The 52,011-nt window shown below is 68.8% G+C and carries 39 protein-coding genes; 15 read left to right on the forward strand and 24 right to left on the reverse strand.

Annotated elements, in window-relative coordinates; translation table 11 throughout:
* The first annotated feature begins 213 nt into the window (after positions 1-213).
* The 8 genes from smc to gyrA all read left to right on the forward strand — a co-directional run bounded on the left by smc (position 214) and on the right by gyrA (position 13,552).
* The gene (smc, locus tag ABB34_RS12240; protein ID WP_057641614.1) at positions 214-3,717 is read left to right on the forward strand and encodes a chromosome segregation protein SMC; all 3,504 of its coding nucleotides are present in this window, start codon (positions 214-216) and stop codon (positions 3,715-3,717) included.
* A 48-nt stretch (positions 3,718-3,765) separates the two neighbouring features.
* Positions 3,766-4,506: a cell division protein ZipA gene (zipA, locus tag ABB34_RS12245; protein WP_057641615.1), complete on the forward strand. Its 741-nt coding sequence runs from the start codon at positions 3,766-3,768 to the stop codon at positions 4,504-4,506.
* Between the two features lie 143 nt (positions 4,507-4,649).
* A complete protein-coding gene (gene ligA, locus ABB34_RS12250; protein ID WP_057641616.1) occupies positions 4,650-7,130 on the forward strand; it encodes an NAD-dependent DNA ligase LigA in 2,481 nt (826 codons plus the stop codon).
* Positions 7,127-7,603, forward strand: a complete 477-nt coding sequence (locus tag ABB34_RS12255; RefSeq protein ID WP_057641617.1) for a GNAT family N-acetyltransferase — start codon at positions 7,127-7,129, stop codon at positions 7,601-7,603. Before ligA ends, ABB34_RS12255 begins: the two co-directional genes overlap by 4 nt.
* A 115-nt stretch (positions 7,604-7,718) precedes the next feature.
* Positions 7,719-8,663: an EF-P lysine aminoacylase EpmA gene (gene epmA / locus ABB34_RS12260; protein ID WP_057641618.1), complete on the forward strand. Its 945-nt coding sequence runs from the start codon at positions 7,719-7,721 to the stop codon at positions 8,661-8,663.
* A gap of 116 nt (positions 8,664-8,779) precedes the next feature.
* On the forward strand, positions 8,780-9,466 hold the full coding sequence (locus ABB34_RS12265; RefSeq protein ID WP_057641619.1) for a DUF3011 domain-containing protein: 687 nt from the start codon (positions 8,780-8,782) through the stop codon (positions 9,464-9,466).
* A gap of 77 nt (positions 9,467-9,543) precedes the next feature.
* Entirely contained in the window at positions 9,544-10,608 is a 1,065-nt protein-coding gene (gene mtnA / locus ABB34_RS12270; protein ID WP_057641620.1) for an S-methyl-5-thioribose-1-phosphate isomerase, read from the forward strand.
* A gap of 223 nt (positions 10,609-10,831) precedes the next feature.
* Positions 10,832-13,552, forward strand: a complete 2,721-nt coding sequence (gyrA, locus tag ABB34_RS12275; RefSeq protein ID WP_057641621.1) for a DNA gyrase subunit A — start codon at positions 10,832-10,834, stop codon at positions 13,550-13,552.
* A 70-nt stretch (positions 13,553-13,622) separates the two neighbouring features.
* Here the strand turns inward: gyrA and ABB34_RS12280 are convergent, their stop codons facing one another.
* The 10 genes from ABB34_RS12280 to ABB34_RS12325 form a co-directional block, all read right to left on the reverse strand.
* Complete coding sequence (locus ABB34_RS12280; RefSeq protein ID WP_057641622.1) at positions 13,623-14,726, reverse strand: site-specific integrase; 1,104 nt, start codon at positions 14,724-14,726, stop codon at positions 13,623-13,625.
* 159 nt (positions 14,727-14,885) lie between these two features.
* The gene (locus tag ABB34_RS12285) at positions 14,886-18,056 is read right to left on the reverse strand and encodes a discoidin domain-containing protein (protein ID WP_057641623.1); all 3,171 of its coding nucleotides are present in this window, start codon (positions 18,054-18,056) and stop codon (positions 14,886-14,888) included.
* A 102-nt stretch (positions 18,057-18,158) separates the two neighbouring features.
* Positions 18,159-18,995 (reverse strand): carbohydrate ABC transporter permease, encoded by an 837-nt coding sequence (locus ABB34_RS12290; RefSeq protein WP_057641624.1) that lies wholly within the window; start codon positions 18,993-18,995, stop codon positions 18,159-18,161.
* Positions 18,992-19,873, reverse strand: coding sequence for a carbohydrate ABC transporter permease (locus ABB34_RS12295; protein ID WP_057641625.1), 882 nt, complete (start codon positions 19,871-19,873; stop codon positions 18,992-18,994). The genes ABB34_RS12290 and ABB34_RS12295 overlap by 4 nt, the downstream gene beginning before the upstream one ends.
* Positions 19,870-21,135 carry a sugar ABC transporter substrate-binding protein gene (locus ABB34_RS12300; RefSeq protein WP_484600319.1) on the reverse strand — a complete coding sequence of 422 codons (1,266 nt, stop codon included), beginning with the start codon at positions 21,133-21,135 and terminating at the stop codon, positions 19,870-19,872. Before ABB34_RS12300 ends, ABB34_RS12295 begins: the two co-directional genes overlap by 4 nt.
* Positions 21,136-21,147: 12 nt before the next feature.
* A complete protein-coding gene (locus tag ABB34_RS12305; protein WP_425478982.1) occupies positions 21,148-22,710 on the reverse strand; it encodes a glucoamylase family protein in 1,563 nt (520 codons plus the stop codon).
* A 144-nt stretch (positions 22,711-22,854) separates the two neighbouring features.
* On the reverse strand, positions 22,855-25,821 hold the full coding sequence (locus tag ABB34_RS12310) for a TonB-dependent receptor (protein WP_057641628.1): 2,967 nt from the start codon (positions 25,819-25,821) through the stop codon (positions 22,855-22,857).
* Positions 25,822-25,893: 72 nt separating this feature from the next.
* On the reverse strand, positions 25,894-26,913 hold the full coding sequence (locus tag ABB34_RS12315; RefSeq protein WP_057641629.1) for a LacI family DNA-binding transcriptional regulator: 1,020 nt from the start codon (positions 26,911-26,913) through the stop codon (positions 25,894-25,896).
* 296 nt (positions 26,914-27,209) lie between these two features.
* Positions 27,210-27,482, reverse strand: coding sequence for a BolA family protein (locus tag ABB34_RS12320; protein ID WP_057641630.1), 273 nt, complete (start codon positions 27,480-27,482; stop codon positions 27,210-27,212).
* A complete protein-coding gene (locus ABB34_RS12325; protein ID WP_057641631.1) occupies positions 27,479-27,778 on the reverse strand; it encodes a YciI family protein in 300 nt (99 codons plus the stop codon). Before ABB34_RS12325 ends, ABB34_RS12320 begins: the two co-directional genes overlap by 4 nt.
* A 350-nt stretch (positions 27,779-28,128) precedes the next feature.
* Here ABB34_RS12325 and ABB34_RS12330 point away from each other — a divergent pair, with 350 nt between their 5' ends.
* From ABB34_RS12330 to ABB34_RS12340, 3 genes are read left to right on the forward strand one after another with little or no spacing between them, the layout of a single operon-like run.
* On the forward strand, positions 28,129-29,037 hold the full coding sequence (locus tag ABB34_RS12330) for a segregation and condensation protein A (protein WP_057641632.1): 909 nt from the start codon (positions 28,129-28,131) through the stop codon (positions 29,035-29,037).
* A 24-nt stretch (positions 29,038-29,061) separates the two neighbouring features.
* Positions 29,062-29,913 (forward strand): SMC-Scp complex subunit ScpB, encoded by an 852-nt coding sequence (gene scpB / locus ABB34_RS12335; protein ID WP_057641633.1) that lies wholly within the window; start codon positions 29,062-29,064, stop codon positions 29,911-29,913.
* Positions 29,910-31,478 carry a pseudouridine synthase gene (locus ABB34_RS12340; RefSeq protein WP_057641634.1) on the forward strand — a complete coding sequence of 523 codons (1,569 nt, stop codon included), beginning with the start codon at positions 29,910-29,912 and terminating at the stop codon, positions 31,476-31,478. The genes scpB and ABB34_RS12340 overlap by 4 nt, the downstream gene beginning before the upstream one ends.
* Before the next feature lie 208 nt (positions 31,479-31,686).
* Here the strand turns inward: ABB34_RS12340 and ABB34_RS12345 are convergent, their stop codons facing one another.
* Both ABB34_RS12345 and pmbA read right to left on the reverse strand, forming a co-directional pair.
* Complete coding sequence (locus tag ABB34_RS12345) at positions 31,687-32,064, reverse strand: DUF4870 domain-containing protein (RefSeq protein ID WP_057641635.1); 378 nt, start codon at positions 32,062-32,064, stop codon at positions 31,687-31,689.
* A gap of 94 nt (positions 32,065-32,158) precedes the next feature.
* Complete coding sequence (gene pmbA, locus ABB34_RS12350) at positions 32,159-33,526, reverse strand: metalloprotease PmbA (protein ID WP_057641636.1); 1,368 nt, start codon at positions 33,524-33,526, stop codon at positions 32,159-32,161.
* Between the two features lie 217 nt (positions 33,527-33,743).
* On the opposite strand from pmbA, the gene yjgA reads away from it, so the two are divergent.
* A complete protein-coding gene (gene yjgA, locus ABB34_RS12355; RefSeq protein WP_057641637.1) occupies positions 33,744-34,331 on the forward strand; it encodes a ribosome biogenesis factor YjgA in 588 nt (195 codons plus the stop codon).
* Positions 34,332-34,471: 140 nt separating this feature from the next.
* Here the strand turns inward: yjgA and tldD are convergent, their stop codons facing one another.
* Genes tldD through ispG form a run of 3 tightly spaced genes read right to left on the reverse strand, consistent with a single transcriptional unit; the run spans position 34,472 to position 37,906 of the window.
* Positions 34,472-35,917: a metalloprotease TldD gene (tldD, locus tag ABB34_RS12360; RefSeq protein WP_057641638.1), complete on the reverse strand. Its 1,446-nt coding sequence runs from the start codon at positions 35,915-35,917 to the stop codon at positions 34,472-34,474.
* 47 nt (positions 35,918-35,964) lie between these two features.
* The gene (locus tag ABB34_RS12365; RefSeq protein WP_057641639.1) at positions 35,965-36,660 is read right to left on the reverse strand and encodes a phosphatase PAP2 family protein; all 696 of its coding nucleotides are present in this window, start codon (positions 36,658-36,660) and stop codon (positions 35,965-35,967) included.
* Positions 36,641-37,906, reverse strand: a complete 1,266-nt coding sequence (gene ispG, locus ABB34_RS12370) for a flavodoxin-dependent (E)-4-hydroxy-3-methylbut-2-enyl-diphosphate synthase (RefSeq protein ID WP_057641651.1) — start codon at positions 37,904-37,906, stop codon at positions 36,641-36,643. Before ispG ends, ABB34_RS12365 begins: the two co-directional genes overlap by 20 nt.
* A gap of 80 nt (positions 37,907-37,986) precedes the next feature.
* Between ispG and ABB34_RS12375 the strand changes: the two genes are divergently transcribed.
* Together ABB34_RS12375 and ABB34_RS12380 are read left to right on the forward strand one after the other, a co-directional pair.
* Complete coding sequence (locus ABB34_RS12375) at positions 37,987-39,213, forward strand: ATP-binding protein (protein WP_057641640.1); 1,227 nt, start codon at positions 37,987-37,989, stop codon at positions 39,211-39,213.
* The gene (locus ABB34_RS12380) at positions 39,210-39,779 is read left to right on the forward strand and encodes a response regulator transcription factor (RefSeq protein WP_057641641.1); all 570 of its coding nucleotides are present in this window, start codon (positions 39,210-39,212) and stop codon (positions 39,777-39,779) included. Before ABB34_RS12375 ends, ABB34_RS12380 begins: the two co-directional genes overlap by 4 nt.
* Before the next feature lie 47 nt (positions 39,780-39,826).
* Here the strand turns inward: ABB34_RS12380 and ABB34_RS12385 are convergent, their stop codons facing one another.
* The 5 genes from ABB34_RS12385 to ABB34_RS12405 all read right to left on the reverse strand — a co-directional run bounded on the left by ABB34_RS12385 (position 39,827) and on the right by ABB34_RS12405 (position 45,134).
* On the reverse strand, positions 39,827-40,594 hold the full coding sequence (locus ABB34_RS12385; protein ID WP_057641642.1) for an SDR family oxidoreductase: 768 nt from the start codon (positions 40,592-40,594) through the stop codon (positions 39,827-39,829).
* A gap of 138 nt (positions 40,595-40,732) precedes the next feature.
* Positions 40,733-43,324, reverse strand: coding sequence for a bifunctional aconitate hydratase 2/2-methylisocitrate dehydratase (gene acnB / locus ABB34_RS12390; protein ID WP_057641643.1), 2,592 nt, complete (start codon positions 43,322-43,324; stop codon positions 40,733-40,735).
* A gap of 38 nt (positions 43,325-43,362) precedes the next feature.
* Positions 43,363-43,764 (reverse strand): type II toxin-antitoxin system VapC family toxin, encoded by a 402-nt coding sequence (locus tag ABB34_RS12395; protein WP_057641644.1) that lies wholly within the window; start codon positions 43,762-43,764, stop codon positions 43,363-43,365.
* Positions 43,761-43,994 carry an AbrB/MazE/SpoVT family DNA-binding domain-containing protein gene (locus ABB34_RS12400; protein ID WP_057641645.1) on the reverse strand — a complete coding sequence of 78 codons (234 nt, stop codon included), beginning with the start codon at positions 43,992-43,994 and terminating at the stop codon, positions 43,761-43,763. The genes ABB34_RS12395 and ABB34_RS12400 overlap by 4 nt, the downstream gene beginning before the upstream one ends.
* A gap of 276 nt (positions 43,995-44,270) precedes the next feature.
* Entirely contained in the window at positions 44,271-45,134 is an 864-nt protein-coding gene (locus ABB34_RS12405) for a LytTR family DNA-binding domain-containing protein (protein WP_057641646.1), read from the reverse strand.
* 154 nt (positions 45,135-45,288) lie between these two features.
* Here ABB34_RS12405 and ABB34_RS12410 point away from each other — a divergent pair, with 154 nt between their 5' ends.
* The gene (locus ABB34_RS12410; RefSeq protein WP_057641647.1) at positions 45,289-46,509 is read left to right on the forward strand and encodes an acyltransferase family protein; all 1,221 of its coding nucleotides are present in this window, start codon (positions 45,289-45,291) and stop codon (positions 46,507-46,509) included.
* 148 nt (positions 46,510-46,657) lie between these two features.
* On the opposite strand, the gene recJ is transcribed toward ABB34_RS12410, so the two are convergent.
* The 4 genes from recJ to carB all read right to left on the reverse strand — a co-directional run.
* On the reverse strand, positions 46,658-48,385 hold the full coding sequence (recJ, locus tag ABB34_RS12415; RefSeq protein WP_057641648.1) for a single-stranded-DNA-specific exonuclease RecJ: 1,728 nt from the start codon (positions 48,383-48,385) through the stop codon (positions 46,658-46,660).
* Positions 48,378-49,307: a hypothetical protein gene (locus tag ABB34_RS12420; RefSeq protein WP_057641649.1), complete on the reverse strand. Its 930-nt coding sequence runs from the start codon at positions 49,305-49,307 to the stop codon at positions 48,378-48,380. Before ABB34_RS12420 ends, recJ begins: the two co-directional genes overlap by 8 nt.
* Positions 49,308-49,413: 106 nt before the next feature.
* Entirely contained in the window at positions 49,414-49,878 is a 465-nt protein-coding gene (gene greA / locus ABB34_RS12425) for a transcription elongation factor GreA (RefSeq protein ID WP_211258206.1), read from the reverse strand.
* An 8-nt stretch (positions 49,879-49,886) separates the two neighbouring features.
* A partial coding sequence (carB, locus tag ABB34_RS12430; RefSeq protein ID WP_057641652.1) for a carbamoyl-phosphate synthase large subunit occupies positions 49,887-52,011 on the reverse strand: 2,125 nt, incomplete at its 5' end.

Genomic DNA, 52,011 nt, shown 5'->3' on the forward strand with positions numbered 1-52,011 from the left:
CCCTCACCCCAACCCCCGCTCCGCGCCCCGGCCCACGCCAGCGGCGTGGGCGCTCAACCGCACGCGCACCTCTTGGTGCGCAAGCCGTGCGGCCTCGCCCCGGCGGGAGAGGGGCTTATACTCCCTGCAGACTGCTGTTTCCCAAGCCCTGATTCCCCCCGGAAAACCCAACGGTGCCGCCCGACCGGCCCGGCACTGGAACCCTGTTGCCCCATGCGCCTATCCACGATCAAGCTTTCCGGTTTCAAGTCGTTCGTCGATCCCACGACCCTGCACCTGCCGACCAACATGACCGGCGTGGTCGGCCCCAACGGCTGCGGCAAGTCCAACATCATCGACGCGGTGCGCTGGGTGATGGGCGAAAGCTCGGCCAGCCGCCTGCGCGGCGATTCGCTGACCGACGTGATCTTCTCCGGCTCGGCCGGGCGCAAGCCGGTGTCGCAGGCCACGGTCGAGCTGATCTTCGACAACTCCGACCACACCATCGCCGGTGAGTACGCTTCGTTCAACGAAATCTCGGTCAAGCGCCTGGTCAGCCGCGACGGCAGCAGCAACTACTACCTCAACGGCACCAAGTGCCGGCGCCGCGACATCACCGACCTGTTCCTCGGCACCGGCCTCGGCCCACGCAGCTACTCGATCATCGAGCAGGGCATGATCAGCCAGATCATCGAGGCCCGGCCCGAGGACCTGCGCGTCTACCTGGAAGAGGCCGCCGGCATCTCCAAGTACAAAGAGCGGCGCAAGGAGACCGAAACCCGCATCCGCCACACCCGCGAGAACCTCGACCGCCTCAACGACCTGCGCGAGGAGATCGGCAAGCAGCTCGAACACCTGCGCCGGCAGGCCAGGCAGGCCGAGCAGTACCAGACCCTGCAGGAAGAACGCCGGGTCAAGGACGCCGAGTGGAAGGCGCTGGAATACCGCAACCTGGATGGCCGTTTGGGCGGCCTGCGCGAAGCCCTGTCGCGCGAGGAAACCAAGCTCCAGCAACTGATCGCCGAGCAGCGCGATGCCGAGAGCCGCATCGAGACAGGCCGCCTGCGCCGCGAGGAGGCAGCCGAGACGCTGGCCCGCGCGCAGGCCGACGTCTACCAGGTCGGCAGCACGCTGGCGCGGCTGGAACAGCAGATCCAGCACCAGCGCGAGATGGCGCAGCGCCTGCACAAGGCGCGCGACGAAACCCGGCAGGCGCTGGCCGAGCTGGGCCAGCACATCGGCAGCGACGAGGCGCGGCTGGTGGTGCTGCGCGAGGCGGTGGCCGATGCCGAGCCGCAGCTGGAGCAGTTGCAGGAAGAGAACGAGTTCCGCCAGAAAGGGCTGCGCGAGGCCGAAACCGCGCTGCACGACTGGCAGCAGCGCTGGGAGTCACACAACCGCAATGCGTCCGAGGCCACCCGCTCGGGTGAGGTGGAACGTACCCGCGTCGATTACCTCGACCGGCAGATCCTTGAAGCCGACCGCCGCCGCGAGGCACTGGCCGGCGAGCGCGCTGGGCTGGACATGGACGCGCTGGCCGAGGCGTTCGAGCAGTTGCAGTTGCAGCACGAGTCGCAGACCGCGGCGCTGGACGAACTGAACGAGCAGGTCGAGCAACGCAAGGAAGCGGCCACGGCATTGCAGGAGCGGCAGCGCGCCAGCCAGGCCGAACTGGCCGAAGTGCGCAAGCATGCGCAGGCTGCACGCGGCCGGCTGTCGTCGCTGGAAACCCTGCAGCAGGCCGCGCTGGGTCAGGAGCAGGGCGCGGCGGTGGCATGGCTGAAGGCGCGCGGGCTGGATTCGGCTGCACGCGTCGGCGAGCGCATCAGCGTCGAAAGCGGCTGGGAAAACGCGGTGGAAAGCGCGCTCGGCCAGTTGATCGAGGGCGTGCTGGTGGATGCGCCGGAAACCCTGGTCGATGCGCTGGGCGAACTCGGCGAAGGCCGCATCGCGCTGGTGTCCGGCGCCGAGGGCGAGGCCGATTTCGCGCCGACCTCGCTGGCCGCGCGGGTGCAGGGCCCGTTGGCGATCCGTCGCCTGCTGGCGCGCCTGCATGGCGCCGAAGACCTGGTGCAGGCGCGCGAGCTGCAACGCACGCTGGGCGAGAACGATTCGGTCATCACCCGCGGCGGCGAACGCCTCGGCGAAGGCTGGGTACGGGTGTCGCGCTCGGGTGCGGCGAGGCAGGGCGCACTGCTGCGCGAACGCGAGATTGTCACCTTGCGCGAGCAGATCGAGGGCCTGCACGAGCGCGAAGGCGAACTGGAACGCCAGCTCGGCGCGTTCCGCGAGCAGTTGCTGGCTGCCGAGCAACAGCGCGAGGAAGCGCAGCGCACCTTGTACCTGGCCCATCGCGGCGTGTCGGAACTGGCCGGGCAATTGCAGGGCCAGCGCGGCAAGCTGGAATCGGCGCGCGCGCGCATCGACCGCATCGAAGGCGAGATGGCGCAGGTGCTGGAAACGCTGGACAACTGCCGCGAGCAGGCCGGCGAGGCACGGGTGCGGCTGGAGGACGCCGTCTCCAGCATGGGCGACCTGGAAACCACCCGGCAGGCGCTGGAAGCCGAGCGCCGCCAGCTGACCGAGGCCCGCGACCTGGCTCGCGACGCCGCGCGCAACGTGCGCGACAGCATGCATGCGCTGGCGCTGACGCTGGAATCGCAGCGCGCGCAGATCACCTCGCTGGCGCAGTCGCTGGAGCGCATGAGCACCCAGCGCGGGCAGCTGGATTCGCGGCTGGACGAACTGCATTCGCAACTGGACCAGGGCGATACCCCGGTGCAGGCGCTGGAGGTCGAGCACCAGAACGCACTGGGCGAGCGCGTGCGCGTCGAGCGGGTGCTGGCCGAGGCGCGCACGCAGCTGGACGGCATCGACGCCGAGCTGCGCGGGCTGGAACAGACCCGCCACCAGCGCGACGAACAGGCGCTGGCGCAGCGCGAGCGCATCTCCCAGCGCAAGCTCGACCAGCAGGCGCTGGTGCTCAGCGCCGAGCAGTTGCAGCAGGCGGTGGAGAAGGCCGGCTTCGTGCTGGAAGACGTGGTCAACACGCTGCCCGACGAGGCCCGCATCGGCGAGTGGGAACAGGCGGTGCAGCAGATCGATGCGCGCATGCGCCGCCTGGAGCCGGTCAACCTGGCGGCCATCCACGAATACGGCGAGGCCTCGCAGCGTTCGGAATACCTCGAATCGCAGAACGTGGACCTGACCACCGCGCTGGAAACGCTGGAAGAGGCCATCCGCAAGATCGACCGCGAGACCCGCGGCCGCTTCAAGGACACCTTCGACCGCGTCAACGCCGGCGTGCAGGCGCTGTACCCGCGGCTGTTCGGCGGCGGCCACGCCTATCTGGAACTGACCGGCGAGGACCTGCTCGACACCGGCGTGGCGATCATGGCGCGGCCACCGGGCAAACGCGTGTCCAGCATCTCGCTGCTGTCCGGCGGCGAGAAGGCGATGACCGCGGTGGCGCTGGTGTTCGCCATCTTCCAGCTCAACCCGGCCCCGTTCTGCCTGCTCGACGAGGTGGACGCGCCGCTGGACGAGGCCAACGTCGGCCGCTTGGCCAACATGGTCAAGGAGATGAGCGAGAAGGTGCAGTTCCTGTTCGTCAGCCACAACAAGGCGACGATGGAGGCCGCGCACCAGCTCTCCGGCGTGACCATGCGCGAGCCGGGCGTCAGCCGCCTGGTCAGCGTCGATCTGGAAGAGGCTGCGCGTTTGGCGGGCGCGGCCTGACGTGCCATTCTTTGCCGACCTGAACACGTTCACCGGAGACACCACCGCATGTCCGACATGGCTCTGTTGCGCATCGGCATCCTGGCTGCCGGGCTGCTGCTGATCGCGGCGATCTTCCTGTTCGGCCGGCCGAAGAAGCCGGCGCAGGGCAAGCGCCGCGAGCCTGCCGAAAGCGAGCGGACGCGCCGCGAGCCGATGTTCGCCGGCGACGGCGATGGCGAACCCGCCGAAGGCGGGGAAGGTGCCGGTCCGGACGGGGACGTGACCCAGCCCGAACTGGGGCTGCCGGAAGTGGAGCCATCCGGGGGCAGCGAGCTGGGCAAGCGCGCCAACCAGGATTTCGACAAGATCGTCTCGTTGTACGTGGCCGCGCGCGCCGGGCAGGTGCTGCGTGGCGAGGACATCGTGGTCGCCGCGGAGAAGACCGGGCTGGTGTTCGGCTACATGAACGTGTTCCACCGGCTGCTGGAAGGCCATCCCGAGCGCGGGCCGGTGTTCAGCATGGCCAGCATCATGAAGCCGGGCAGCTTCGACATGGCCCGCATCCGCGAGATGGAAACCCCGGCCATCGCCTTTTTCCTGACCCTGCCGGCGCCGCTGACCGCGCTCGACGCCTGGGAAAAGATGCTGCCCACCGTGCAGCGCATGGCCGAACTGCTCGACGGCGTGGTGCTGGACGACAGCCGCAATGCGCTGGGCCGCCAGCGCATCGCCCACATCCGCGACGAACTGCGCGCCTACGACCGCCAGCACCAGGCGCCGCCGCTGAGCAAGCCGCCGCGTTGGTAGGCCGGGACCGGCCCCCATGCCTGATGCCCGAGTAGGTCGGGGCTACGGCCCCGACGCTCCGCGTATCGGACATGGAACGTCGGGGCCGTAGCCCCGACCTACGCCGTGGCCGATGCATCACGCCACGCGGTTAAAATCGGCGCATGACTTCCGACGCCACCGCCCGCCAGCGCATCAGCGAGCTCCGCCAGCAGTTGTCCACGGCCTCGCGCGCCTATCACGAGCGCGACGAACTGCTGATCCCCGACGCCGAATACGACGCGCTGATGCGCGAACTGGAAGCGCTGGAAGCGGCGCATCCGCAGCTGGACAGCGTGGATTCGCCCAGCCACCAGGTCGGCGGCAGGCCGTCTTCGCGCTTCGCCGAGGTGGTGCACGCGGTGCCGATGCTGTCGCTGGGCAATGCCTTCAGCGAGGAGGAGGTACGCGATTTCGTGCGCCGCATCGACGAGCGCCTTGGCCGGGCGCAGCTGCTGTTCTCGGCCGAGCCCAAGCTCGACGGGCTGGCGATCAGCCTGCGCTACGAGGATGGCGTGTTCGTGCAGGGCGCGACCCGCGGCGACGGCAGCACCGGCGAGGACGTCAGCGCCAACCTGCGCCAGATCAGGGTGATCCCCGACCGGCTCGATGGCGAAGGCTGGCCGGCGGTGCTGGAAGTGCGCGGCGAGGTCTACATGCCGCGCGCCGATTTCGAGAAATACAACGAGCAGGCGCGCCTGCACGGCGGCAAGGTGCTGGCCAACCCGCGCAACGGCGCGGCCGGCTCGCTGCGCCAGCTCGACCCGAAGGTCAGCGCGCAGCGGCCATTGAGTTTCTATGCCTACGGCACCGGCGAGGTCAACGGCGGCGAGCTGCCGGCCACGCATTCGGCCACGCTGGCGCAGCTGGACCGCTGGGGCTTCCCGGTCAGTGATCTGTGCCGGGTGGTCGAAGGCGCGGATGGTTTGCTCGACTACTACCGCGACATCGGCGCGCGCCGCGATGGCCTGCCGTTCGATATCGACGGGGTGGTCTACAAGCTGGACGACCGCGACGGCCAACAGGCGATGGGTTTCGTCGCCCGCGCGCCGCGCTGGGCCATCGCCCACAAGTTCCCGGCACAGGAACAGACCACCACGGTCGAGGCCATCGAGATCCAGATCGGCCGCACCGGCGCGGCCACGCCGGTGGCGCGCCTGCAGCCGGTGCAGGTGGCCGGCGTCACCGTCACCAACGCCACCCTGCACAACGCCGACCAGATCGCGCGGCTGGACGTGCGCGTGGGCGATGCGGTGATCGTGCGCCGCGCCGGCGACGTGATCCCGGAAGTGGTCAGCGTGATTGCCGAACGCCGCCCCGAGGGCACGCAGCCGTGGACGATGCCGGCGGCCTGCCCGGTATGCGGCGCGGAGATCGTGCGCGAGGAGGGCGCGGCGGCGTGGCGCTGCTCGGGCGAGCTGAGCTGCCCGGCGCAGCGCAAGGAAACCATCGCCCATTTCGCCTCGCGGCGGGCGATGGACATCGATGGGCTGGGCGACCGCTACATCGAAACCCTGGTCGATGCCGGCATCGTCCGCGGCGTGGCCGACCTGTACCGGCTCAGCCGCGACCAGCTGCTGCACCTGAAGCTGGTGCTCGATGCCGCCGATCCGTCGGCGCTGGCGGCCAGCCTCAAGCCGCACCTGCCGGCCGAAGGCAGCGGCGCGGTGCTCAACGCCGTGCTCCGGCTTGACGGCGACGCCGCCAACTGGCGCGCGCAGGCATTGGCATTGCCGGTGGCCTTCGAATGGAACACGAAGAAGATCGCCACCAGGTGGGCCGACAACCTGATCGCCGCCATCGACGCCAGCCGCGACGCCACGTTGGAACGGCTGCTGTTCGCGCTCGGCATCGAGCACGTCGGCGAAAGCACCGCCAAGGCGCTGGCGCAATGGTTCGGCGACCTGGAGCTGATCCGCCAGCTGCCGTGGCCGCTGTTCAAGCGCGTGCCCGACATCGGCGGCGAGGTGGCGCGCTCGCTCGGCCATTTCTTCGAGCAGGAAGGCAACCAGCAGGCCCTCGACGCGTTGTTGAAGGTCGGGCGGGTGCGCATCCGCGACAGCCACCTGCCATCGGCGAAGCTGCGCGACGGGCTGGACCTGGCGCAGTTGCTGGTCGAGGCCGAGATCCCCGGCATCACCCGCCTGCGCGCCGAGAAGCTGGTGGCGGCGATGCCGTCGGCGCAGCAGATACTCGACGCCGAGCCGGAACATTTCGTCGCCGCCGGCCTGCCCGAGGACACCGCGCGCGGGCTGGCGCAATGGCTGGAGGGCGACAACCACGGTCAGTTGCTGCTCAAGGGCGAGGAAAGGATGCGGGAACTGCTGCAACTGGCGCCGGAACTGGCCGCGCAACCGGCCGGACCACTGGACGGCAGGACCGCGGTGCTGACCGGCACGCTGGTGCGGCTGACCCGCGATGCCGCCAAGGCGCGGCTGGAGGCGCTGGGCGCCAAGGTCGCCGGCAGCGTGTCGAAGAAGACCGCCTTCGTCGTGGCCGGCAGCGAGGCCGGCTCCAAGCTGGACAAGGCCGTCGAGCTGGGCGTGGAGGTGTGGGACGAAGAGCGCCTGCTCGCCTTTCTCGCCGAACACGGACAACAACCATGAACCTGCGCTTCCGGCTTGCCGCGCCTGCGGATTTCCCGCGCATCATCGCCATGCTGCGCGCGTTCTACGACGAGGACCGCATCGCCTATGACCCGGTGCTGGTCGAGCCGGGCCTGCGCCAGTTGCTGGCCGAACCGGCCTGCGGCGCGGTGCTGCTGCTGGAAGGCGACGACGTGGCCGAGGCCGGCTACATCACCCTGGGCTGGTGCTTCAGCGTGGAGCAGGGCGGCCGCTTCGTGCTGCTGGACGAGCTGTACCTGGCGCCGGCCGCGCGCGGCCGTGGCTGGGGCCGGCAGGCACTGGCGCTGGCGCGCGACTGGGCGATCGTCGAGGGCGCCAGCGTGATGCGGTTGGAAGTGAACCATCACAATGCGCGGGCCAAGGCGCTGTACCTGTCCGAGGGCTATCGCGACGACGCGCGCGACATCCTCACCCTGCCGCTGGCCGCCGTGCCGAAGGGGCTGCACCCATGAAAAAACGACAGGACAGGCGCTTTTCACAGCGGAGCTGCCCGAAGGGTGGCGCACGGCCGGTTTTTGCTCCTGCAAAACCGGCATTCCCGCCATCCGTGGCGGTCAGGTGTGCGCCATGATCGAGGCCCTGCGCCGGCGCGCACGGCTGAATGCGCTGATCCGCGACTTCTTCGCCCGCCGCGACGTGCTGGAAGTGGAAACGCCGATCATGTCGGCCGCCGGCAACACCGAGCCGAACATCGACAGCTTCCAGACCCGTTTCAGCGGCCACGTCGATGCCGGCTCGCCGGTGCGCTGGCTGCGCACCTCGCCCGAGTACCCGCTCAAGCGTTTGCTCGCCGCCGGCGTCGGCGACTGCTACGAGCTGGGCCGGGTGTTCCGCAATGGCGAGGCCGGCGGCCGCCACAACCCCGAGTTCACCATGCTGGAGTGGTACCGGGTCGGCTGGGACCACCATCGCCTGATCGGTGAAACGGTCGAGCTGGTGCGCGCGGCATTGGCGATGGTCGGGCGCGAGGCGTCGTTGCAGGTGCTGACCTACCGCGAACTGTTCATCGACACGGTGGGCGTGGACCCGTTTGCCGCCGACGAAGCGCAACTGCGCGCGCCGCTGGCCGGCATCGGCATCACCCCCGACGGACTGACCCGCGACGATTGGCTGGACCTGCTGATGACCCACCGCATCCAGCCGTTTTTCCCCGCCGACCGCATCACCGTGATCCATGACTGGCCGGCCACGCAGGCGGCGCTGGCGAAGGTCCGGCCGGGCGAGCCGCCGCTGGCCGAACGTTTCGAGCTGTACCTGGGCGCGGTGGAGCTGGCCAACGGCTACCACGAACTGGACGATGCCGACGAACAGCGCCGGCGCTTCCAGCGCGACCTCGCCGTGCGCACTGCGCGCGGCGACGTGCTGCCGCCGCTGGACGAACCGCTGCTGGCCGCGTTGCCGGCATTGCCGCACTGCGCCGGCGTGGCGCTGGGCGTGGACCGGCTGCTGATGGCGCTGGCCGGCACCGGCCGCATCGCCGACGTGCTGGCCTTCGACTTCGCGCATGCCTGAACCGGCATGCGGCCGTACCGGCTTGCCATGTCGTCGGCATTGATGCTCTGATCGTTCCAGCGGGCGCGCCTGTGCCGCCTGCGATGTTCGTCATGGTTGCCGGGGTGGGACTTCGGATGAAACGTGTGTGTGGCCTGCTGCTGTCGCTGGCGCCCGTGCTGGCGTGGGCGCAACGCGAGACCCCCGATGCCGGGGTGCAGGTGGTGCGCTGCGAATCCGATGGCGCCCTGGAGCGTTGCCCGATGGACGTATCGCGCGGCGTGCAGCTGGTCCGGCAGGTTTCCGAGGCACCCTGCATCCGCGAAACCAGCTGGGGCGTGGACGATGGCGGCATCTGGGTCAGCCGTGGGTGCGATGCGGAGTTCTCCGCCGTGGCGGCTTCGTCCACCAATGGGCGGAAGGTGCGGCGCGTCGTCCGCTGCGAGTCCAAGGGGCGCGTGGTCAATTGCCCGGTCCTGCTGCGCGGTGCGCCGGTGCGCCTGCTGCGCCAGCAATCGCTGCTGCCGTGCAGGGAAGGGCACACCTGGGGGTATGGGCGCAACGAGATCTGGGTGAGCCGTGGCTGCCAGGGGCAGTTCGAGGTCGGCGCCGAGGACGGCTCCGGCTTCGTGGACATCCCGCGCCAGGTCACCTGCGAATCGAAGAGCGAAATGCGCCGGGAATGCGGGGTGACCATCGAACGCAGGGCCACCCTGGTCAAGCAGCTGTCGAACGCCCCCTGCGAAGAAGGCCGCAGCTGGGGCTGGAGCCGCAACGGCATCTGGGTGGACAAGGGCTGCCGCGCCGAGTTTTCCGCCGATTGAACATGCCCGGCGGCCACTGGCCGGCAAGCGCAGGAACGCCGGGGGATACGAGGTTTCCGGCCGGCTACAATGGCGCGATGAACGACACCGACGCCATCGATTACGCCCGCTACGACCACATCCGCCCGATCCGCTGGACCGGCGATGCGCTGGAACTGCTGGACCAGCGCAAGCTCCCGTTCGTCGTCGAGCACATGGCCTGCCACGAAAGCGACGCGGTGGCCGCGGCCATCCATTCGCTGGCCGTACGCGGTGCGCCGGCCATCGGCATCGCCGCGGCCTGGGGCGTGGTGCTGGCGGCGCGTGAAGTCGAGGCTGGTGACGGCGGCAGCGCGTTGCAGGCACTGGAGCCGGCGATGGCGCGGCTCAACGCCGCCCGTCCGACCGCCGTCAACCTTGCATGGGCGCTGGCGCGCATGCGCCGCGCATTGGCCGGGGCAGGGCAGGACTGGCGGCAGGTGCTGGCGCTGGAAGCGCAGGCCATCGCCGACGAGGACCTGGCCGCCAACCGCCACATGGGCATGCTCGGCGCCGGCCTGATCGCGCCGGGCAGCGGCGTGCTGACCCACTGCAACACCGGCTCGCTGGCCACCGCCGGCTTCGGCACCGCGCTGGGCGTGATCCGCGCCGGCGTGGCGCAGGGGCACGTCGAGCGCGTGTTCGCCGGCGAGACCCGACCGTGGCTGCAGGGCGCGCGGCTGACCGTGTGGGAACTGCAGCAGGACGGCATCGACGCCACCCTGGTCGCCGACTCCGCCGCCTCGCACCTGATGAAGACCGGCGCGGTGCAATGGGTGATCGTCGGCGCCGACCGCATCTGCGCCAACGGCGACACCGCCAACAAGATCGGCACCTACCAGCTGGCGATTGCAGCGCGCCACCACGGCGTGAAGTTCATGGTCGTCGCGCCGTCCTCGACCGTGGACATGGACACCGCACATGGCGATGCGATCGAGATCGAGCAGCGCGATCCCGGCGAGTTGTTCGGCGTCGGCGGCGTGCGCACCGTGGCCGAGGGCATCGCCGCCTGGAACCCGGTGTTCGACGTGACCCCGGGCGGGTTGATCGACGCCATCGTGACCGAGAAGGGCGTGATCCAGACCCCGGACCGGGACGCGATGCAGGCCGCGTTCAGCGGCTGAAGCCGGGTGCGGCGGGGCAGTGCCGCCGACACCGTTTGCCACTGCTCCGCAGGCTGCCGGGTGCGGCTGCTAAATCCTTGGTTCATGCAGGCAAAACCCCTGCAAATACAGGCGTGAAAGCGGCTGTTGTGATAGAATCCGCCGCTTGAATCGAGCATCGGCGCAGTGGCCCTCCGGGGCGCCCGCGCGCCGGGCCGGACCGCTACCAGAAGACGGAATCCGAATGGCAGAAACCGCCAAGGAAATCATCCAGGTCAACCTGGAAGACGAGATGCGCAAGAGCTACCTCGATTACGCCATGAGCGTGATCGTGGGGCGCGCACTCCCCGACGCCCGCGACGGCCTCAAGCCGGTCCACCGCCGCGTCCTCTTTGCGATGCAGGAGCTCGGCGCGCACGCCAACAAGCCGTACTACAAGTCGGCGCGCATCGTCGGCGACGTCATCGGCAAGTACCACCCGCACGGCGACAGCGCGGTCTACGACACGCTGGTGCGCATGGCGCAGCCGTTCTCGCTGCGCTACATGCAGATCGACGGCCAGGGCAACTTCGGCTCGGTCGACGGCGACAGCCCGGCGGCGATGCGTTACACCGAATCGCGCCTGTCGCGGATCAGCCACGAGATGTTGGCCGACATCGACAAGGAAACCGTCGATTTCCAGCCCAACTACGACGAGAAGGAACTGGAGCCGACGGTCCTGCCGACGCGCTTCCCGAACCTGCTGGTCAACGGCTCGGCCGGCATCGCGGTGGGCATGGCCACCAACATCCCGCCGCACAACCTCACCGAGTCGATCAATGCCTGCATCGCGCTGATCGACAACCCGGCCATCGATGTCGATGGCCTGATGGAATACATCCCCGGGCCGGATTTCCCGACCGCCGGCATCATCAACGGCACCGCCGGCATCATCGCCGGCTACCGCACCGGCCGCGGCCGCGTGCGCATCCGCGCCAAGGCCGACATCGAGGTGGCCGACAACGGCCGCGAGTCGATCATCGTCACCGAAATTCCCTACCAGGTGAACAAGGCGCGGCTGATCGAGAAGATCGCCGAGCTGGTCAAGGAGAAGAAGCTCGAGGGCATCAGCGAGCTGCGCGACGAGTCCGACAAGGACGGCATGCGCATCTACATCGAGGTCAAGCGCGGCGAGTCGGCCGAGGTCGTGCTGAACAACCTGTACCAGCAGACCCAGATGGAGTCGGTGTTCGGCATCAACATGGTGGCGCTGGTCGATGGCCGCCCGCAGTTGATGAACCTCAAGCAGATGCTGGAGGCGTTCGTCCGCCACCGCCGCGAGGTCGTCACCCGCCGCACCATCTACGAACTGCGCAAGGCGCGCGCGCGCGCCCACGTGCTGGAAGGCCTGACCGTCGCGCTGGCCAACATCGACGAGATGATCGAGCTGATCAAGACCTCGTCCAACCCCGCCGAGGCCAAGGAGCGCATGCTCGCCAAGGTGTGGGAGCCGGGGTTGGTCGGCGCGTTGCTGGGCGCCTCCGGCGCCGAGGCGTCGCGCCCGGAGGACCTGCCCAAGGGGATTGGCCTGGTCGACGGCAACTACCAGTTGTCCGACGTGCAGGCCACGCAGATCCTGGAAATGCGCCTGCACCGCCTCACCGGGCTGGAGCAGGACAAGCTCACCGAGGAATACAAGCAGCTGCTGGAAACCATCGCCGGGCTGATCCGCATCCTGGAAAACCCGGACGTGCTGCTGCAGGTGATCCGCGAGGAACTGGAGGCCGTGCGCGCCGAGTACGGCGACGAGCGCCGCACCGAGATCCGCCACAGCGAGGAAGACCTCGACATCCTCGACCTGATCGCGCCGGAAGACGTGGTGGTGACGTTGTCGCGCGCCGGCTACGTCAAGCGCCAGCCGGTATCGGCCTACCGCGCGCAGAAGCGCGGCGGCCGCGGCCGCAGCGCGGCGGCGACCAAGGACGAGGATTCGATCGAGCAGCTGTGGCTGGTCAACACGCATGACACGCTGCTGACCTTCACCAGTTCCGGCAAGGTGTTCTGGCTGCCGGTGCACCAGTTGCCGGAGGCCGGCTCCAACGCCCGCGGCCGCCCCATCATCAACTGGATCGCGCTGGAGAACGGCGAGCGCGTGCAGGCGGTGCTGCCGGTGCGCGAGTACGACGACAACCATTTCGTGTTCTTCGCCACCCGCAACGGCACGGTCAAGAAGACCCCGCTGAGCGAATTCGCGTTCCGCCTTGCGCGCGGCAAGATCGCCATCCACCTCGACGAGGGCGATGCGCTGGTCGGCGTTGGCCTGACCGACGGCGAGCGCGACATCCTGCTGTTCGCTTCCAACGGCAAGACCGTGCGCTTCGGCGAGGACCGCGTGCGCTCGATGGGCCGTACCGCCACCGGCGTGCGCGGCATCAAGATGGCCAAGGGCGAGGAAGTGGTCAGCCTGATCGTGGCCGAAAGCGCCGGCGGCGCCGAGGACGAGAACGAAGACGACAACGGCGTCGAGGACGTCTCGGGTGAGAGCCTGGCGGGCGAGGGTGGCGAGACCATCGATGCGGGCATGGACGATGCCGGCGTGCAGTACATCCTCACCGCCACCGAGAACGGTTACGGCAAGCGTACGCCGCTGGCCGACTACCCGCGCAAGGGCCGCGGTACGCAGGGCGTGATCGGCATCCAGACCAGCGAACGCAACGGCAAGCTGGTCAGCGCGGTGCTGCTGGGCGACGGCGACGAAGTGCTGCTGATTTCCGACGGCGGCACGCTGGTGCGTACCCGCGGCTCGGAGATCTCGCGCGTGGGCCGCAATACCCAGGGCGTGACCCTGATCCGACTGTCCAAGGGCGAGAAGCTGCAGGCGGTCGAACGGCTGGATGCCTCGCTGGAATCCGGGGATGACCTTGCCGACGAGGAAGCCGTGGAGGAGAGCGGTGCCGAACAGCCCGCCACGCCACCTGAAGCCTGATCCACGGGCTTCGCGATGACAGAAGAAAGCGCCGGCATTGTCGGCGCTTTCTTCATCCAGCCGCTCGGATTTACGGCTTGTCCTTGTCCCGCCCGGTTCCGGCCTTGCGCCTGGCCAGCAGGTTGGCGGCCGGGTTGTCGGTCACGCTGCCGGCCTGGAAATAGCCGACCACGCTGGCGATGGAACGGTGGTCGGTCATCGCCATCAGCGCGGGCAGGGCGACGCCCTGGCGCGCACCTTCGGTGACGAAGCCGGAGCGCAGGCTGTGTCCGCCGAAATCCCCGTCCAGTCCGGCCAGCGCTGCACGGCGCTGCACGATGTCGGCCACCGCCCGTGGCGAAATGCCGGGGCCGATGGTGTCGCCCCACAGACGGCGGAAAATGGGGCCTTCCTGCAGACCGCTGGCCTCCAGCCACGCGGTGAGCGCATCGGCGGCGACACCGAGGATCGGCTTGTCTGGCGTGGCGTTGGCCTTGGGGCCATCCTGCAGCGTCTTGCCGTGTTCCAGACGGTAGAGATAGGCATCCGGGGCAATGCGACGCAGGTCGGCCAGATCGGCCGCGGCGACTTCGCTGCGGCGGCGCCCGCCGCTGGCGAAGGCGAAGTAGAGCAGGGCGCGGTCGCGCAGCCCTTCCAGCGTGTCGTCGCAGGTGGCGATCAGGGCTTCCAGTTCGTTGCCGGTGATGGCGGTCTTCTTGCGCGGACGTTCGCCGCGCTTGTGGGCCGCGCGGCGGCCTTTGGCAAGCAGCTGGCGAACTTCGGGCGTTTCGCAGGGATTGGGCAGCTTCTTGAACTGGTGCGCGGCCGACAGTACGGCAATGCGGTGGATGATGGTGCTGAGCTTGAATGGTCCGGGGCGCTGCTTCAGTCCGGCCGCAACCAGTTTTTCATCAAGCGTCTCCGGCAGCTCCCATGCCAGCCCGGTTTTTCCCTTGCGGGCCAGGTGGTCGACGATGAACTGCACGACCGTGCTCGAATGCATCGGCAATTCGATCGTGCGACCGTAGCGGCCCTGATACCACGCGGTCCAGTAACGCAGCGCGGTCTGGTAGCTGCGCGCGGTGTTGACCGAAGCCGCTTCGTCGAAGATTTCCCGTACGGCTTCGGCGGCACTGCTGGCCAGCTGTTCGGGTAAAAGCGCGGAAGGAAACAGATCGAGAGCGGCGGATTTCATGGACGTGGACAAGGCGGGGTCAGGGCTGTTTTTCGACTCTATCATATAATATTTCCGATAACTATCACTTATCGGAAGTATATAAATGACCGGAAATTACCGGAAACGTCGCCTAAATTGCACGCTTTTATGGCTGATTGGATGTCTTCTGGACAGCCTTCAACGTCGCCCACGCTCGCTACGCCGCAACTCCGCCGGAATCGCAATCTCCACCTTGGCCGGCAACGTCATGATCCGCAGTTCGTTGCCATCCCACTCGAGGGGTTCGCCGTTGATGGTCGCCGCGCCGGGGGCACCTTCGTAGGGCCACGGCAGCACCAGCCCCCCCGTTGGCGGTTGCAGGCCGGCGGCGATCTGCAGGGTCAGCTGCCGGTCGCCGCGGGCCAGCGAATACCCAAGCAGGCCGTGGGTGGTGCGCAGGCCGTCCAGGGCGATGCCCTTGCCCGCCAGCCACGCCGTGGGCACGCCGGCGGCGAGCACGATGCTGGCGTCGACCTCGCGCTCGTAGGCGAACATGTCCAGCGCCGAGCGCACGAAATCCGAGGCCACCCAGGCGTGCGGCAGGTCGCCGAGGAAGAAGGGTTCGCGCGGGGTGTGCGAGACCACCTCGGCCCATTGGTTCCATGCCGGCGGCGCACGGTCCTTGAAGAAGAACTCGCTGGCCTCCCAGGCGCGTTCGCGCCAGCCCAGGCGCACGAACGCGGCGACGTTGCGCCATTCGTAGGGCGTGTAATCCTTCCATTCGCGCTTGCCGTCGCGGCGCGCGACGAACTGCTGCCAATAGCGCTCGAAGGTGTTGTCCAGCGCCGGTTGCGGCAACCTGCCCTGTTCGCCGCCCGGCGCCAGCGCGATGGTGGTGGAGGTGGCGTCGAAATCGCCCAGTTCCACCGAGCCCGGCAGGAAGTCGATCCTGTGCGCAGCCATCGCCGAGCGCAGCGAGTCGTCCAGGTCCCGGCGGAATTCGTCGCGCGAGGCCGCCATTGCGAGGGCTTCCTCTTCCAGCCCCAATGCGGCGGCCAGGTCGGCGGCATCCTTGTAGCCACGCAGCGCCCAGAAATCGTCCCAATACGAATGCACCGGCTTGGCCGAGTAGCCTTCGTGGCTGATCGATGCCGGCATCATCCCGTAGAAGCCGGGGTTGCGCGCATGGTTCTCTTCGGTGCGCTCGTCCAGGCGCAGCTTTTCCATGTAGCGCCACGCGCCCTGCACGTGCGGCCACATGCGTTGCAGGAAGGCGTCGTCGCCGGTGTGGCGCCAGTACTCGGCAATGGCGTGGATCAGTTCGCCGTGGCTGTCGTTTTCCGGCACCGGGTCGCTGCCGCGCGCGTCCACGCAGCACGGCACCATGCCGCTGTCGAACTGGTACGGCGCATACCATTCCAGATACTGGCGCACCGCATCCCCGCGGCCCAGCCGCAGCAGCGCCTCGGAAATCATCGCGCCATCGCGTATCCAACTGCGGGCATAGGAACGGGTGCCCGGTTGCAGGCTCGGGCCGACGCGCGAAATCAGCATGTGCGCCAATGCGGTGCGCAGCGTGTCGGCGAGCGGCTGGCCGGCCTCGGGCAGTTGCAGCCTGACCCGGTCGAGCTTCTGCCGCCACATCGCCGCCACCTGCTGCTGCGCGGTGTCGGCGTCGAAGCCGGCGGCCGGCGCGGCCCATGCGCCGGTCTGCGGCAGCACCAGCACCACTTCCCTGCTCTGCCCCGGTTCCAGCTTCCAGTCGTAGACCAGCGCGCCGGACGCCAGCCCGGTGGCGTCACGGACTTCATGCATGCCCGGCAGGCGCTTGTCCGCCAGATGGGTGACGGCGAGCTTGCTGTCGAAGGCCGTGGCGAATGCGGTGTCCGGAGGCGTCTGCGCGAACACGCGGGGCTGGCCGTTGACGCTGACCGTGCCGTTGTCGATCGCCAACCGCTCGATGCGGCTGACGCCGCCAGGCGTATTGAGGAACTGCCGCGGTGGATTGACCTGCAATGGGCGCACGGCCAGCGCCAGCCGGTAGTCGCGCGTCACCTTGCCGGTGTTGTGCAGGCGGTAGCGGGCGACCAGTTGCGCCTGCTCCGCCCTGCCCTGCACGAAGCCGGTGACCTGCAGGCCGAAATCGTCGTGTTGCCATTGCACCGTGGGAACCGGCAGGTAGCCATCGAGCAGGCTCTGGCTGGCCTTCGCGTCGGCCCAGCCCAGCACCTTGCCGTCCAGCACCACGAACGGCTCCACGCTGAACCCGGAACGCACCGACTCCAGCGCGCCGTCCTCGCCCATCAAGGCCTGTTCGCGGCCGCCATCCAGACCCAGCAGGGTCCAGTACGGCTGCTCGTCGCTGAAGCCGCGCGGCAGCGAGCCGCGTGGCAGGTCGCGCCCCACCGAGTGGATGAAGTCATTGGGCGTGGCGGCGAAATCCAGCGGCTTGAGGCTGATGTCGCGGATGCCGTAGCGCCAGTTGGGGCCGTCGACCAGATCGAAGCGCAGGTAGCGCGCCTCGGTCTCCGGCAGCGCCAGCCAGTCGCGGCCGCCGCCGCCGGCCGTCACGTCGCGGAGTTTGCGCCAGTCGCGGCCGTCGCTGGAGGCCTGCACCACGTAGCGCGAGGCTTCCAGCCCCGGCGCCCACTGGATCACCGCGCCGCCGAACTCGCGCACCTTGCCGAGGTCGAGGCTGACGGTCTGCTGCTTGACCCCGCCGCTGATCCATACCGTGTCCGGCCTGCCGTCGGCGATGCGCTGCTGCAGGGCGGTGGCGGTGTCGGCGATTACGGTGGTGGTCAGCGCCGAGGTGTCTTCCTTCGGCAAGGGCCGCAACGTGAGCTGGTCGAAGCAGACCGTGCCCCTGCCGCCCACCTTGCTATAGACGATGAATTCCACCGAGGCGCTGCGGCGCAGGCGCGTGTCCGGGTCGGGGCCCCAGGCTTTCCCGATGTGGCGCTTGCGGTAGCTCACCCGCGTCCAGTTCTTCGGGAAGTCGTAGCCGGTGCGGTTCACCCACCACACGTTGTCGCCGCTGGCGTCGGCCAGCTTGAACTGCAGGTCGTTGGCCGGCGAATCACCGCGCAGGTTGAACGACACCTGGTAGTTCTCCGGCCAGGTCACGTCCAGCGGGCGGCGGATGCCGGCGTAGCCGGAGACCTCGTGGAAGTCGTAATCCAGGCACAGCGCCCGGCCATTGTTGCCGCTCACGGGCCGCAGCGAGCCGCTGACCTGCGGTGAGGTGATCAGCTGCCATGCGCCGATGTCGTCGAATTTCGCCAGCACCCTGCTTCCGCCGTCGGCCGCTGGCGCATTGCCGGCGAGGACGATGATGGGGAGCAGCAAGATGGCGAGGAGGTTCTTCATCGCGGGGAGTCTTGATACGGCGTCGCAGGATTCTAGTAGGAGCGCACCTCGGTGCGCGATGGGATTCGCCGGGAAAGTTTCATCGCGCACCAAGGTGCGCTCCTACCCTTTCACGCTGCCCAGCAGCAGGCCCTGGATGTAGTAGCGCTGCAGCAGCAGGAACAGCAGCAGCACCGGCAGCACGGTGATGACCGCGCCGGCCATCATCATCTCCACGTCCATGATGTGCTCGCGCGCGAGCGAGGCCAGCGCTACCGGCAAGGTGTAATGCTGCTGGTCGGTCAGCACGATCAGCGGCCACATGAAGTCGTTCCATGCGCCCATGAAGGTGAAGATCGCCAGCGTCACCAGCACCGGCTTGAGCATCGGCAGCACGATCCGGAAGAAGATGCGCGCCTCGCTGGCGCCGTCGATGCGCGCGGCCTCCAGCAGCTCGTCGGGGATCGAGCGCGCGTACTGCCGCACCAGAAAGATGCCGAACACGCTGGCCAGCGCCGGCACCACCACCCCGCCCCAGGTGTTGACCAGCCCCAGCTGCTTCATCAGCAGGAACAGTGGCAGCATCGCCACCTGCGCAGGGATCACCAGCGCCGCCAGCAGCAGCTGGAACACCCGCTCGCGGCCGGCGAAGCGCAGCTTGGCGAAGGCATAGCCGGCCAGCGTGTTGAGCAGCAGCGAGCCCAAGGTGATGCCCAGCGACATGCCCAGGCTGTTGAGGAAGTTGCCGGCCATGCCGGTACGCGCGAACAGCTCGCGGTAGTTGTCGGCGGTGATGCGCGAGGGCAGCAGCGGCGGCGGGAACTGCGACGCCTGCCCGCCGGGCATGAACGATACCGACAGCATCCACGCCAGCGGCGCCAGGCTGACGACGGCCAATACCAGCAACGCGCCGTTGACCCACCAGCCGTATCCGCGCGATTGGCCGATTTCGCGACTCATACCAGCTCCTTGCGCCGGCCAAAGCGCAGCATCAGCGTGGTCACGCCGAGGATGATCAGGAACAGCAGGAACGCCACCGCCGAGGCGCGGCCCAGGTTCCACCACTTGAAGCCTTCCTCGAACATGAAATACAGCACGCTCACCGTGCTCTGCAGCGGGTCGCCGCGGGTCATCACGTAGGGTTCGGCGAACAGCTGGAAGTAGCCCGAGACGGTAATGACCCCGACCACCAGCAGCACCGGCCCGAGCATCGGCAGGGTGATGTGCAGGAACTGCTTCCAGCGCGAGGCGCCGTCGATGCGCGCGGCCTCGTACAGGTCCTTCGGGATCGCCTGCAGGCCGGCCAGGAAGATCACCATGTTGTAGCCGAAGTTCTTCCACACGGCGAACAGGATGATGGTCGGCATCGCCCAGTGCGGGTCGCCCAGCCAGTCCACCGGGTCGATGCCCGCCTGCCCCAGCGTCCAGTTCACCAGCCCGTAGCGGGTGTGGAACAGGTAGCGCCAGATCACCGCCACCGCCACCAGCGTGGTCACCACCGGCGCGAACAGCGCGGTGCGGAACAACGCCTTGCAGCGCGTCACAGGTGCGTTGAGCAGCATCGCCGCGCCGAGCGACACGGCGATCGACAGGGGCACGCCGATCGCCACGAAGTACGCGGTATTGCCCAGCGACTTCCAGAATATCGGCGTGCGCAGCAGGTCCAGGTAGTTGTCCAGGCCGATGAAGCGCAGGTTGTGCGGGTCGGCCAGCGCGTACAGGTCGAAGTCGGTCAGGCTCAGCGCCAGCGCCGACAGCACCGGCAGGCCGAAGAACACGCCGATGACGATCAGCGCGGGGGCGGCGAATACCCAGCCGGCGAGCCTGCCGCGCTTCATCGTGGCGTCTCCTGCGCTTGCTGATCGACGATCCAGCGCCGCTTGGCGAGGATCGCGTCCACGCGGTCATCCAGTTGCGTGACCGCGGCGTCCTGCGCCAGCCCGCCGCGCACCACCTGTTCGGTGACGATGCGCATCTCCTGCGCGATGCGCTCCCATTCCAGCACCTTGGGCGTGGGCTTGACCCGCTCCAGCTGGTCGCGGAACGCCGCGGCCAGCGGGTCGTCGGCCAGTTGCGGCGAATGCCAGGCGCTGCGGCGCGGTGGCAGGTCGCCGATGATGGCGTGCAGGCGTTGCTGCATCGCCGGCCGCGACAGGAATTCAATCAGCTGCCATGCCGCTTCCTTGTGCCGCGAGGAGCGGAACACCACCAGGCTGGTGCCACCGGCGATGCCGGCGCCGGGGCCATCGGGCCCGGGCAGCGGCGCGGTGCCCCACTCGCCCTGCAGCGACGGCGGCTGGCGCTTGTTGAACTCGCGGATGTTCCACGGCCCGGACAGGTAGAACGCGGTGAAGCCGCGGAAGAACTCGTCCCAGACGTTGGAGATCTGCGTCTCGGACATCTTCGGCGCCCAGCCCTGCTGGTACATGTTGGCGTAAAAGCCCAACGCGCGGCGGAAGCCTGGGCTGCGAAAGTTGCCGCGCGTGTCATCGTCGCGCAACAGCGGGTCGTCCTGCTGCAGCGCCAGCGACAGCTGCGGCTCGAACTCGTTGAGCGGCATCAGCACCGGGTAGCGGTCCGCCCCCATGCGCTGCTTAAGCGCGGCGTTCATCCGTTCCCACTCGGCCCAGTCGCGCGGCGGGTGGTCGTAGCCGGCCTCGCGCAGCAGGTCCTTGCGGTAGAACAGCAGCCGCGTGTCCACGTACCACGGTATGCCGACCAGCTGCTCGTCGATGACGTTGGTGTTCCAGATGCCGGGAAAATAATCCTGCGGCGCGACTTCATCGGAAGCATCCACCCAGGGCTGCAATGGCGTCAGCGCCTGCAGCGTGGCGAATTCGGGCACCCAGGTGTTGCCGAGCTGGCACAGGTCCGGCAGGCCGTCGGCGGCATAGGCGGTCAACAGCTTCTCGTGCGCGGCGGTCCACGGGATGTTCTGCACCTCCACGCGGATGCCGGGATGCTCGGCCTCGAACTCGCGCACCAGTTCGCCGACCACCTCGGCCTCGCGCCCCATCGCCCAGAAGCGCAGCGTGGTGCCCTGCTGCGGCCGCGCGCAGGCGGCCAGCAGGATAAGGCACAGCAACGTGGCCAGGCGCAGCATCGTCATTCCCTATTGCTGCGGCCGTGGCGTGGCCGCTTTCTGCTCCTGCGCGGCGGCCGCGCGCGACTCGGCGATGCCCACCGCGCGCGCCGAGGCGGCCTTTTCGTCCTTCTGCAACGGCTGCCAGTCCTCGCCTTCCGGCAGCAGCCAGCCGCCGCTGAAGCCGGCCCGCTCCATGCCCTTGCGGATGTACGGGTTCTTCTTCATCACGTTCCAGACGAATTCGTCGCGGTAGTTGGCGATGCCGGCCAGGATCGGCCCCTGGTCGATGGCGATGTAGTCGCTGGCCACCCAGCCGCGGTTCGGGATCAGCCGCCCGGTCTTGAGCGGGATGTCGTAGTTGAAGCTGGGGTTGAACGAATCGAGGAAGCCGTAGCTGGAATACAGGTAGTCGCCGTAGCGCTTGTGCATTTCCTGCGTGGCCGGGATCACCACTTCCGGCGCGAACGGCAGCGAGGAAATCGCCGCCGAGGGTACGATGGTGCCGTCGTCGAAGTTCTCGCGCAGGCCGGCGCCGCGCGCCGAGTAATGGCGGAACTGGCGCTGCTCGCCCTTGTACTCCTGGGTGGTGTTCTGCGGGCCATCGCCGGCGGTCAGGCCCCACACGTTCTCGCCGTAGTCCTTCCACTGCATCGGGTTGGCGATGGCGTACTCGCGCTGGGCCAGGGTGGCGCGGCGGCTGTTGAGGAAGTAGTCGATGCCGCGTTCGCGCATGTAGGCGTCCTGCAGGTCGCGGAAATCGATCCACACGTGGCTGTACTGGTGCCCGAACAGCGGCCCGAAGGAAAGGTATTCCTGGCCCTGGAACACGCCCCAGTCGTTGTCGTAGGTACGCGTCCACACCGTCCACGCATCCGGCCCGACCGGGTGCGTCGGCGAGCCCAGCGCCAGCACGTAGAGCATCATCGCCTCGTTGTAGCCCATCCAGTCGTGCTGGATGAAGCCGCTCTCGGGGAACCAGCCCATCGACACCAGCGGCTTGTTGCGCTGCAGCCACTGCCAGTCCACGCGCCTGTAGAGCGTGTCGGCGACCTGCCGGATCTCCTTTTCGCGCGGGTCGTTGCCGTCGTAGTACGACTGCGCGAACAGCACGCCCATCATCAGCAGCGCGGTGTCCACGCTGGAAAGCTCCACCCAGCTGTCGTAGCGGCGGCCATCGCGCATGTCCAGGAAGTGGTAGTAGAAGCCCTTGTAGCCGGCCTTGCCGGTGGATTGCGGGCCGGTGGGCACGTCGCGGAAGAAGCGCAGCGTGGCCAGGGTGCGGTCCACCGCCTGGGTGCGGCTGACCCAGCCGTTCTCGATGCCGATCGGATAGGCGGTCAGCGCGAAGCCCACCGAGGCGATGGACGCGAACGGCCGCGACGGGTAGCGGTCCGGGGTCAGCCCGTTCTGCTCGTTGGTGGTGTCCCAGAAGAACTGGAAGGTGCGCCGCTCGATGTCGTCGAACAGCGGCGGCAGCTCCGGCTTCATCGGCCGCGGCGGCAGGTCGGCCTCGATCAGGATCACCTGTGGCGGCACCTTGGGAGTGGCCGGCTCGGGCGGTGGCTTGCCGCACCCGCCGAGCAGGCCCAGCGCGAGGCCGGCGGCGGTACTCGACAGCAGTTGGGTGGTGCGCGGGTTGCTCAAGACGCTTTCCGTTGGGTGGAGCCGTTGGGTGACGCGGATGCCGGCAGACGGGCGCCCCGGCCGCCGCCAAGGGCGGCCGGGCGCCGGGCCTTACCAGTCCAGGCCGAAGGACAATTTGAAGGTGCGGGTCGCATACTGGTCCCAGCTGTTGATCACGCCGGTATTCCAGTTGATGCCATAGCCGCCCCAATTGGTCCAGTTGAACACGTTGATCACGTCGGCACGGACCTTCAGCTTGAGGTCGGTGCCGGTATCCCAGGTCTTGGTCAGCGACATGTCGAACTGCTTGAAGCCGAGGTTGCCGTCCGGCTCCCAGCTGCGCGGGTGTTCGTAGCCGCCGGTGCCGTCGACGTCCCAGCGCTTGATCTTGCTGGCCAGGGTCAGCTTGCCGGACACGTTCATGCCCCACGGCAGGTCGGTGAAGCCGCTCATCACCAGCCGGTGGCGGGGCGCCCACGCACCGTCGTACCAGCCACCGCCCGGGAAGTACCAGCCGTACACCGGGTCCTTCTCGTGGATGTTCTGTTTGGCATCGGTGAAGGTATAGGCGACGTTGAAGTTCCACGGGCTCTCGGCCGTGTAGGGCTTGTCGGCGCTGAGCAGCAGCGCGTTGCTCTTCGACTCGAAGCCGTTGGTCGCCAGGATCAGCCCGCCCAGCCCCGGCGGGTTGGCGCCGCTCCACGGGCTGCCCGCATCGTTGTAGTAGCTGCCGTCGCCGCGGCGGTTGCCGCGCATGATCAGCAGGCCGTTCTTGTAACGGATGTGCTGCAGGGTGGCCGAGGTGTTCCAGTCATGCCCCATCAGCGCGAAGGTGTTGCGCATGCCGAGGCTGATCTGGTCCGAGTACGGCGTCTTCAGGTCGTTGTCGAACATCCACACTTCGCGGCCGGCCTGCGACGAATCCACCAGCGACATCAGGTAGTCGCGGTCGAGCAGCTGCGTGCTCCAGTCCAGGCAGTCGCTGGCCGCCGGGTCGCAGGCGTGGCCGGGCGAGTTGATCTTGAACTCGCGGGTCGGGAACGTCGCCTTGGTCAGTTCCAGCTGCAGGTAGTCGAACAGGTTGCGGTCGTAGGAGCGGCCGATGCCGCCGAACAGCACGTGGCGTTCGTCGCCGGTGAAGTCGTAGGAGAAACCGATGCGCGGCTGGATGGCATCCTTGAACGCCTTGCGGTTGTTGCCGGTGCTGATGAAACGGTTGATGTCGATGCCGCCCAGCGCCAGTGTCTGCGCATAGGTCTGGCCCGCCGCCGCGCCGTCCTGCGGGTCCTGGGTGGCGAGCGCGGCCAGCACGTCGGCATCGGTGGCGTAGTCCAGGTACGACGGGGTTTCCTCGTAGTCCCAGCGCAGGCCGAGGTTCAGGGTCAGGCGCTCGGTGACCTCCCAGTCGTCCTGGATGTAGAGGCCGAACTGCTTGTTCTTCGAGGTGACCGTGCCGCCGCTGGTGCCGGCCGCCGGGCTGCCGAAGCGGACGAAATACGGCACCGCCCCGCCCTGGTTGATGTCGTAGTAGAACTGCGGGTTGTAGGGCTGCTGCTCGGTGGTGTCCAGGTCCACCTGCTTGTACTTCACGCCGGCCTTGACGGTATGCCCTTCCCAGCCGAAGAAGGTGGTGTCGTTCTGGAACGACCAGCCCTTCTGGCCCTTGTCCTGCAGGCCGCCGTTGCCGGCGCCGATGCGGAAGATCTGCTTGCCGTCGTTGGACGAGCCATCGGTCAGCACCATGCCGTTGCCGTAGTTGGCCGGCGCCATGCTCCAGAACGCCTTCTCGTAGGTCAGGTGGGCGTCGTTGAGCCAGTTGGTGTTGGAGAACTGCCAGTGCAGGTCGTAGCGGTCCTCGTCGACGCCGGCGTCGGTGCCGTAGCTGCGCGCGCTCTGCCCGCCGACGTTGCCGATGTCGCTTTCCTCGCGGCGCTTGTAGCTCAGGTCGACCAGGTTCTCGTCGTTGATCGACCAGTCCAGCTTGCCGAAGTACAGGTCTTCCTTGAACGGCGTGCTGGCCGCGCCAAGCTGGTCGCGCCATGCCGGCGGCAGGTCCGCCGCGGCCCGGCCCTCGCCGGGGGTCAGGTCCTGCGGCGCGTTGTATTCCTTGGCCTCGTAGGTGACGAAGAAGTGCGCCTTGTCCTTGACGATCGGGCCGCCGAACGCCGCGCCGTACTGCTTCTCGCTGGAACGGGTCTTGCCGACGCCGTCCTTCTCGCTTTCGCGCGGCTCGCGCCAGTCCTGGTTGGTGTAGTCCCAGAAGAACGAGCCGGAGAAATCGTTGCCGCCGGAGCGGGTCGCCGCGGTCACCGCCGCCGAGCTGATCTGGTCGTACTCGGCCTTGTAGTTGGAGGTGATGACCTTGTACTCGCCGATGGCCAGCTGCGGGAACGGATTGCCGCGGCTGGAATCCTGCCCGGTCAGGCCGCCCTGGGTGACGTAGTTCTTCTGGCCGATGCCGTCGATGTAGACGTTGACGTTGTTGGCGCTCTGCACGCCGCCGCGCAGCTTGGTCGCGCCGTTGGACGGGTTCTGCTCGAAGCTCATGCCCGGCACGGTGTCGGCGAAGGCCAGGAAGTTGCGCGTGCCCTGCGGCAGCGCCTGGATCTGCTGCGGGGTGATGTAGGTGGCGATTTCCGAGGTGCGGGTCTCGATCGGCGCCTGCGCCGTCACCTGCACCGCATCCAGCGTGGTGGCCGCCCCGCCCTGCCCGCTTTCGGCGACGCCGCCGACGCCGAGGTTCATGGTCGCGGTCTGGCCCACCTGCACGGTGACGTTCTGGCTGCTGCTCGCGCCGCCGGCCTCGACGTCCACGCGGTAGGTGCCCGGCGGCAGGCCGGCCAGCGCGTAGTTGCCGCTGGCCGTGCTCTGCACGCTGCGGCTCAGGCCGGTGGCGAGGTTGGTGGCGGTCACCCGGGCCTGCCCGGCCGGCGCCGAATCGGCCATCACCTGGCCGCGGATGGTGGCGCCGGTGCTTTGCGCGAACGCGGGTGCGGCGCCCAGCAGCAGGCAACTGGCCAGCGCGCAGCTGAGCAGCTTGCGGGACGGACGGGTCTTGCGGGTGGTGTGACGGTTCATGTGCTGCTCTCCGGGTGCGGCAGCAGGGCTGCCATTCGGTTCGGTGGTGCGGTGCCCTTGGCGGGCACCGGCTCAGGGCGGTCCCTGGACAGCCGTCGAGTCGCGCGTGACCAGGGTTGGAACCAGCGTCGCGGCGGGGACGGGCGGCATCGCTGCGCCATCGTCGATCAACTGCAGCAGGTGCGAGGTCGCCCGCTCGCCGAGATCGGCAATGCTGATCCGCATCGTGGTCAATGACGGGTGAACGAAACGTGCCAGCGGGATATCGTCGAAGCCGGCCAGCGCCACCTGCGCGGGCACCTTCACCCCGGCCTGGTTGAAGGCGTACAGGCAGCCGAGCGCCATCATGTCGTTGGCCGCGAACACCGCATCGGGCAGCGGCCCGTCCTGCAGCAGCGCCAGCCCGGCGCGGTGCCCGGAGGCCTCGTCGAAGCCGCCGGGCAGCACCCGGCCTTCCGCGTCCACGCCTGCCGCGGCCATCGCATCGCGGAAGCCGCGCAGGCGCCCGCGGGCGTCGTGGTTGTGGCCGGGGCCGGCGATGAAGGCGATGCGGCGGTGGCCGAGGTCGAGCAGATGGCGGGTCATGGCCATCGCGCCGGCATGGTCGTCGATCCCGAACACCGGGTATTGCCCGTCCGGCATCGGCGTGTTGATCAGCACCGTGGGCAGCGCCGGCAGGTTGTCCACCAGGAAACCGGGGGCGGCGGTGCCCGGCGACATGACCAGCAGGCCATCGACCCGCCCGCGCATGGCCTGCAATGCGGCGCCCTGCTGCTCCGGATCGCCGTGGTAGCTGGATACCAGCAGGTGCCGGCGGTGCGCGCGCGCCACGCCGTCGATGCCGCGCATCAGTTCGGAAAAGAATTCGCCGTGCAGGTCCGGCAGCACCAGGCCGAGGGTCTGGGTACTGCGGCTGCTCAGGCTGCGCGCGGCGGCATGCGGGGTGTAGCGCAGCCGGCGGGCCACCTCCAGCACCGTCTGACGCACCGGCGCGGCGACGTTGTCATGGCCGTTGAGCGCGCGCGACACGGTGGCGACCGAGACGTTCGCCTCGCGGGCAACGTCCTTGATGGTGATTGCCGGTTTCGCCACCGCTGTGCCCTCCGCAGGCCGGGGTCGCGGCGACTGTAATCGTTTCCAATGCAGGTTGTAAACGATTCGTTACACGCTGAAGTCACGAGGAGGACGCATTTTGTCCTGACAAGGACAAATCTGTCTCTCCCTCGCGGACCGTGGATGCGGGGCTTGTCGCATGACGCTCTCCCGGCAAAGCGCCATGCGGGGCGAGCCCCGCATCTACAAGATTGCTTCGCAGGTGCCGGGCTTGCCCGGCACGGGTTTTCCCGGGAATGCCCCATGCGGGGCAAGCCCCGCATCTACAAGACAGGTCAGGTCCCCGCTTCCGCCGGGGTCTGCGCCTTGATCGCCAGCGCATGGATATCGGTCTGCATCATCTCGCCAAGGGCCGCGTAGACCGCGCGGTGGCGCGCCAGCGGCGCCTTGCCGGCGAAGGCCTCGCTGACGATGCTGACGTTGAAATGCCCACGCCCGTCGCGTGCGCCGGCATGGCCGGCGTGGCGGTGGCTGTCGTCCTCCACTTCCAGCCGTTGCGGCGCGAAGGCCGCGCGCAGGGCCGCCTCGATCCGCTCCACCCGGCTCACGGCAGCACCTTGCGGAACGGGCGCACGTCCACGCGGTGGTAGACGCCGGCGGCAACGTAGGGGTCGGCATCGGCCCAGGCGCGGGCGGCGGCCAGGTCGTCGAAGCTGGCGATCACCACGCTGCCGCTGAAGCCGGCCTCGCCGGGGTCCTCGGCGTCGATGGCCGGGCACGGGCCGGCCAGCAGCAGCCTGCCCTCGTCCAGCAGCGCCTGCAGCCGTTCCAAATGGGCGGCCCTTGCCTGCATGCGCGCGGCCAGCACCTGCTCGCCGTCATGCCCTTCGATCACGTACCACACCGGTCCACTCTCCTTGCCACTGATGAATGCGAAGGTGGCCAGTCTAGCGCCAAGGCTGGACACCGGCGGCCCGGGGCGATTACTCTTTGCAGCATTGCACGCAGCCGGCCCGTAGCGGCCCGGTGCGGCGGCAGGCAAGGCCACCGCCGTCCGACCGTTCCGCCTCCCTCCCCGGCCTGCGTATGACGACCTCCTCGTGATGACGTTGCCGCATTGACCCAGCGGCATGTCGCGTTGTTGATGTGCACGCGCGCCGGCCGGTGCGCACGATTCGCAATTGCTGAAGGCAGGACCCTGCTCCGGGCGGGAACCCGGAACACATAAGGCTCGCAACACCCGATGTCGCCCTGATGACTTCCGAACTCGCGTCCGTCGCGAACCCGCCAGCGCCGCCCACCGTTCCGCAGCAGCAGGAAATGCCGCTGGCGGTGGTGCATGGCCAGCCGGTACTGCAGATCCCGCAGGACTTGTACATCCCGCCGGATGCGCTGGAAGTCATCCTCGACGCCTTCGAGGGCCCGCTGGACCTGCTGCTGTACCTGATCCGCCGGCAGAACCTGGACATCCTCGACATCCCGGTGGCCGAGATCACCAAGCAGTACGTCGAGTACATCAACGTCATGCAGGAGCTGCGCTTCGAGCTGGCGGCCGAGTACCTGGTGATGGCCGCGATGCTGGCCGAGATCAAGTCGCGGATGCTGCTGCCGCGCCCGCCCAGCGAGGACGGCGAGGAAGCCGACCCGCGCGCCGAGCTGGTGCGGCGCCTGCAGGAGTACGAGCGCTTCAAGCAGGCCGCCGAGGACATCGACGCCCTGCCCCGGCAGGACCGCGACACCACGCTGGCGCATGCCTTCGTGCCCGACCGCGCCACGGTGAAGCTGCCGCCGCCGGTGGACCTGAAGGAAATGCTGCTGGCCCTGCACGACGTGCTCAAGCGCGCCGAGCTGTTCAGCGGCCACGCGATCAAGCGCGAGGCGCTGAGCGTGCGCCAGCGCATGGGCGACGTGCTGGAGCTGCTGGAGGACGGCAAGTTTCAGCGCTTCGAGAGCCTGTTCACCGCCGAGGAAGGCAAGCTCGGCGTGCTGGTGACCTTCCTGGCGCTGCTGGAGCTGGCCAAGGAGCAGTTGCTGGACATCGTGCAGGAGGCACCGCTGGCGCCGATCTACGTGAAGTCGCTGGCTTCCGGCAACACCAACGCGCCGCTGCAGTTTTCGAGCGAATTCGATGATGGCGAATTCGACAACAACGACGCACCCTGAGCCCAACCCCGACTCATCCGACGCATGGATCAAGCACTGATAAACCGCATCGTCGAAGGCGCGCTGCTGGCGTCCAGCCAGCCGTTGACGCTGGCGCAGTTGCAGGAGCTGTTCCCGGAGGAGCAGCCGGCGCCGCCGGGCAGCATCGAACGCGCGTTGGAGCAACTGCGCGAGGCCTGCGACGGGCGCGGCGTGGAACTGGTCGAGGTCGCCTCCGGCTTCCGCTACCAGGTCACCCGCGAGGTGCATGGCTGGGTCAGCCGCCTGTGGACCGAGCGCAAGACCCGTTACACCCGCGCCACGCTGGAAACGCTGGCGCTGATCGCCTATCGCCAGCCCATCACCCGCGGCGAGATCGAGCAGGTGCGTGGCGTGGCGGTCAGCAGCAACATCATCCAGGCGCTGGAAGAGCGCGAGTGGATCCGCGTGGTCGGCCACCGCGACGTGCCGGGCCGGCCGGCGCTGTTTGGCACCACCCGCGGCTTCCTCGATTATTTCGGCCTGAAGCGGCTGGACGAACTGCCGCCGCTGTCCGAACTGCGCGACATCGGCGAGCTGGAACCGCAGTTGCCGCTGGGCGACGACGGCCAGCCGGCCGCGCCGCTGGCCGCCGGCGCGGGTACGCCGGAAGACGCCGGCACGGACACCGACGCCACAGGTCAAGCCGATGGCGATACCGAGGCCACCCCGCCCGCCGGGGATGCCGATGAAGACACCGCCCCCACGGGCGAACCCGACGCCGCGCCGGGAGAGCGCGCGGCGGAAGTGGAAGACACCGGAAACAACGCCGTCGCGACGACGACCGTGGCTGTTGACGAAGCCGATCCCGAACCAGAGGCCGAGCAGACAGATGCCGGCCGGAGCCAAACAGAATGAGTGACACCCCCCGCAAGCTGTCGTTGAACAAGCTCTCGCTCAAGCGCGAAGCCGCCGCCGAACAGCCCAGGCTGGAAGAACGCCTGCACAAGGTGCTGGCGCAGGCCGGCCTCGGCTCGCGCCGCGCGCTGGAACAGCGCATCGCCGACGGCCTGGTCAAGGTCAACGGCGAAGTCGCGCAGACCGGCATGTCGGTCAAGAGCGGCGACAGGATCGACCTCGACGGCCGCAGCTTCGTCGCCAGCGCGCTGACCGAGCCGGCGCGCGTGCTGATCTACAACAAGCCCGAAGGCGAAGTGACCACCCGCGAGGACCCCGAAGGCCGCCCGACCGTGTTCGAGGCGCTGCCGACGCTCAAGGGCGCCCGCTGGATCGCCATCGGCCGCCTCGACATCAACACCACCGGCCTGCTGCTGCTGACCACCGACGGCGAGCTGGCCAACGCGATGATGCACCCGTCCTTCGAGGTCGAGCGCGAATACGTGGTGCGCGTGCGCGCCCCGGAAGGCCAGGAGAAGGTGCCGGACAACATCGTCGACCGCCTCGCCCGCGGCGTGGCGCTGGAAGACGGCCCGGCCAGGTTCGACGAGATCGAGCGCATCGGCGGCACCGACTCGCACGACTGGTTCCGCGTGGTGGTCAAGGAAGGCCGCAACCGCGAGGTGCGCCGACTGTGGGAGTCGCAGGGCTGCCAGGTCAGCCGCCTCAAGCGTACCCGCTACGGCAAGGTCGGCCTGCCGCAGCCACTGCTGCGCGGCCAGTCGCAGGAACTGCCGGCCGCCCAGGTCGAGGCACTGCGCGCCGAGCTGAAGCTGGAGGAAGGCACGCCGTCGGCGCTGACCCTGCAGCCGGTGATCGGCCAGCGCAGGGCGGCCAAGACCACCGTGCGCGTCGGCCGCGAGGGCGGCCACGGCAATGCCTACGTCAACGGCCACAACACCGCCGACGAAGGCCGCGAGCTGCGGCGCTTCGACAACGTGCGCGAGGACCGCGGCCGTGGCCGCGGCAAGGGCGGCTTCAAGGGCGGCCTGACCGTCAGCGGCGAAGCGGCGGCCAAGCAGTCGCAGAAGCCGTTCAAGCAGCGCAAGGTCAAGGGTGACCGCAGCCTGCCGGAAGGCAACCCGGCCGCATTCCGTACCTGGTACGTGCCCGAGGGCGTGAGCACCGGCCCCAGCGGCCACCGCAACGCCGGTCCCGGCGCACGCGGCACTGGCCGTCCGGGTGGCGGCAAGGGTGGCAAGCCCGGTGCCGGTGGCGGCCAGAGCCGTGGCGGCTTCGCCGGTCAGGGCCAAGGCCAAGGCAAGGGGCGCGGCCCCGGCGCCGCAGCCGGTGCGCAGCAGGGCCAGCGCAAGCATCCCTATGGGCATCCGGGCAATGCCCCGAGCTTCCCGTCCGACCATGCCACCCCGGCGTTCAGCCCGTATGGCGCGCGCCCGGCGGGCGGTCGTCCCGGCGGCGGAAATCGTGGCCCGGGTGGCCCGCGCGGCGGCAACCGCCCGAGTGGCGGTCCCGGTGGCCGTCCGCCGGGTGGCGGCAATCGCCGCGGCGGCCCGCGCGGCGGTTGATCCGCATGCGGAACGAAGCCCCGGAAACGGGGCTTCGTTTCATGCATTTGCTTCTGTGTTTGCAGGAGCGACGTCAGTCGCGACGAAGCTTTTCCGGTGAAGTTCCGGTCGCGACTGACGTCGCTCCTACAAAAGCACAAATAGAGAGCCGTGAACGAAAAAGGCCCGGGAAGAATCCCGGGCCTTTTCGTTTCGCGTTGCCGCTGGATTACTTGATCAGGCGCAGCGCGAACGGGTAGCGGTAGGCTTCGCCGTTGTTGGCCTTCATCGCGGCCAGGATGCACAGCACCAGGTTGGCGATGCCGATGGCCGCCAGCATCAGGAAGCCGATCAGCACCAGCGTGAGGATGCCGGAGACGAAGGAGGCGATGATCAGGGTGATCTGGAAATTCAGCGCCTCCTTGGCCTGGTCGGTGACGAAGCCCTTTTCCGGGTTGTCCTTGTTGACCAGCCAGATGATCAGCGAGCCGATGAAGCCGGTGAAGATGCCGAGGATGTGCGCCAGCAGCGCCATCGTGCGCTGATCCTGCGGGACCTCGCCCTCCGGTGCCGGCGGCGGCGTGGTGAGGTTGTCGAAATCGCTCATGAAACTCCCCTTTTCCTGTTGGTCCGTATGTGGGTGGTGAACTGCAATCTCCCGCGTACCGATCATGCTGGTTCCGCAGCAGCGAAAGAATACTTCAATCGTTGCCCGCCACGGTCATCTTTCCGATCAATATCGAGCCGGTGGCGACGTGTGAGCGCGGATCGACGTCGCTGCCCACCGCCTCGATGCCGGCGAACATCTGCTTCAGGTTGCCGGCAATGGTGACGCCGTCCACGGAATAGGCCACCTGCCCGTTCTCGACCCAGAAACCGGCGGCACCGCGCGAATAGTCGCCGGTCACGCCGTTGACGCCCTGCCCCATCAGTTCGGTGACCAGCAGGCCGCTGCCCATGCCGGACAGCAGCGATGGCAGGCCGCCGGCGTTGGCCGCCACCTTCAGGTTGTGCACGCCACCGGCATTGGCGGTGGTGTGCAGGCCCAGCTTGCGCGCCGAATAGCTGCCCAGCACGTAACGCTGCAGCACGCCGCCGGTCACCAGCGCCGAGTCGCGGGTGGCCACGCCTTCGCCGTCGAATGCGGTCGAGCGCAGGCCGTGGCGCAGCAGCGGTTGCTCGTCGATGGCGAACCACTCCGGGAACAGCCGCGTCCCCACGCTGTCGAGCAGGAAGCTGGCGCGGCGGTACAGTGCGCCGCCGGAAACGGCCGAGAGCAGGTGGCCGACCAGCGAGCGCGCCACCTCGGCGGCGAACAGCACCGGCACCTGCCCGGTCGGCAGCGAGCGCGGTTGCAGGCGGGCGACGGTGCGCTCGGCCGCGCGCCGGCCGATGGCCTGCGGGTCCTGCAGGTCGGCATGGGCGATCGCGCTGCTGTACCAGCCGTCGCGCTGCATGCCGTCACCCTGCCCGGCGATCAGCGCGCAGCCGATGGAATGGTGGCTGCTGCGCTCGCGGCCGATGAAGCCGTGCGAATTGGCATAGACCGACAGGCTCTGCGCGGTCGCCACCGAGGCCCCATCGGAGTTGCCGATGCGGGCATCGGCCTCGCGCCCGGCCGCCTCGCAGGCCAGCGCCAGGTCGACCGCGTGGCGTGCGTCCAGCGCCCACGGGTGCCAGGTGTCCAGGTCGGGGAATTCGCGCGCCATCAGCGCGGCATCGGCCAGCCCGGCGGCCGGATCGTCCTCGGTATGGCGGGCGATGGCGCAGGCCTGGGCGACGGTGGCGTCGAGGCTGGTTTCCTGCAGGTCGGCGGTGCTGGCGCTGCCCTTGCGCTGGCCGAAATAGACGGTGACGGCGATGCCGCGGTCATGGGTGGATTCGACCGTCTCCACCTCGCCCAGGCGTACGTTCACGTCCATGCCGCGGTCTTCGCTGCAGCTGACTTCGGCCTGGCTGGCGCCGAGCGCACGGGCCTTTTCCAGCAGCCGCTGCGAGATGCCGGCCAGTTGCTCCAGCCGTTGCAGGCTGTCGTCGGTGGCGCGGGTTTCGGTGGGGTTGGTGTTCAATGCTTTATCCTTTCGAAAATCCAGCCGAAGCCGATGATTTCCTTCTCCTCTCGGGAGAAGGTGGCGCGAAGCGCCGGATGAGGGTACGGGCGAAGCCTCGCACTACCTGATGGCACGAGGCTTCGCCCGTACCCTCACCCCAACCCCTCTCCCGGAGGGAGAGGGGCTTTCCAAAGCAGGCTGCGGTACACACGAACTTTAATCGAGTAACAAGGCAATGCGCGGACGCGACGAGGAAACCGGCGAATTTTTCAGCGAGAGCCGCAGCCAGAACCGGCGCGAGGCGCTGGAGGTACTGGCGCTGGGCGAGAAACTGGTGGAGTTGACCGCCGCGCAGTTGGCGCGCCTGCCGATACCCGAGGACCTGCTGGAGCACATCGAGTACAGCAAGCGCATCACCGCGCACGGCGCGCGCAAGCGCCAGCTGGCGTTCCTGGCCAAGCAGATGCGGCGCGAGGACGACGCCGTGCTGGAAGCCATCCGCGACGCACTGGAGGCCAACAGCGAAACCTCCAAGCGCGCGGTGGCGCTGATGCATCGCATCGAGCACGTGCGTGAGCGCTTGCTGGCCGAAGGCGACGTGGCGCTGGCCGAATTGCTGGACGAATACCCGCAAGCCGACCGCCAGCAACTGCGTACATTGGTGCGCAATGCGCTGGCGGAAAAGGCGAAGAACAAGCCGCCGCGCGCGTTCCGCGAGATTTACCAGGTGCTGCGCGAGCTGATGCTGCCGGCGCAGGCGGCGGTCGGGCTGGATGACGAAGACGCCGGGCACGACGTCGATGACGAGGCCGACGAATCGTAGGGGTGGGCTTGCCCCACACGAGGCTTTCCCGCGGATGCGCCATGCGGGGTCCCGAAACGTAGGCGCGGGCTTGCCCCACGCGAAGCTTTCACGGAAATCCGCCATGCGGGGCAAGCCCCGCATCCACGACAGGTGGCGGCCTACGCCTGCGTACCACCCACGGTAAGCCCGTCGATCAGCAGCGACGGCTGGCCCACGCCCACCGGCACGCTCTGCCCGTCCTTGCCACAGATGCCCACGCCCTCGTCCAGCGCCAGGTCGTTGCCGACCATGCGCACCTTCTGCATGGTTTCCGGGCCATTGCCGATCAGGGTGGCGCCCTTCACCGGCGCGGTGACCTTGCCGTCCTCGATCAGGTAGGCCTCGGTCGCCGAGAACACGTACTTGCCGCTGGTGATGTCGACCTGGCCGCCGCCGAAGTTGACCGCGTACAGGCCCTTCTTCACCGAACGGATCATTTCCTGCGGGTCATGCTGCCCGGCACGCATGTAGGTGTTGGTCATGCGCGGCATGGTCATGTGCGCGAACGATTCGCGACGGCCGTTGCCGGTCGGTGCCACGCCCATCAGGCGCGCGTTGAGCGTGTCCTGCATGTAGCCGACCAGGATGCCGTCCTCGATCAGCGTGGTGCATTGGGTCGGGGTGCCCTCGTCGTCGATGTTGAGCGAGCCGCGACGGCCATCGAGCGTGCCGTCGTCGACGATGGTCACGCCCGGCGAGGCCACGCGCTCGCCGATGCGGCCGGCGTAGACGCTGGTGCCCTTGCGGTTGAAGTCGCCCTCCAGGCCGTGGCCGACCGCCTCGTGCAGCAGCACGCCGGGCCAGCCCGGCCCCAGTACCACCGGCATCACCCCGGCCGGCGCCGGGATCGCCTCGAGGTTGACCAGCGCCTGCCGCAGCGCCTCGCGGGCGAAGGCCTCGGGGCGCTCGCCGGCGAACAGTTCCTCGTAGCCGTAGCGGCCACCGCCGCCGGCATAGCCGGATTCGCGGCGTCCGTCCTGCTCGACGATGACCTGCACGTTCAGCCGCACCAGCGGGCGCACGTCGGCGGCCAGCACGCCGTCGCTGCGCGCGACCAGCACCGTGTCCACGCCGCCGGACAGGCTCACCATCACCTGCTGCACGCGCGGGTCGGCCGCGCGCAGGTAGCGGTCCAGGCGCTTGAGCACCTGGACCTTGGCCTCGTTGCCGAGGCCGTCCACCGGGTCCAGCGCCGGGTACAGGGCGCGGCCGTTGCCGCGCACCAGCGCATTGGCGTTGCAGGTGCCGCCATCGCGCGAGATCGCCCGCGCCGATTGCGCCGCGGCCAGCAGCGCCGCCGGCTGGATGTCGTCGGAATAGGCGAAGCCGGTCTTTTCGCCGGCGATGGCGCGCACGCCCACGCCCTGTTCGATGGAGTGCGCGCCGTCCTTGACGATGCCGTCCTCCACGCTCCAGCTCTCGCGCCGCGAATGCTGGAAATACAGGTCGCCGAAGTCGATGCCCGGCCCCAGCAGGGTGCCGAAGGTGCGTTCGAGGCGGTTGGCGTCCAGCCCGGCGGGCAACAGCAGGCGGGATTCGGCGAGGGCAAGGGCGTTGTCGGTCATGGCACCAGCATGGGGATGATGGACGGGCGGCACAAGCCGCGCGGGGGTCAGTGCGTCGCGGGCGGCGGCGACCAGCGGCGGCGGTACATCAAGGCATGCACGCCGCAGACCCAGGCCAGCGCCGCGCACCAGCCGCCAAGGATGTCGGAGGGGTAATGCACGCCCAGGTGGACGCGCGACAGCCCGACCAGCGGCACGAACAGCACGGCGGCCAGCAGCGCCGGCCAGCGCCAGCGCGTGGGCCAGGCCAGGAACACCACGGTGGCGGCCAGTGTCATCGAGCCCATCGCGTGCCCGCTGGGGAAACTGAAGGTGCTCTCCGGCGCGATCGATTCCCACAGGCTCGGGCGCTCGCGCTGGAACAGCTGCTTGCTGCCGAGGTTCAGCACCGCCGAACCGACGAAGGCGGTGGCGGCGAACAGGGCATTGCGCCAATGTCGCTGCCACGCCAGCAGCGCCACGACCAGCACGTCCAGCGGAATCACGCCCCACTGGTAGCCCAGCTTCGACACCAGAACGAAGAAGGCGTCCAGCGGCGGCGATGCCAGTCCGCGCATGCGCCACAGCAGCGCATCGTCGAAATGCAGCGCTTCGGCCTCGTGGATTTCCTCGGCGAGCATCACGAAGCCGGCCAGCGGCAGCAGCAGGCCGACGAACAGCACGGCGATGCGCCATGCGTTGTGGGCCAGCCAGTCGCGCAGGCCGGCGGCCTCGCGGCGCGACTCAGCCGGCGTTGCGCGCATAGCGTGTCTCGACGTAGTCGTCGATCAGCGCCACGAACTCCTGCGCGATGTTTTCGCCCCGCAATGTCACCTTCTTTTCGCCATCGACGAACACCGGCGCGGCCGGTGCCTCGCCGGTGCCGGGCAGCGAGATGCCGATGTTGGCCTGCCGCGATTCGCCGGGGCCGTTGACCACGCAGCCCATCACCGCCAGCGTCATGCTCTCCGCGCCGGGGTGGCTGACGCGCCACACCGGCATCTTCTCGCGCACGTGGTTCTGCACCACCTTCGCCAGCTCCTGGAAGAACTCGGAGGTGGTGCGGCCGCAGCCCGGGCAGGCGGTGACCATCGGCGTGAACGCACGCTGGCCGGTGGTCTGCAGCAACTCCTGGGCGACGATCACTTCCTGCGTGCGCGGCTGGCCGGGTTCGGGCGTCAGCGAGATGCGGATGGTGTCGCCGATGCCCTCCTGCAACAGCACCGCCAGCGCCGCCGCCGAGGCGACGATGCCCTTGCTGCCGATGCCGGCCTCGGTCAGGCCCAGGTGCAGGGCGAAGTCGGAGCGGCTGGCGAGGTCGCGGTACACCGCGATCAGCTCCTGCACGCCGCTGACCTTGGCCGACAGCACGATGCGCTCGCGCGGCAGGCCCAGTTCGACCGCGGTCTGCGCCGAATCCAGCGCCGAGCGGATCAGCGCCTCGCGCAGCACGCGCGCGGCATCCAGCGGTTGTTCGAGGCGGCTGTTCTCGTCCATCAGCTTGGCCGCCAGCGACTGGTCCAGCGAGCCCCAGTTGGCGCCGATGCGCACCGGCTTGCCGTACTTGATCGCGAATTCGATCAACTGCGCGAACTGGGTGTCGCGCTTCTTGCCGAAGCCGACGTTGCCGGGGTTGATGCGGTACTTGGCCAGCGCCTCGGCGCAGGCCGGCTCGCCGGCGAGCAACTGGTGGCCGTTGTAGTGGAAATCACCGATCAGCGGCACGTCCACGCCCATCATCCGCAGCTTCTCGACGATGCGCGGGATGGCCGCGGCCGACTCGGCGTTGTTGACGGTCAGCCGCACCATTTCCGAACCGGCGCGCCACAGCTCGGCCACCTGCTTGACGCTGGCGGCGACGTCGGCGGTATCGGTATTGGTCATCGACTGGACGACCACCGGGTGGCCGCCGCCCACTTTCACCCCGCCGATGTCGACGGCGTGGGTGATGCGGCGGGGCCAGGCGCTGGCGTCGGTGGGCGGTGTCGGGCGGGTGACGGCGTCGTGCATGGCGCGCATTTTAGCGCGCCGCCTGCGCCCGCGGCATGAACCCCGCGCGGCGCGGGCCGCAAGCGCATACGATAGTGCGGATGGATTCCCCGGACACCTCTTTCCTGCGCACCCTGTGCAGCCTGCGCTGGCTCGCCACCGCCGGCCAGGCCATCGCCATCGTCATCGCCACCTGGCTGCTGGGGCTGGACCTGCCGCAACTGCCGCTGTGGAGCGGGGTCTGCGTGCTGGCGCTGTTCAACCTGTACGTGCAGCTGCGCGTGCACGGCAGCAACCCGGCGCCGCTGACCGCCTTCGGCCACATCCTCGTCGACGTCATCATGCTGACCTGGATGGTGGGCTGGAGCGGCGGCATCGCCAATCCGTTCGGCTCGCTGTTCCTGATCCTGATCGCGCTGGCCGCCCTCGCCCTGCCCCGGCGCTGGACCCACGCGGTGGCCGCCACCTGCGTGGCCGGCTATGCGGCGAGCGCGGCGTTCGGGCGGCCATTGCACGGCGGCCATCTCGACGCGGTGCACCTGCTGCTGTGGGGCACGGCGACCAACTTCCTGCTGTCCAGCGTGGTCGTGCTGGTGTTCGCCACGCGGCTGGCCGCGGCATTGCGCGAGCGCGAGAACCAGCTGGCGCTGCTGCGCGAGCGCTTCGTCCGCAACGAGGGCATCGTCGCCCTGGCCACCCACGCCGCCTCGGTGGCGCACGAGCTCAACACGCCGCTGGCGACGATGACCCTGCTCACCGACGACATCGCCGAGCAATGCGCCGACACCCCCGAACTGCGCGACGACCTGGAAACCCTGAGCGGGCTGCTGGTGCAATGCCGCGAGCGGGTGCTGGCGCTGGCCGCGCCGGCCGAAGGCGCGCGCAACCGCGCCCGCACCACCATCGGCAACGTGCTGGAGCAATGGCGGCTGGTGCGGCCGACCGTCCAGCTGCAGCGCAACGCCGACGCGCCGCTGCAACTGACGCTGGACGCCAGCGTCGGCCACCTGCTGCAGGTGCTGCTGAACAACGCCGCCGATGCCGGCGAACAGGCCGGGCAGGCGCAGGTGGACCTCGACATCCGCGTGCACGACGGCCAGTTGCACGGCGAGGTGCGCGACTATGGCCCCGGCTTCAACGCCAACCAGGCCGCCCTGCCCGGCACCCTGTTCAACAGCGGCAAGACCCACGGCATGGGCGTGGGCCTGGCGCTGTCGCATGCCACCATCGAACGACTGCATGGCGAGTTGTGGATGCGCCCGGCCGAAGGCCGCGGCACCCGCGTCGGCTTCCGCCTGCCCCTTGCCAACCTGGAAGCGAACGCATGACCGACCTGCCCACCCACGGCCTGCTGGTCGATGACGACCCGCTGTACCTGCGCACCCTGCAACGCAGCCTCGCCCGGCGCGAGATCGAGACCGTCACCGCCCACGACATCGCCAGCGCGCTGGAGCAGGCCACGCAGGCGCCGCCGGCCTTCGCCCTGATCGACCTGAAGCTGGGCAGCGAGTCCGGGCTGGCCCTGATCCAGCCGCTGCGCGAACTGCGCGCGGACATGCGCATCCTGCTGGTCACCGGCTACGCCTCGATCGCCACCGCGGTGGAGGCGATCAAGCTCGGCGCCGACGACTACCTGCCCAAGCCGGCGACGGTGCAGATGATCCTGCGCGCCCTCGGCGAAACCGACGAGGACGGCGGCGAGGAGCACGAGGAAGTCGAGCCCCCCGACGCGATGACCCCGATCAGCCGGCTGCAGTGGGAACACATCCAGCAGGCCCTGCACGAAACCGGCGGCAACATCTCCGCCGCCGCGCGCCTGCTCGGCATGCACCGCCGCTCGCTGCAACGCAAGCTGCTCAAGCGGCCCAGCCCGGAGCGCGATCCGAACCGCTGACGGCACCCGTCTCCGGTGCAGGCGGGTGCCGCCGCGGAGCGCGCGGCTCAACCGCGCTGGACCGACACCCCGCCATCGACCCGCATCGCGCTGCCGGTGACGAACGAGGACGCCGGCGATACCAGGAACAATGCCGCGGCCGCGATCTCCTCCGGCCGGGCCAATCGCCGCAGCGCATGCAGGCGCGCGACCGCGCCCAGCGCGGCCTCGTCGGGGTTCATCTCGCGTGCCATCGGCGTGTCGGTGCCGCCGGGCAACAGCGCGTTGACCCGCACGCCGGCCGGCCCGAACTCGGTCGCCAGCGCATGCACCAGGCCGATGACGCCGGCCTTGCTCGCCGCATAGGCGGCCGTGCACGGGAAGCCCGTGGTGTGCCCGACGACGGTCGAGGTGAATACCAGGCTGCCGCCATTGCCATTGCGCAACAATGACGGAATCTGGTGCTTCGCGCCGAGGAAGGCGCCGGTCAGGTTGACGTCCAGCGCGTCCTGCCAGTCGTGCAGCGCGACGTCGGGCGTGGGCTGCAGCGGCCCGAGCGTGCCCGCGTTGTTGAACGCCGCGTCGAGGGGGCCATAGGTTTCCTCGGCATGCCGCACCAGCGCCTGCGCATAGGCCTCCTCGCGCACGTCGCCGGCCAGCCAGGTGGCCGAACCTCCCTCGGCCCGGATCCGCGACGACAGCGCTTCCAGCCTGTCGCCACGCCGCGCGCCGAGGACCACGCGCGCGCCCTCGGCGGCGAACAGCAACGCCGTGGCGTGGCCGATGCCGGAACTGGCGCCGGTGATCAAGATGGTCTTGCCGTGCAATGCCTTCATGTCCTGCTCCTTGGTGATGGAGTGCGGAGATTGGCCGGCAGCCGCGCGCCGCGCTCGCCGGTATCGGACCTGGCAGTGGCGGCGGAAACGACGAAGCCCGGCGTGCGCCGGGCTTCGTCGTTCAGCAGTTGCCGTGGATCAGGCGGCGACGGTGTCGGCCACTTCGCGGTATTCCTCGATCTGGTCGAAGTTCATGTAGCGGTAGATGGTGTCGCCGTTGGCGTTGATCACGCCGATGTCCGCCATGTACTCCTCCTTGCTCGGGATGCGGCCCAGGCGCGCGCAGATCGCCGCCAGCTCCGCCGAACCCAGGTACACATTGGTGTTGCGGCCCAGCCGGTTCGGGAAGTTGCGGGTCGAGGTCGACATCGCGGTGGAGCCTTCGCGGATCTGCGCCTGGTTGCCCATGCACAGCGAGCAGCCTGGCATCTCGGTGCGCGCGCCGGCGTTGCCGAAGGTGCCGTAGTGGCCTTCCTTGGTCAGCTCGCTGGCGTCCATCTTGGTCGGCGGCGCGATCCACAGGCGCGTGGGCAGGTCGCGCTTGCCTTCCAGCAGCTTGGCGGCGGCGCGGAAGTGGCCGATGTTGGTCATGCACGAACCGATGAACACTTCGTCGATCTGCGCGCCGGCCACTTCGGACAGGGTCTTCACGTCGTCCGGGTCGTTCGGGCAGGCCACGATGGGTTCATGCACGTCGGCCAGGTCGATCTCGATGACCGCGGCGTATTCGGCGTCGGCGTCCGGCTCCAGCAGCTGCGGGTCGGCCAGCCACGCTTCCATCTTCTCGATGCGGCGCGCCAGCGAACGGGCGTCGGCATAGCCCTCGGCGATCATGTTCTTCAGCAGCACGATGTTGCTGTTGAGGTACTCGATGATCGGTTCCTTGTTCAGGCGCACGCTGCAACCGGCGGCCGAGCGCTCGGCCGAGGCGTCGGACAGCTCGAACGCCTGCTCCACCTTCAGGTCCGGCAGGCCTTCGATCTCGAGGATGCGGCCGGAGAAGATGTTCTTCTTGCCGGCCTTGGCCACGGTCAGCAGGCCCTGCTTGATCGCGTACAGCGGGATGGCGTTGACCAGGTCGCGCAGGGTCACGCCCGGCTGCAGCTGGCCCTTGAAGCGCACCAGCACCGACTCGGGCATGTCCAGCGGCATCACCCCGGTGGCGGCGGCGAAGGCGACCAGGCCGGAGCCGGCCGGGAACGAAATGCCGATCGGGAAGCGGGTGTGGCTGTCGCCGCCGGTGCCGACGGTGTCGGGCAGCAGCATGCGGTTGAGCCAGCTGTGGATCACGCCGTCGCCCGGGCGCAGCGAGATGCCGCCACGGGTGGAGATGAACTCCGGCAGGGTGTGGTGAGTCTTCACGTCCACCGGCTTCGGGTAGGCGGCGGTGTGGCAGAACGACTGCATCACCAGGTCGGCGGAGAAACCCAGGCAGGCCAGGTCCTTCAGCTCGTCGCGGGTCATCGGGCCGGTGGTGTCCTGCGAACCCACAGAGGTCATCTTCGGCTCGCAGTAGGTGCCCGGGCGCATGCCCTTCCCTTCCGGCAGACCGCAGGCGCGGCCGACCATCTTCTGTGCCAGCGAGTAGCCCTTGCCGGTGTCGGCGGGCTGCACCGGCAGGCGGAACAGGTCGGTGGCCGGCAGGCCCAGCGCTTCACGTGCCTTGGCGGTCAGGCCACGGCCGATGATCAGCGGGATGCGGCCACCGGCGCGCACTTCGTCGAACAGCACGTCGGACTTGACCTGGAATTCGGCGATCACCTCGCCGTTCTTCAGCGCCTTGCCTTCGTACGGGCGCAGCTCGACGACGTCGCCGTGCTCCATCTTCGACACGTCCAGCTCGATCGGCAGCGCGCCGGCGTCTTCCATCGTGTTGTAGAAGATCGGCGCGATCTTGCCGCCCAGGCAGACGCCGCCGGCGCGCTTGTTGGGGATGTACGGGATGTCGTCGCCCGTCCACCACAGCACGCTGTTGGTGGCCGACTTGCGCGAGGAACCGGTGCCGACCACGTCGCCGACGTAGGCGACCAGGTGGCCCTTGTCCTTGAGGTCGAGGATCTGCTGGATCGGGCCGCGCTTGCCGTCTTCCTCCGGCTGGAACGGGGCGTCCGGGCGCGCGTTCTTCAGCATCGCCAGCGCGTGCATCGGGATGTCCGGGCGGGTGGTGGCGTCCGGGGCCGGCGACAGGTCGTCGGTGTTGGTTTCGCCCGGCACCTTGAACACGGTGATGGTCAGGCTCTGCGGCACTTCCGGCTTGCCGGTGAACCACTCGGCATCGGCCCAGCTCTGCAACACGGCCTTGGCGTTGGCGTTGTCGGCCTTGGCCTTCTCCTCCACGTCGTGGAAGGCGTCGAACACCAGCAGGGTGTTCTTCAGCGCGTCGGCGGCAATGGTGCCCACCTCGGCGTCGTCGAGCAGCTGGATCAGCGGGGCGACGTTGTAGCCGCCGAGCATGGTGCCCAGCAGTTCGGTGGCGCGCGCGCGGCCGATCAGCGCGTTCTTCTCGCTGCCGAAGGCGATGGCGGCCAGGTACGAGGCCTTGACCTTGGCGGCGTCATCGACGCCGGCCGGCACGCGGTGGGTGAGCAGGTCGAGCAGGAACTCGGCCTCACCGGCCGGCGGGTTCTTCAGCAGCTCGATGACGTCGGCCGTCTGCTGTGCGGACAGCGGCAGCGGCGGGATGCCGAGGGCGGCGCGCTCGGCTACGTGGTGGCGGTAGGCTTCCAACATGACAACTCCCGGTGGTACGGACAGGTAAAGGATGGGGCTCAGGCTTGCGGCACGATCAGCTTCAGGCCCTTGAAGTAGTCGCGATAAAACGTGTCGTTCCAGGTGATCAGGCCGTCGCACTGCAGCAGTGCGTGCGAGCCGACCATGAAATCGTCGATGCGGCGGGTGTCGCCGGCGTTGCGCTGGCGGTGGCGGCGGTGCATCTCGCCGGCGCGCAGCGCGGATTTGGCTTCCAGCGGGCTGAAATGGATGCCCATTTCCTCCAGCGCCTCCTGCACCTGCGCGCCGCCGCGCAGCGAGGCGCAGATCTCGGCCAGCGTGGTGCCGCAGACGACCACGCGGCCGCCGACCAGCGCCTGCCGCAGGCAGGACTCCACCGCGTCGGCGCGCGCACCGTCGCTGAGCAGCTCGATCAGCACCGCCGAGTCGATGGCGATCATGCCTTGCCGGCCTCGTCGCGGACGGTACGCACGGCGGCTTCCGCGGACTCGAAACCGTCCAGCGCGAACTTGCCGCGGGCACGGGAAATGGCGTCGTCCACGCTCTTGCGCAGGATGATGCGGCTGCCGTCCAGCTCGACCTTCAGCAGCGTGCCCTTGGTCAGGCCCAGCGCGTCGCGCACGGCCTTGGGCAGGGTGATCTGCCCACGTTCGGCTACGGTGGCTTCCATTGGCGGCCCTCCAAAGTATGCGCAAATTATACATACTTTCACACGCATACCCTGACTGAATACCGGCTGGCGCATGGATTCCATGGGTGCGATGGCCCGGTGGGTGCCGACCGTTGGCCCGATTCGGCAATACCCCGGCTCCACGCACCGCCGCCACGACCAGCGGTCGGGCGCTACCGCCGTCGTAGGTGCCGGGCTCGCCCGGCACGGGGCTTTGCCGGTGAAGCCCCCCATGCGGGGCAAGCCCCGCATCTACGGCTGCGGGTTTTGCCGGCCCTACCTCGAACGCAAATTGGCCCGGTAACGGCGGCTGCACGGCAGCACGGTGGCATCGCGCAGGTGGACGCGGGCATCGCCGCTGTCCAGCGGCTCGATCGAGGCCACCTGCGCGAGGTTGACGATGTAGCTGCGGTGGATGCGCACGAAGCGCTCCGGGTCGAGCCGCGCCTCGATGCCGGCGATGGTGCTGCGCAGTGGGTAGTCATGGCCGCGCACCCGCAGGTTGACGTAGTTGCCGGCCGCCTGCAGCCATTCGATGTCGGTGGCGGCGACCAGGAATTCGCGGCCGAGCTTGCGCACCAGGAAACGCTCCGGGCGCTCCACCGGCTCCACCGGCGGGCCCTCGTCGGGCAGCGACAGCAGCATGGCCTCGCCCTGCAGGCGGCGCAGCAGCAGGCGGTAGCCCTCGATGGTCAGCACCATGCCGGCGTAGGAGCGCACGTCCTTCAGGTATTCGTAGCCGGACTCGCGCCACCACGATCCGAAGTCGTAGCTGTCGCCGACGCTGGCATAGGCCAGCTTGCGGATCGCGACCATCCCGACCACGTGCAGGACCGACCAGGCCAGGCTGCCCAGCAGGTGCAGCGGCAACAGCCGCCGCCAGTCATCCAGGTGCAATGGGAAGCGGCGGGTGAACCAGACCACGGCCGGTACCAGCGCCAGCGCCGTCACGGCCGAGCTGGTTTCCCACACGACCGGCTGCCAGGCGCTGAAATCCAGATGCCCCCGGCGCACGTCCATGTTCACGGTGATGCTGTTGGCCAGTGCGCCGACGAGGTACTGGGCGACCCAGAACCCGATCTCGAAGGAGCGCCGCCACGGCCGGTAGCGCTGGTACAGGTTCGGGGGCGTCGGATCCATCCGCGCATTGTAGGGGTGGGCCTGCGCCGCCCGCCCCCGGCTCGTCCCTCCTATCCACGGCTTGTCCCAAACCCTTGTCGCACGGTCACTTCCCGGTGGCAGGACGGCCCGCGAACGCGAACGCTGGCGGCACTCCCGCTACCGGCCCTGCCGCATGCAACGCCGCCACGACATCGACGCCCTGCGCGTCATCGCCTTCTCCCTGCTGATCCTCTACCACTCGGCGATGGTCTATGTGGCCGACTGGGACTTCCACATCAAGAGCATGTACCAGGCCGAATGGCTGCAGTACCCGATGATCGTGCTGAACCGCTGGCGGATGCCGCTGTTGTTCATGATCTCCGGCATCGCCCTCGGCCTGGCCGGGATCGAAGGCCGCCGATGGCGCTTCGCCAGGTCGCGCAGCCTGCGCCTGCTGCTGCCGCTGGCGTTCGGGATGCTGGTGGTGGTGCCGCCGCAGACCTTCTTCCAGATCATCGCGCAATACGGCTACACCGGCAGCCTCGCGCACTTCTACCCGCTCTACCTCACCCACGGGCTGTGCCGCGCCGGCCAGTGCATGCTCACGCCGACCTGGAACCACCTGTGGTACCTGGCCTACCTGTTGCCCTACACCCTGCTGTTGCTGGCGGCGGTTCCACTGCTGCGATGGGTGCGGGAACGGTTGGGGAATGCGGAGCCCACGCGGCTGTCGGCCGTTCTGTTGCTGGTGCTGCCGATCCTCTGGCTGCTGGGCGTCCGCCTCTGGCTGGCCCCGCATTTCCCTGAAACCCATGCCCTGTTCGATGACTGGACCGTGCATGCGGAATCGCTGCCGCTGTTCCTGCTGGGCTACGTGCTGGCGACCCGCACGGAGTTCTGGAACTGGGCGCGGCGGCTGCGCTGGCGAACGCCGGGGGTGGCGATGGTGGCGATCGGCGTGGAACTCGGCCTGCGCTGGCTCGGCCATCACCCGCCCGCCGGGCCGATGCCGGAATGGGCACTGCACGTCCCGTGGTACACGATCGAGCGCATCGCCCGCGTCACCTACACGTGGATGGCGCTGCTGGCGATCTTCGGCTGGGGCCGCGCCCTGCTCGACCGCTCGTTCCGCTGGCTGCCCTACGCCAGCGAGGCGGTATTCTCCTGGTACATCCTGCACCAGACCCTGATCGTCGCCCTCGCCTACTGGCTGATGCCGATGAAGCTTGGCGCGGCCGCCGAAGCCTCGCTGGTGGTCGCGGGCACGGTTGCCGGCTGCCTGCTGCTGCACGAATGCCTGGTCCGTCGCATCGGCTGGCTGCGCCCCTTGTTTGGCCTCAAGCGAAAGCCATCGTCCCTCCGCAATCCGCAGGTTGAGCCGATACGACTTGCCTCGCTCCATACGGAGGAATGATGGCCCGGCCGTTGGTCGGTTGCGGCAATGCCCCGGCGCTGCGCGCCGCCGCCACGACCAGCGGTCGGGCGCTACCATCTTCGTAGGTGCCGGGCTTGCCCGGCACGGGGCTCTACCGGTGAAGCCTCCATGCGGGGCAAGCCCCACCCTACGCTGGCGCGCAGTGTTCGACGATCAACTGGATCGCCCCACCGCCACGGTAGTCGTCGCTGACCAGCCGATAGGCCAGGTGCACGTGGCGGCCCGGATCGTTGCCGGTCCAGCCGCCGAAGTGGATGGCGTTGAGCGGCGCGGCCATGCCCGGCAGGCGCAGTTCCAGCTTCAGGTGGCGCTCCTTCAGCACCCGCCACTTCAGCACCTCGAAGTGGCCGTCGAACAAGGGTTCGGGAAAGCCCTGCCCCCACGGGCCGGCCAGACGCAGCGCCTCGGCATGGCGGAAGTCGAGTTCGGCCGCGGACAGTTCGCCGTCGCTGAGCAGTTGCCGTTGCAGCGATGCCGGGTCCAGCGTCGCCAATACCTGCTGCTCGAATGCGCTGCGGAAGGCGTCCAACCGCTCCAGCGGCAGGCTCATGCCCGCGGCCATCGCATGGCCGCCGAACTTGTCGATCAGGCCGGGATGGCGCGCATCGACCGCCGCCAGCGCGTCGCGGACATGGAAGCCGGGAATCGAGCGCGCCGAACCGCGCAGCATCGCCGCGCCGGGTTCGGCCGGGGCGAAAGCGATCACCGGGCGGTGCAGCCGGTCCTTCATCTTCGAGGCGACCAGCCCGACCACGCCGGGATGCCATTCGGCGTCGAACAGGCAGGCTGCGGCCGGGTGCTGGCCGTCATCGGCCAGCAGGGCGCGTGACACCGCCAGCTCGGCGTCGTCGGTCATCAGTTGCTGCACCGCGCGGCGTTCGCTGTTGATTTCCTCCAGCAGCGCGGCGATCTCGCGCGCCTGCGCAGCATCCTCGGTCAGCAGCAGTTCGATGCCCAGTGCCATGTCTTCCAGCCGCCCGGCGGCGTTCAGGCGCGGCCCCAGCGCGAAGCCGATGTCGCTGGCGGTCAGCCGGCGCGCATCGCGGCCGCTGGCCTCGATCAGGGCGCGCAGCCCGACGCAGCCCTTGCCGGCGCGCAGGCGGCGCAGGCCGGCGGCGACCAGAGCGCGGTTGTTGTCGTCCAGCGCAACCAGATCGGCGACGGTGCCGACCGCGACCAGGTCGAGCAGGGCCAGCAGGTCCGGCTCGGGCTGGTCGGCGAACGCGCCCTGTTCGCGCAGGTGCCGCCGCAGCGCCATCAGCACGTAGAAGATCACGCCGACGCCGGCCAGCGCCTTGCTCGGGAAGGCGTCGCCGCCGAGGTTGGGATCGACGATGGCGTCGGCCGGCGGCAACTGCTTGCCGGGCAGGTGGTGGTCGGTGACCAGCACCTGCCAGCCCAGTGCCTTGGCCGCGGCGACGCCGGCATGGCAGGCGATGCCGTGGTCGACGGTGACCAGCAGGTCCGGTTCCAGTACGGCCAGTTCGGCCACCAGCGACGGCGACAGCCCGTAGCCGTGCACCATGCGGTTGGGCACCGCGTGCACCACGTCGCGCGCGCCGAGCAGGCGCAGGCCGCGCACGCCGACCGCGCAGGCGGTGGCGCCGTCGCAGTCGAAGTCGCCGACGACGAGGATGCGCTTGCCGCCGGCGATCGCGGCGGCAAGCAATTCCACCGCCGCCGGCATGCCGCCCAGCAATTCCGGTGCATGCAGTTGCGCCAGCTTCGGCTGCGCCTGTTCCGGCGACAGCGCGCCACGCGCGGCGTAGATGCGGCGCAGCAGCGGCAGGGTCTGCTCGTCCCATTGCCCGCCCTCGACGCTGGCGCGGCGGACGATCTTCAACGCGTCAGTCATTGGCCAGCGTCGCCAGCGGTTTCTTCCAGAAGCGCCAGCGCTGGCCGCGATGGATGCGGTATTGCGCGCCATCCTCGAAATCCAGCCGCAGTTCGCGCAGTTCGCCACGGGCGATGGCGTCGAGCAGCGGCGCGATGGCATCGCGGGTCAATTGTTCCAGCGAACGCAGCTGGCGCAGGTCCACCAATGCATCGACGGCGTGCTCGCCATCGATGCGCACGCCGGCCAGTTGCGCAAGCGCCTGCAGCAGCGCGTCGCGGCTGCGCACCTGCGCATGCCCGGTCTGCACCGATCCGGGCAGGCGACCCGCGCCCCAGAACCACAGCGAGTTGACCGCGCGCCTGCCCTGCGCGCTGCGCTGTTCATTCCACGGATGCTGGTGCAGCAGCACCTGTGCTTCGGTCAGCAGGCTGCGCCAACGGCGGCCGTGTTCGCCTTCCGGCAGGTGTTCGAACAGGTCGTCACCGAGCACGGTTTCCGGTGCGGCGAACGCGGGCAATGGCGTGTCGTCGGGCAGGCGCAGGTACCAGCGCGAGGGCGTGGGCGCGTCGAGCCGGAAACCGAAACCGGCGAACAGCGGTTGCAGGGCCGGCAGCAGCGCATCCACGTCGTCCTGCTCCAACCGCAGGGTTTCGGCCGATGCCATCAGGCGCGCGCCCTGCATGTCCGGCGCCACGTTGGCCGGGTCGGCGCGCAGCCACAGGCTGTCGCCGGCATCGTCGGCATCGTGTTGGCGGGTCAGCGCGGCGGCGGACCATGCCTGCGGACGCACGTCGAAATGCCGGCGCAGTTGCGCTGATTCGCCGGCTTCGCCTTCGCTGTGGTCAGCACGACCGAGGGCATTCGCCACCTGTGCCGGCAATGCACCGTTCGGGAAACGGTTGCGGGCGGGAAGCAGCAGGGTGGCTTTGGCGTGGGTCATGGCTGGCTCTGCTTCCCGTCGGGACACTCAATGTAGATGCGGGGCTTGCCCCGCATGTGGCGTCACCGGGAAGGCGTCGTGCGGGGCAAGCCCCGCACCTACCGGATCAATCAAGGTATTCGACGCTGACGATCTCGTATTCGCGCTGGCCGGCCGGGGCGTCGATGGCGACGCTGTCGCCCTCCAGCTTGCCGATCAGCGCCCGCGCCACCGGCGAGGAAATGGCGATCAGCCCCAGCTTGATGTCCGCCTCCAGGTCGCCGACGATCTGGTAGCGCTTCTCCTCGTCGGTCTCCACGTCGGCCAGCGTCACCGTGGCGCCGAACACCACCTTGCTGCCAGCGTTGAGCTTGCTGATGTCGATGACCTCGGCATGCGACAACTCGCCTTCCAGCTGCTTGATGCGGCCTTCGATGAAGCCCTGCTCCTCGCGCGCGGCGTGGTACTCGGCGTTCTCCTTCAGGTCGCCGTGCTCGCGCGCCTCGGCGATCGCGGCGATCACCTTCGGCCGCTTCACCGACTTCAGGTGCTCGAGTTCTTCGCGCAGGCGCTGCGCGCCTTTCAGGGTGATGGGGGCTCTCATGCGTTCAGTTCCTTGTGCAGTTCCTGCAGCGACCACACCGGGCCGGTGCCGCGGAATTCCAGCGATTGCACCAGCGCCTTGGCGCCGGCCACCGTGGTCGAATAGGTGATGCGGTTTTGCAGGGCCTCGCGGCGGATCGAGAACGAGTCGTTGATCGCCGCGCGGCCTTCGGTGGTGTTGACGATGTAGACGATCTCGCCGTTCTTGATGCTGTCCACGATGTGCGGGCGGCCTTCGACCACCTTGTTGACCACCTCGCAGGCCAGCCCCTGCTGCTGCAGCCACGCGGCGGTGCCGCGGGTGGCGACCAGCGCGTAGCCGCGCTCGACCAGCCCCTTAGCCGCCGGCAGCACGCGCAGCTTGTCGGCGTCGCGCACCGAGATGAAGGCCTTGCCCAGCGGCGGGGTCTTGATGCCGCCGGCTTCCTGCGCGCGCGCGAAGGCGGCGCTGAAGCTGCGGCCCACGCCCATCACCTCGCCGGTGGAGCGCATTTCCGGCCCGAGGATCGGGTCCACGCCCTGGAACTTGGCGAACGGGAAGATCGCCTCCTTCACCGAGTAGTAATCCGGCACCACCTCAAAGGTCGCGCCCTGCTCGGCCAGGGTCATGCCGGCCATGCAGCGGGCGGCGATCTTGGCCAGCGCCACGCCGGTGGCCTTGGACACGAACGGCACGGTGCGCGAGGCGCGCGGGTTCACTTCCAGCAGGTAGATGACGTCGTTGCCATCGGCATCGGTCTGGATCGCGAACTGGGTGTTCATCAGGCCGACCACATTCAGCGCCTTGGCCAGCTCGCGCACCTGCCGACGCAGTTCTTCCTGCGTGGCCGGCGACAGCGAGTACGGCGGCAGCGAGCAGGACGAGTCGCCCGAGTGCACGCCGGCTTCCTCGATGTGCTCCATCACCCCGCCGATCAGCACGTTGCCGTCCTTGTCGCAGATGACGTCCACGTCGGCCTCGACCGCCGCGTCGAGGAAGTGGTCCAGCAGCACCGGCGAATCATTGGACACCTTGACCGCATCGCGCACGTAGCGCGCCAGGTCGGCCTCGCCGTAGACGATTTCCATCGCGCGGCCGCCGAGCACGTAGCTCGGGCGCACCACCAGCGGGTAGCCGATCTCGCGGGCCAGCGTCAGCGCCTCGTCGGCGGTGCGGGCGGTGCGGTTCGGCGGCTGCTTCAGGCCCAGGTCCTGCACCAGCTTCTGGAAGCGCTCGCGGTCCTCGGCCAGGTCGATCGAATCCGGCGAGGTGCCGATCACCGGCACGCCGTTGGCTTCCAGCGCACGGGCAAGCTTCAGCGGGGTCTGGCCGCCGTACTGCACGATCACGCCCTTGGGCTGTTCCAGCTCGACGATCTCCAGCACGTCCTCCAGCGTCAGCGGCTCGAAGTACAGGCGGTCGGAGGTGTCGTAGTCGGTGGAAACCGTCTCCGGGTTGCAGTTGACCATGATGGTTTCGTAACCATCCTCGCGCAGTGCCAGCGCCGCGTGCACGCAGCAGTAGTCGAACTCGATGCCCTGGCCGATGCGGTTGGGGCCGCCGCCGAGGATCATGATCTTGTCGCGGTCGGTCGGGTTGGCCTCGCATTCGTCCTCGTAGGTCGAATACAGGTAGGCGGTGCCGGTGGCGAACTCGGCCGCGCACGAGTCCACGCGCTTGTACACCGGGCGCACCTTGTGCGCGCGGCGCAGGGCGCGGATCGCGGCCTCGTTGGTGCCGGTCAGCTGCGCCAGCCGCGCGTCGGAGAAACCTGCGCGCTTGAGCGCGCGCAGGCGCTTTCCGTCCAGCGCGTCGATGCCCTCGGCCTGCACCTGCTTCTCGTCGGCGACGATGTCCTCGATCTGGTCGAGGAACCACGGGTCGATGAAGGACAGGCCGTAGACGTCATCGACGTTCATGCCGGCGCGGAAGGCGTCGCCGACGAAGAACAGGCGTTCCGGGCCGGGGGCCTTCAACTCGCGCTTGAGCGTGGTGATGTCGTCCTCGCTGGACAGGTCCAGCCCGGTCGGGTCCAACCCGATCTTGCCGGTTTCCAGCCCGCGCAGGGCCTTCTGCAGGGATTCCTTGAAGGTGCGGCCCATGGCCATCACCTCGCCCACCGACTTCATCTGCGTGGTCAGG

It is taken from the genome of Stenotrophomonas daejeonensis (assembly GCF_001431505.1).
In the GTDB taxonomy this organism is placed as follows: Bacteria; Pseudomonadota; Gammaproteobacteria; order Xanthomonadales; family Xanthomonadaceae; genus Stenotrophomonas; species Stenotrophomonas daejeonensis.

What these genes read in the sequence shown, in the direction of transcription:
- ABB34_RS12405 (WP_057641646.1), bottom strand. Translation starts at nt 45,134, where the DNA reads ATGGATCCGACGCCCCCGAACCTGTACCAGCGCTACCGGCCGTGGCGG.
- ABB34_RS12265 (WP_057641619.1), top strand. Translation starts at nt 8,780, where the DNA reads ATGAAACGTGTGTGTGGCCTGCTGCTGTCGCTGGCGCCCGTGCTGGCG.
- ABB34_RS12330 (WP_057641632.1), top strand. Translation starts at nt 28,129, where the DNA reads ATGACTTCCGAACTCGCGTCCGTCGCGAACCCGCCAGCGCCGCCCACC.
- ABB34_RS12295 (WP_057641625.1), bottom strand. Translation starts at nt 19,873, where the DNA reads ATGAAGCGCGGCAGGCTCGCCGGCTGGGTATTCGCCGCCCCCGCGCTG.
- ABB34_RS12340 (WP_057641634.1), top strand. Translation starts at nt 29,910, where the DNA reads ATGAGTGACACCCCCCGCAAGCTGTCGTTGAACAAGCTCTCGCTCAAG.
- ABB34_RS12380 (WP_057641641.1), top strand. Translation starts at nt 39,210, where the DNA reads ATGACCGACCTGCCCACCCACGGCCTGCTGGTCGATGACGACCCGCTG.
- tldD (WP_057641638.1), bottom strand. Translation starts at nt 35,917, where the DNA reads ATGACCGACAACGCCCTTGCCCTCGCCGAATCCCGCCTGCTGTTGCCC.
- ABB34_RS12375 (WP_057641640.1), top strand. Translation starts at nt 37,987, where the DNA reads ATGGATTCCCCGGACACCTCTTTCCTGCGCACCCTGTGCAGCCTGCGC.
- ABB34_RS12310 (WP_057641628.1), bottom strand. Translation starts at nt 25,821, where the DNA reads ATGAACCGTCACACCACCCGCAAGACCCGTCCGTCCCGCAAGCTGCTC.
- ABB34_RS12420 (WP_057641649.1), bottom strand. Translation starts at nt 49,307, where the DNA reads ATGACCCACGCCAAAGCCACCCTGCTGCTTCCCGCCCGCAACCGTTTC.
- ABB34_RS12280 (WP_057641622.1), bottom strand. Translation starts at nt 14,726, where the DNA reads ATGAAATCCGCCGCTCTCGATCTGTTTCCTTCCGCGCTTTTACCCGAA.
- zipA (WP_057641615.1), top strand. Translation starts at nt 3,766, where the DNA reads ATGTCCGACATGGCTCTGTTGCGCATCGGCATCCTGGCTGCCGGGCTG.
- ABB34_RS12345 (WP_057641635.1), bottom strand. Translation starts at nt 32,064, where the DNA reads ATGAGCGATTTCGACAACCTCACCACGCCGCCGCCGGCACCGGAGGGC.
- ABB34_RS12255 (WP_057641617.1), top strand. Translation starts at nt 7,127, where the DNA reads ATGAACCTGCGCTTCCGGCTTGCCGCGCCTGCGGATTTCCCGCGCATC.
- recJ (WP_057641648.1), bottom strand. Translation starts at nt 48,385, where the DNA reads ATGACTGACGCGTTGAAGATCGTCCGCCGCGCCAGCGTCGAGGGCGGG.
- yjgA (WP_057641637.1), top strand. Translation starts at nt 33,744, where the DNA reads ATGCGCGGACGCGACGAGGAAACCGGCGAATTTTTCAGCGAGAGCCGC.
- ABB34_RS12410 (WP_057641647.1), top strand. Translation starts at nt 45,289, where the DNA reads ATGCAACGCCGCCACGACATCGACGCCCTGCGCGTCATCGCCTTCTCC.
- epmA (WP_057641618.1), top strand. Translation starts at nt 7,719, where the DNA reads ATGATCGAGGCCCTGCGCCGGCGCGCACGGCTGAATGCGCTGATCCGC.
- ABB34_RS12385 (WP_057641642.1), bottom strand. Translation starts at nt 40,594, where the DNA reads ATGAAGGCATTGCACGGCAAGACCATCTTGATCACCGGCGCCAGTTCC.
- ABB34_RS12365 (WP_057641639.1), bottom strand. Translation starts at nt 36,660, where the DNA reads ATGCGCGCAACGCCGGCTGAGTCGCGCCGCGAGGCCGCCGGCCTGCGC.
- ABB34_RS12290 (WP_057641624.1), bottom strand. Translation starts at nt 18,995, where the DNA reads ATGAGTCGCGAAATCGGCCAATCGCGCGGATACGGCTGGTGGGTCAAC.
- smc (WP_057641614.1), top strand. Translation starts at nt 214, where the DNA reads ATGCGCCTATCCACGATCAAGCTTTCCGGTTTCAAGTCGTTCGTCGAT.
- ligA (WP_057641616.1), top strand. Translation starts at nt 4,650, where the DNA reads ATGACTTCCGACGCCACCGCCCGCCAGCGCATCAGCGAGCTCCGCCAG.
- mtnA (WP_057641620.1), top strand. Translation starts at nt 9,544, where the DNA reads ATGAACGACACCGACGCCATCGATTACGCCCGCTACGACCACATCCGC.
- scpB (WP_057641633.1), top strand. Translation starts at nt 29,062, where the DNA reads ATGGATCAAGCACTGATAAACCGCATCGTCGAAGGCGCGCTGCTGGCG.
- acnB (WP_057641643.1), bottom strand. Translation starts at nt 43,324, where the DNA reads ATGTTGGAAGCCTACCGCCACCACGTAGCCGAGCGCGCCGCCCTCGGC.
- ABB34_RS12285 (WP_057641623.1), bottom strand. Translation starts at nt 18,056, where the DNA reads ATGAAGAACCTCCTCGCCATCTTGCTGCTCCCCATCATCGTCCTCGCC.
- gyrA (WP_057641621.1), top strand. Translation starts at nt 10,832, where the DNA reads ATGGCAGAAACCGCCAAGGAAATCATCCAGGTCAACCTGGAAGACGAG.
- ABB34_RS12395 (WP_057641644.1), bottom strand. Translation starts at nt 43,764, where the DNA reads ATGATCGCCATCGACTCGGCGGTGCTGATCGAGCTGCTCAGCGACGGT.
- ABB34_RS12400 (WP_057641645.1), bottom strand. Translation starts at nt 43,994, where the DNA reads ATGGAAGCCACCGTAGCCGAACGTGGGCAGATCACCCTGCCCAAGGCC.
- ispG (WP_057641651.1), bottom strand. Translation starts at nt 37,906, where the DNA reads ATGCACGACGCCGTCACCCGCCCGACACCGCCCACCGACGCCAGCGCC.